This window comes from Pseudoflavonifractor sp., assembly GCF_050943825.1.
Taxonomy (GTDB): domain Bacteria; phylum Bacillota; class Clostridia; order Oscillospirales; family Oscillospiraceae; genus Pseudoflavonifractor.
In genome coordinates, this window is record NZ_JBMNPX010000006.1 from 1 (window position 1) to 56,783 (window position 56,783).

Annotated in this window: 49 protein-coding genes, 1 tRNA gene, 1 pseudogene and 1 riboswitch (1 of these 52 running past the window's edge); of the genes and pseudogenes, 17 read left to right on the forward strand and 34 right to left on the reverse strand. The window is 62.3% G+C overall.

The window, feature by feature from the left end; genetic code table 11:
* Positions 1-1,049 (reverse strand): annotated as a pseudogene (locus ACOX7T_RS07290) (hypothetical protein); the annotation flags it as partial.
* A 12-nt stretch (positions 1,050-1,061) separates the two neighbouring features.
* On the reverse strand, positions 1,062-1,757 hold the full coding sequence (locus ACOX7T_RS07295) for a DUF2815 family protein (protein ID WP_433441335.1): 696 nt from the start codon (positions 1,755-1,757) through the stop codon (positions 1,062-1,064).
* Positions 1,758-1,849: 92 nt separating this feature from the next.
* Between ACOX7T_RS07295 and ACOX7T_RS07300 the strand changes: the two genes are divergently transcribed.
* The 5 genes from ACOX7T_RS07300 to ACOX7T_RS07320 all read left to right on the forward strand — a co-directional run bounded on the left by ACOX7T_RS07300 (position 1,850) and on the right by ACOX7T_RS07320 (position 8,563).
* Complete coding sequence (locus tag ACOX7T_RS07300) at positions 1,850-3,370, forward strand: YifB family Mg chelatase-like AAA ATPase (RefSeq protein WP_433441336.1); 1,521 nt, start codon at positions 1,850-1,852, stop codon at positions 3,368-3,370.
* A gap of 28 nt (positions 3,371-3,398) precedes the next feature.
* Complete coding sequence (gene thiI / locus ACOX7T_RS07305; RefSeq protein WP_433441338.1) at positions 3,399-4,571, forward strand: tRNA uracil 4-sulfurtransferase ThiI; 1,173 nt, start codon at positions 3,399-3,401, stop codon at positions 4,569-4,571.
* Positions 4,572-4,632: 61 nt separating this feature from the next.
* Positions 4,633-5,895: a competence/damage-inducible protein A gene (locus tag ACOX7T_RS07310; RefSeq protein WP_433441340.1), complete on the forward strand. Its 1,263-nt coding sequence runs from the start codon at positions 4,633-4,635 to the stop codon at positions 5,893-5,895.
* 113 nt (positions 5,896-6,008) lie between these two features.
* Positions 6,009-7,049 (forward strand): MerR family transcriptional regulator, encoded by a 1,041-nt coding sequence (locus ACOX7T_RS07315; protein WP_433441342.1) that lies wholly within the window; start codon positions 6,009-6,011, stop codon positions 7,047-7,049.
* Positions 7,046-8,563 carry an FAD-dependent oxidoreductase gene (locus ACOX7T_RS07320; RefSeq protein ID WP_433441344.1) on the forward strand — a complete coding sequence of 506 codons (1,518 nt, stop codon included), beginning with the start codon at positions 7,046-7,048 and terminating at the stop codon, positions 8,561-8,563. Before ACOX7T_RS07315 ends, ACOX7T_RS07320 begins: the two co-directional genes overlap by 4 nt.
* Before the next feature lie 172 nt (positions 8,564-8,735).
* On the opposite strand, the gene ACOX7T_RS07325 is transcribed toward ACOX7T_RS07320, so the two are convergent.
* The 7 genes from ACOX7T_RS07325 to ACOX7T_RS07355 form a co-directional block, all read right to left on the reverse strand.
* Positions 8,736-9,437 (reverse strand): ABC transporter ATP-binding protein, encoded by a 702-nt coding sequence (locus tag ACOX7T_RS07325; protein ID WP_433441582.1) that lies wholly within the window; start codon positions 9,435-9,437, stop codon positions 8,736-8,738.
* 10 nt (positions 9,438-9,447) lie between these two features.
* Complete coding sequence (locus ACOX7T_RS07330) at positions 9,448-10,245, reverse strand: ABC transporter ATP-binding protein (protein ID WP_148319799.1); 798 nt, start codon at positions 10,243-10,245, stop codon at positions 9,448-9,450.
* Positions 10,246-10,295: 50 nt separating this feature from the next.
* Positions 10,296-11,381, reverse strand: a complete 1,086-nt coding sequence (locus ACOX7T_RS07335) for a branched-chain amino acid ABC transporter permease (protein ID WP_433441346.1) — start codon at positions 11,379-11,381, stop codon at positions 10,296-10,298.
* A gap of 10 nt (positions 11,382-11,391) precedes the next feature.
* Positions 11,392-12,300, reverse strand: a complete 909-nt coding sequence (locus ACOX7T_RS07340) for a branched-chain amino acid ABC transporter permease (protein WP_433441584.1) — start codon at positions 12,298-12,300, stop codon at positions 11,392-11,394.
* A gap of 242 nt (positions 12,301-12,542) precedes the next feature.
* Positions 12,543-13,757, reverse strand: coding sequence for an ABC transporter substrate-binding protein (locus ACOX7T_RS07345; protein WP_433441348.1), 1,215 nt, complete (start codon positions 13,755-13,757; stop codon positions 12,543-12,545).
* A 157-nt stretch (positions 13,758-13,914) separates the two neighbouring features.
* The gene (ymfI, locus tag ACOX7T_RS07350; protein ID WP_433441350.1) at positions 13,915-14,652 is read right to left on the reverse strand and encodes an elongation factor P 5-aminopentanone reductase; all 738 of its coding nucleotides are present in this window, start codon (positions 14,650-14,652) and stop codon (positions 13,915-13,917) included.
* A 12-nt stretch (positions 14,653-14,664) separates the two neighbouring features.
* Entirely contained in the window at positions 14,665-15,507 is an 843-nt protein-coding gene (locus ACOX7T_RS07355; protein WP_433441352.1) for an alpha/beta hydrolase, read from the reverse strand.
* 174 nt (positions 15,508-15,681) lie between these two features.
* Between ACOX7T_RS07355 and ACOX7T_RS07360 the strand changes: the two genes are divergently transcribed.
* Positions 15,682-15,758 (forward strand) — tRNA-Val (locus ACOX7T_RS07360).
* A 58-nt stretch (positions 15,759-15,816) separates the two neighbouring features.
* Positions 15,817-16,272 carry an NAD(P)H-dependent oxidoreductase subunit E gene (locus tag ACOX7T_RS07365; protein ID WP_433441354.1) on the forward strand — a complete coding sequence of 152 codons (456 nt, stop codon included), beginning with the start codon at positions 15,817-15,819 and terminating at the stop codon, positions 16,270-16,272.
* A 48-nt stretch (positions 16,273-16,320) separates the two neighbouring features.
* On the opposite strand, the gene ACOX7T_RS07370 is transcribed toward ACOX7T_RS07365, so the two are convergent.
* From ACOX7T_RS07370 to ACOX7T_RS07390, 5 genes are all read right to left on the reverse strand, one after another.
* Positions 16,321-17,604, reverse strand: a complete 1,284-nt coding sequence (locus ACOX7T_RS07370) for an alpha/beta hydrolase (protein ID WP_433441356.1) — start codon at positions 17,602-17,604, stop codon at positions 16,321-16,323.
* Between the two features lie 14 nt (positions 17,605-17,618).
* Positions 17,619-17,984 (reverse strand): hypothetical protein, encoded by a 366-nt coding sequence (locus ACOX7T_RS07375; RefSeq protein ID WP_433441358.1) that lies wholly within the window; start codon positions 17,982-17,984, stop codon positions 17,619-17,621.
* Positions 17,981-20,902, reverse strand: a complete 2,922-nt coding sequence (locus tag ACOX7T_RS07380) for a glycoside hydrolase family 3 C-terminal domain-containing protein (RefSeq protein WP_433441360.1) — start codon at positions 20,900-20,902, stop codon at positions 17,981-17,983. The genes ACOX7T_RS07375 and ACOX7T_RS07380 overlap by 4 nt, the downstream gene beginning before the upstream one ends.
* 153 nt (positions 20,903-21,055) lie before the next feature.
* Positions 21,056-22,342, reverse strand: coding sequence for an ATP-binding protein (locus tag ACOX7T_RS07385; protein ID WP_433441362.1), 1,287 nt, complete (start codon positions 22,340-22,342; stop codon positions 21,056-21,058).
* Complete coding sequence (locus ACOX7T_RS07390) at positions 22,339-23,046, reverse strand: LytR/AlgR family response regulator transcription factor (protein ID WP_433441364.1); 708 nt, start codon at positions 23,044-23,046, stop codon at positions 22,339-22,341. The genes ACOX7T_RS07385 and ACOX7T_RS07390 overlap by 4 nt, the downstream gene beginning before the upstream one ends.
* 267 nt (positions 23,047-23,313) lie before the next feature.
* Here ACOX7T_RS07390 and ACOX7T_RS07395 point away from each other — a divergent pair, with 267 nt between their 5' ends.
* The 3 genes from ACOX7T_RS07395 (at position 23,314) to ACOX7T_RS07405 (ending at position 27,556) form a co-directional block, all read left to right on the forward strand.
* The gene (locus ACOX7T_RS07395; protein WP_433441366.1) at positions 23,314-23,955 is read left to right on the forward strand and encodes an HAD family hydrolase; all 642 of its coding nucleotides are present in this window, start codon (positions 23,314-23,316) and stop codon (positions 23,953-23,955) included.
* A gap of 51 nt (positions 23,956-24,006) precedes the next feature.
* Positions 24,007-25,611 (forward strand): peptide chain release factor 3, encoded by a 1,605-nt coding sequence (locus tag ACOX7T_RS07400; protein ID WP_433441368.1) that lies wholly within the window; start codon positions 24,007-24,009, stop codon positions 25,609-25,611.
* 145 nt (positions 25,612-25,756) lie between these two features.
* Positions 25,757-27,556, forward strand: coding sequence for a KAP family P-loop NTPase fold protein (locus tag ACOX7T_RS07405; RefSeq protein ID WP_433441370.1), 1,800 nt, complete (start codon positions 25,757-25,759; stop codon positions 27,554-27,556).
* A gap of 51 nt (positions 27,557-27,607) precedes the next feature.
* Here ACOX7T_RS07405 and ACOX7T_RS07410 read toward each other — a convergent pair whose 3' ends face one another.
* The gene (locus tag ACOX7T_RS07410) at positions 27,608-28,189 is read right to left on the reverse strand and encodes an ECF transporter S component (RefSeq protein ID WP_433441372.1); all 582 of its coding nucleotides are present in this window, start codon (positions 28,187-28,189) and stop codon (positions 27,608-27,610) included.
* A 116-nt stretch (positions 28,190-28,305) separates the two neighbouring features.
* Here ACOX7T_RS07410 and ACOX7T_RS07415 point away from each other — a divergent pair, with 116 nt between their 5' ends.
* From ACOX7T_RS07415 to ACOX7T_RS07430, 4 genes are all read left to right on the forward strand, one after another.
* Positions 28,306-29,697 carry a PLP-dependent aminotransferase family protein gene (locus ACOX7T_RS07415; protein WP_433441374.1) on the forward strand — a complete coding sequence of 464 codons (1,392 nt, stop codon included), beginning with the start codon at positions 28,306-28,308 and terminating at the stop codon, positions 29,695-29,697.
* A 72-nt stretch (positions 29,698-29,769) separates the two neighbouring features.
* Entirely contained in the window at positions 29,770-30,183 is a 414-nt protein-coding gene (locus ACOX7T_RS07420; protein WP_433441376.1) for a hypothetical protein, read from the forward strand.
* A gap of 25 nt (positions 30,184-30,208) precedes the next feature.
* Positions 30,209-30,643, forward strand: coding sequence for a cell wall hydrolase (locus ACOX7T_RS07425; RefSeq protein ID WP_433441378.1), 435 nt, complete (start codon positions 30,209-30,211; stop codon positions 30,641-30,643).
* Positions 30,644-30,660: 17 nt separating this feature from the next.
* Positions 30,661-31,203, forward strand: a complete 543-nt coding sequence (locus tag ACOX7T_RS07430; RefSeq protein ID WP_433441379.1) for a hypothetical protein — start codon at positions 30,661-30,663, stop codon at positions 31,201-31,203.
* Positions 31,204-31,298: 95 nt separating this feature from the next.
* On the opposite strand, the gene ACOX7T_RS07435 is transcribed toward ACOX7T_RS07430, so the two are convergent.
* The gene (locus ACOX7T_RS07435) at positions 31,299-33,695 is read right to left on the reverse strand and encodes a SpaA isopeptide-forming pilin-related protein (protein ID WP_433441381.1); all 2,397 of its coding nucleotides are present in this window, start codon (positions 33,693-33,695) and stop codon (positions 31,299-31,301) included.
* A 38-nt stretch (positions 33,696-33,733) separates the two neighbouring features.
* Positions 33,734-33,822, reverse strand: a riboswitch (cyclic di-GMP riboswitch).
* Positions 33,823-34,133: 311 nt separating this feature from the next.
* On the opposite strand from ACOX7T_RS07435, the gene ACOX7T_RS07440 reads away from it, so the two are divergent.
* Positions 34,134-36,104, forward strand: coding sequence for an S-layer homology domain-containing protein (locus tag ACOX7T_RS07440; RefSeq protein ID WP_433441383.1), 1,971 nt, complete (start codon positions 34,134-34,136; stop codon positions 36,102-36,104).
* A 90-nt stretch (positions 36,105-36,194) separates the two neighbouring features.
* Here ACOX7T_RS07440 and ACOX7T_RS07445 read toward each other — a convergent pair whose 3' ends face one another.
* From ACOX7T_RS07445 to ACOX7T_RS07505, 13 genes are all read right to left on the reverse strand, one after another.
* Entirely contained in the window at positions 36,195-36,908 is a 714-nt protein-coding gene (locus ACOX7T_RS07445) for a V-type ATP synthase subunit D (RefSeq protein WP_433441385.1), read from the reverse strand.
* A 71-nt stretch (positions 36,909-36,979) separates the two neighbouring features.
* Positions 36,980-38,359 (reverse strand): V-type ATP synthase subunit B, encoded by a 1,380-nt coding sequence (locus ACOX7T_RS07450; protein ID WP_433441387.1) that lies wholly within the window; start codon positions 38,357-38,359, stop codon positions 36,980-36,982.
* Positions 38,356-40,131 carry a V-type ATP synthase subunit A gene (locus ACOX7T_RS07455; RefSeq protein WP_433441389.1) on the reverse strand — a complete coding sequence of 592 codons (1,776 nt, stop codon included), beginning with the start codon at positions 40,129-40,131 and terminating at the stop codon, positions 38,356-38,358. The genes ACOX7T_RS07450 and ACOX7T_RS07455 overlap by 4 nt, the downstream gene beginning before the upstream one ends.
* Positions 40,132-40,241: 110 nt before the next feature.
* Entirely contained in the window at positions 40,242-40,556 is a 315-nt protein-coding gene (locus ACOX7T_RS07460) for a V-type ATP synthase subunit F (RefSeq protein WP_433441391.1), read from the reverse strand.
* Complete coding sequence (locus ACOX7T_RS07465) at positions 40,549-41,547, reverse strand: V-type ATPase subunit (RefSeq protein ID WP_433441393.1); 999 nt, start codon at positions 41,545-41,547, stop codon at positions 40,549-40,551. The genes ACOX7T_RS07460 and ACOX7T_RS07465 overlap by 8 nt, the downstream gene beginning before the upstream one ends.
* A gap of 66 nt (positions 41,548-41,613) precedes the next feature.
* Positions 41,614-42,300: a V-type ATP synthase subunit E gene (locus ACOX7T_RS07470; RefSeq protein WP_433441395.1), complete on the reverse strand. Its 687-nt coding sequence runs from the start codon at positions 42,298-42,300 to the stop codon at positions 41,614-41,616.
* Between the two features lie 11 nt (positions 42,301-42,311).
* A complete protein-coding gene (locus tag ACOX7T_RS07475; RefSeq protein ID WP_433441396.1) occupies positions 42,312-42,794 on the reverse strand; it encodes a V-type ATP synthase subunit K in 483 nt (160 codons plus the stop codon).
* A gap of 3 nt (positions 42,795-42,797) precedes the next feature.
* Positions 42,798-44,768, reverse strand: a complete 1,971-nt coding sequence (locus ACOX7T_RS07480; protein WP_433441398.1) for a V-type ATP synthase subunit I — start codon at positions 44,766-44,768, stop codon at positions 42,798-42,800.
* A complete protein-coding gene (locus ACOX7T_RS07485) occupies positions 44,768-45,082 on the reverse strand; it encodes a hypothetical protein (RefSeq protein ID WP_148318152.1) in 315 nt (104 codons plus the stop codon). Before ACOX7T_RS07485 ends, ACOX7T_RS07480 begins: the two co-directional genes overlap by 1 nt.
* Positions 45,083-45,342: 260 nt before the next feature.
* A complete protein-coding gene (locus ACOX7T_RS07490) occupies positions 45,343-46,479 on the reverse strand; it encodes a putative glycoside hydrolase (protein ID WP_433441400.1) in 1,137 nt (378 codons plus the stop codon).
* A 108-nt stretch (positions 46,480-46,587) separates the two neighbouring features.
* Entirely contained in the window at positions 46,588-47,022 is a 435-nt protein-coding gene (locus ACOX7T_RS07495) for a MarR family winged helix-turn-helix transcriptional regulator (RefSeq protein ID WP_433441402.1), read from the reverse strand.
* 188 nt (positions 47,023-47,210) lie between these two features.
* Entirely contained in the window at positions 47,211-47,543 is a 333-nt protein-coding gene (locus ACOX7T_RS07500) for an arsenate reductase family protein (RefSeq protein ID WP_433441404.1), read from the reverse strand.
* A 2-nt stretch (positions 47,544-47,545) separates the two neighbouring features.
* Positions 47,546-47,764 (reverse strand): DUF1653 domain-containing protein, encoded by a 219-nt coding sequence (locus tag ACOX7T_RS07505; RefSeq protein ID WP_433441406.1) that lies wholly within the window; start codon positions 47,762-47,764, stop codon positions 47,546-47,548.
* Between the two features lie 194 nt (positions 47,765-47,958).
* Between ACOX7T_RS07505 and ACOX7T_RS07510 the strand changes: the two genes are divergently transcribed.
* On the forward strand, positions 47,959-49,080 hold the full coding sequence (locus ACOX7T_RS07510) for a sugar phosphate nucleotidyltransferase (protein ID WP_433441408.1): 1,122 nt from the start codon (positions 47,959-47,961) through the stop codon (positions 49,078-49,080).
* Positions 49,081-49,387: 307 nt separating this feature from the next.
* Positions 49,388-51,046, forward strand: a complete 1,659-nt coding sequence (locus ACOX7T_RS07515; RefSeq protein ID WP_433441410.1) for a ribonuclease J — start codon at positions 49,388-49,390, stop codon at positions 51,044-51,046.
* Positions 51,047-51,113: 67 nt separating this feature from the next.
* Here ACOX7T_RS07515 and ACOX7T_RS07520 read toward each other — a convergent pair whose 3' ends face one another.
* The 5 genes from ACOX7T_RS07520 to ACOX7T_RS07540 form a co-directional block, all read right to left on the reverse strand.
* The gene (locus ACOX7T_RS07520) at positions 51,114-53,402 is read right to left on the reverse strand and encodes an FAD-dependent oxidoreductase (RefSeq protein ID WP_433441412.1); all 2,289 of its coding nucleotides are present in this window, start codon (positions 53,400-53,402) and stop codon (positions 51,114-51,116) included.
* A 148-nt stretch (positions 53,403-53,550) separates the two neighbouring features.
* On the reverse strand, positions 53,551-54,447 hold the full coding sequence (locus ACOX7T_RS07525) for a LysR family transcriptional regulator (RefSeq protein WP_433441414.1): 897 nt from the start codon (positions 54,445-54,447) through the stop codon (positions 53,551-53,553).
* Positions 54,448-54,641: 194 nt separating this feature from the next.
* Entirely contained in the window at positions 54,642-54,848 is a 207-nt protein-coding gene (locus ACOX7T_RS07530; protein WP_433441416.1) for a DUF896 domain-containing protein, read from the reverse strand.
* A complete protein-coding gene (locus ACOX7T_RS07535) occupies positions 54,848-55,648 on the reverse strand; it encodes an RNA-binding protein (protein WP_433441418.1) in 801 nt (266 codons plus the stop codon). The genes ACOX7T_RS07530 and ACOX7T_RS07535 overlap by 1 nt, the downstream gene beginning before the upstream one ends.
* Positions 55,649-55,670: 22 nt before the next feature.
* Positions 55,671-56,783 carry the 3' portion of a S1C family serine protease gene (locus tag ACOX7T_RS07540; RefSeq protein WP_433441420.1) on the reverse strand. 162 nt of this gene lie beyond the right edge of the window, so the window shows 1,113 of its 1,275 coding nt (coding positions 163-1,275); its start codon lies beyond the right edge, outside the window — the gene reads right to left on this strand; the stop codon is at positions 55,671-55,673.

Genomic DNA, 56,783 nt, shown 5'->3' on the forward strand with positions numbered 1-56,783 from the left:
ACCAGCTCACGGGCCAACGGCAGCGGCTCTGTGTAGGTGCGGGGCAAGTTCTGGACCTGCACCAGGCGGCCTGCCCAGCGCCCCGTCCTGTTCGCTCCATAGAATTGGAGCAGCCCACGGACACGGCCATCCGGGCACACAGCGGCCTCAATAGCGTCATACTTTTTGGTGCTGGTCTTGCCCAGCTCTTGGCGTATCTCAAGCATCCGCTGGACCTGGGGGCTGTTGTCCTCCTTGCCCAGCAGGCGGGCCACGGTGTCCTTGCGGAGGTCCGCAAGCTCCTCTCCCATGGCCTCCTGGAGCCATTGCGTGAGCTGTGCCACGCTGTTGGGGTTGTCCAGCTTGGAGATTTTCATGGCCTCCTGGGTGAGGTTTTGGCGGGTCACATTGCCCAGATAGAGGGCACCGCTCACCAGGTCCATGTCCACGGCCACGCCACGGGCATTGATGATGAGGTCCGTTTCCCATTGCTTTTGCACGAAGTCTGGCACCGGGAAAGCAGAGAGCCGCCGCTCAATCTCCATCTCAGTCACAACATCCTGGCGGCAGTATTCTTTGAACAGCTCCCACTTGTCGGTGTCGTGCTGGGGCAGGTTGCGGGTGCGGCCTCCATTGGCCTTTGTAGGGGCGCAGGGGATGCAGAAATAGCGGATGAGCGCCTTGCCGGTGTTGAGCTTGCGCTTGTCCTCAGCAAGCCCCAGGGCCCTGCCAGTGGCATCCAGGCCCGCTGTGTAGCCGCAATAGAGGCCGTGGAACATGGTGCAGCGCCATTGGTCCGGCGGCAGGGTGCCCAAAAACTTGGACAGGCAGCCCCACTCAAAGGGGGCGTTGTATGCGTGCTTGATGTACTCCGGGGAGGTGATGGCCTGGACCAGCCACGGGGGGAGGATTTCCCCCCGTGCCAGGTCAATGATCTCAACAGGCGCACCATCCACACTGTACGCAAAGAGCAGGATTTCAAAGTCCGGGCTGGAGATGTACTTTTGCGCCCCGGCCTTAGCAATCGGCACGCTTGAATAGGTTTCAAGGTCAATGCTGAGATGGTGCATGATGTCCTCCAATTACATGGGCTGGCCGGTGATGGGGTTGATGCCGCCGGTGGTAGCCCAGGGCACCTGAGCAGCAGGGGCGGCGGGGGCCGCAGGCTGGACACCGTAGGCACCGGGGGTGGCGGGCATCGCCGCACCGTAGGCGGGAGTGGCCGCAGGAGTGCCGCCCAGCCCGGCGAAGTCAGAGGCAGCGGAGGCCTGGCCGCTCAGGGGCTCCCCGTCACGGGTCTTGAGAACATTACCCAGACCGCAGCCAATGCCCTTGTTGCCGCTGTTGGAGTAGCCGAAGAAACGGACGGTGACACGGCCATACATGCCGCTGTAAATGTCCGCCGGGGACAGTTCGCAGTTGATGTTGTCGATGCCCACCACCTGGGGCTTGTTCTTGGTAGAGGCGGTCATCACCCAATGGCCCTTGCACTCATCGCCAAAGGGAACACCGGAGGGGCGCACGCCGTCACCATCGTAGATGGGCACCTTGAGCATGGGCGGGCGGGCACCGTTCCACACCTTGGCCATGGCCTCATTGGCGGCGGCCTGGATGGCAGCGTCAATGTCAGCCTTGGTGGCGGCATCGCTCTTGGGGATGAGCAGGGTGACGGAATACTTGGGCTCACCGCCCTGCTGGGCGGCTCTGGGGGTGGTCAGGTTGGCATAGGAGAGGCGGACCTCACCAGTTAGGACTTTCATGGCATCATTCTGATACATAATCTTTGAGTGTTCCCCGGCGACGTTTTTCTTGGCAGCCGCCCTTTCTCCGTGGTATACTGATGCTGTATGGAGAAAGGGCGGCGATTTTTATGCTCTGCGAGGTGCGCTCTCTGGGCCTGACCGGCGTGGCCGGGTACGAGGTGCGGGCCGAATGTGACCTGTCCGGCGGTCTGCCCGCCTTTGATATTGTGGGCCTGCCCGACGCGGCGGTGAAGGAGGCCCGGGAGCGGGTGCGGGCCGCGGTGAAGAACTGCGGCTTCACCTTCCCCGTGTCCCGCATCACGGTGAATCTGGCCCCCGCCGCCCAGCGGAAGGCGGGCACCCTCTACGACCTGCCCATTCTGGTGGGCATTCTGGCCGCAGGCGGACAGCTCCGGTGCGACCTGTCCCGCTCGGCCTTTGTGGGCGAGCTGTCCCTGTCCGGGGAGGTGCGGCCGGTGATGGGCATGCTGCCCATGGCCCTGGCCGCTGTCCGGGCAGGGGTGGCGGCTCTCTATGTCCCCGCCGAGAGCGCCGCCGAGGCCACCTTGGCCGGCGGCGGCATGGCGGTCTACCCGGTGGAGAGCGTCACCGCCCTCATCCGCCACCTGACGGGTGAAGAACCCCTCTCCCCCGCTCCCCCCTGGACGCCCGGAGAAGCCCTCACCGCCGGGCCGGATTTTGCCGAGGTGAAGGGGCAGGAGCATGTGAAGCGGGCCCTGGAGATTGCCGCCGCCGGCGGGCACAACATCTGCATGGTGGGGCCTCCCGGTTCGGGCAAGTCCATGCTGGCCCGGCGTCTGCCCTCCATCCTGCCTGACATGACCGGGGCGGAGGCCCTGGCCGCCACTGAGGTCCACTCGGTGGCCGGACTCACCACAGCGGAGGAGCCCCTGCTGCTCCGCCGCCCCTTCCGCTCCCCCCACCACACCATCTCCCCCATGGGCATGGCGGGCGGCGGCTCCAATCCCCGTCCCGGCGAGATCTCCCTGGCCCACAACGGGGTGCTCTTCCTGGATGAGCTGCCCGAGTTCAAGCCCGAGGTGCTGGAGGTGCTGCGCCAGCCGTTGGAGGAGGGTCAGGTCACCATCTCCCGGGCGTCCGGTACCGTGTCCTACCCCGCCCGGTTCATGCTGGTGTGCGCCATGAACCCCTGCAAGTGCGGCTGGTACGGCCACCCGTCCGGCCGGTGCCGGTGCACCGAGGCGGCGGTGGAGAAGTACCAGGGCCGGGTATCCGGGCCCCTGATGGACCGGATCGACCTCCATGTGGAGGTGCCGCCCCTGGAGTTCCACGAGCTGTCCCACGCCGCCCCCGCCGAGTCCTCGGCGGACATCCGGGTGCGGGTCAACGCCGCCCGGCGCATCCAGTCCGCCCGCTTCGGGCCTGACGGCCCCTCCTGCAACGCCCACATGGGCCAGCGGGAGCTGCGGGAGTTCTGCCAGCTTGACAGCGCCTGCGAGGCGCTGATGAAGGGTGCCTTCCAGCGTATGGGCCTTACCGCCCGGGGTTATGACCGCATTCTGCGGGTGGCCCGCACCATCGCCGATCTGGACGGCAGCGAAGCAATCCAGGTGCCCCATCTGGCCGAGGCGCTCCAGTACCGGCCCGGGGCCTACCTTGTGAAATAACGACGTAACTATAAGGAGAACAAACAATATGGACGAGATTATCCTGATGAAGCTGGGCGAGCTGGTGCTCAAGGGCCTGAACCGCCGCAGCTTTGAAGACAAGCTCATCGCCAACGCCCAGCGCCGCCTGAAGCACTGCGGCAGCTTCAAGGTGTACTCCAAGCAGTCCACCATGTATGTGGAGCCCAAGGACGACAGCTGCGACATGGACGCCGCCTGGGAGGCCATGAAGCGCCTCTTCGGCGTGGTGGGTCTGAGCCGCGCCCGGGCCTGCGCCAAGGACAAGGACGCCATGCTGGAGACCGCCAAGACCTATCTCCACGACAAGCTGTCCACCGCCCGCACCTTCAAGGTGGAGGCCAAGCGGGCCGACAAGACCTTCCCCATGACCTCCATCGAGCTGGCCCAGTACGTGGGCGGCGAGCTCCACGACGCCTTCCCCAACCTGTCCGTTGACGTCCACAACCCGGAGCTGACCGTTCACCTGGAGGTGCGCGACTACGCCGCCTTTGTCCACGCCGACCCGGAGCCCGGCGCAGGCGGCCTGCCGGTGGGCATCGGCGGCCGGGCGGTGAGCCTGCTCTCCGGCGGCATCGACTCCCCCGTGGCCTCCTGGATGATGGCCAAGCGGGGCCTGGCTCTGGACATGGTCCACTTCTTCTCCTACCCCTACACCTCCCCTGAGGCCAAGGACAAGGTCATCGAGCTGGCTCGGCTCATCACCCCCTGGTGCGGCCGTCTCACGGTCCATGTGGTGCCCTTCACCAAGATCCAGGAGGCGCTGCGCCGCTCCTGCCCCGAGGAGCTGTTCACCATCCTCATGCGCCGCTTCATGATGCGCATTTCCTGCCGTGTGGCCTACCGGGTGGGCGCGGGCGCTCTGGTCACCGGCGAGAGCCTGGGCCAGGTGGCCAGCCAGACCATGTCCGCCATGCGCATGACCGGCGCGGTGTGCGACCTGCCCATCCTCCGGCCCGTGGTGGGCATGGACAAGGAGGAGATCGTCCGTATCGCCCGGAAGATCGGAACCTTTGAGACCTCTATCCTGCCCTACGAGGACTGCTGCACCGTGTTCACTCCCCGGCACCCCCGGCTGCGTCCCCTGCCCGGCGAGATCGAGGCCGCCGAGGCCAACCTGGACATCGAGGCCCTGGTGGACGAGGCTGTGAAGAACATCGAGCGGATTCAGGTCAATCCCTGACCTTCCCTCTGTTTCGTATATCTTCGCCGGGACTTTCCCGGCGTTTCGGAGGTCTTTTGTTATGACGCATACCGCAGAACTCATCGCAGTGGGCACCGAGCTGCTCCTGGGCAACATCGCCAACACCGACGCCCAGATGCTCTCCAAGGGTCTGAGCGCCCTGGGCATCAACGTGTACTACCACACCGTGGTGGGCGACAATCCCCAGCGGCTGAAGGCGGCGGTGGAAATCGCCAAGAGCCGGGCGGACATCATCATCACCACCGGCGGCCTGGGTCCCACCTGCGACGACCTGACCAAGAACGTACTGGCCGAGTGTTTTGGCAGGAAGCTGGTGTATGACGAGGAGTCCGCCCAGCGGATTAAGGATTACTTTCACCGGCTCCACCCCAACGGCACCATGACGGAGAATAACCTCCAGCAGGCCTGGCTGCCCGAGGGCTGCACCATCTTCTCCAACGACTGGGGCACCGCCCCCGGCTGTGCCTTTGAGGCCGACGGTGTCCGGGTCATTATGCTCCCCGGCCCCCCCAACGAGTGCACCCCCATGTTTGAGCACCGTGCCGTGCCCTATCTCCAGGCTCTGGCCGACGGCGTCATCGCCTCCCGGACGCTGAAGATTTTCGGCATGGGTGAGTCGGCGGTGGAGGCCAGGCTGCGGGACCGGATGAACGCCCTCACCAACCCCACCCTGGCCCCCTACGCCAAGACCGGCGAGGTGGAGCTGCGCATCACCGCCAAGGCCGCCACCGTGGAGGAGGCCCGTGCCCTCATCGTCCCGGTGGAAAAAGAGGTCCGGGATATCTTCGGCCCCCTGGTGTACGGCGCCGACGTGGCCTCCATGGAGGAGGTGGTGCTGGGCCTGCTGAAGGAGAAGGGGCTCACCATGGGCACCGCCGAGTCCTGCACCGGCGGTCTGGTGGCCAAGCGGCTCACCGACCTGTCCGGCGCCTCCGCCGTGTTCAGGGGCGGCGTGGTGAGCTACACCAACGAGGTGAAGGCCGGAGTTCTGGGCGTTCCCCAGGAGATGCTGGATGAGTTCGGCGCTGTCAGCGCCCAGGTGGCCCAGGCCATGGCCCAGGGCGCCCGGAAGGTGCTGGGCTGCGACCTGGCCGTGTCCCTCACCGGCGTGGCCGGTCCCAACCCGGACGACCGGAACAACCCGGTTGGCCTCATCTACGTGGCTCTGGACACCCCCGAGGGCACCCGGGTCCGGGAGCTGCACCTCATCAACGGCCGCGCCCGCATCCGCACTGTGGCCGCCACCAATGCCTTCGACATGGTCCGGCGGTACCTCACCGGCCTGCCTGACCGGGACGCATAAGCAAATGCCTGCTGAGCACAGCGCTGTTCAGCAGGCATTTTATCTTTGTTAGAAAAATAACTTGACCTTTCCCCAGGGGAATAGGTTACATTATACCTCAAGGAGGAGAGATCATGACCATTTCGGAGGTAATGCGTCAAACCGGCCTAACGCGAAAGGCAATTTATCTCTACGAGCAGCGTGGAATTCTTCATCCCAGAAAGGTGGAGGCCGGCAGCACAGCTTACCGCGAATATACCGCCAGGGATGTCCAGCTTCTCCGCTCCGTCTCCCGTTTGCGGACGCTGGGTGTCCCCCTCTCCGAGATTGCTCAGGCTCTGGAGAGCGGCCGGGTGGATTTGATACTCCAGCGGCAGCTGCTTCAGCAGCAGGCGCGTCTGGCGGAGCTCTCCAATTCCGTGGAGCGCCTGCACACCCTTCTCCACCGCCTTCCCCCCAACAGCGGCATAGATGAATTTGATCAGGCCGCTGACATGCTTCTTCCCCGAACCCTTCAGCCGGAGCTTTCTGATAAGCTGGCGGAGGACTTCCCCGCCGGATACGTCCGCCGTCTGGCCATGCTGCTCTATGAGGCCTTTCTGGATAAGCCGCTGGACAGCCCCGAGCGCTGGAATCTCTGGTACGAGCTTCTGGACCAGCTGAAGCAGGGTGTTACGGCCGATCTGCTGGACGCCTACACCGAATTTTACGGCAGTCTGACCACGGACCAGCTCTGCGAGGACTACCGTCTGCGCCGCCGCCTTGTCTGTGACTACGCCAGTTACGGCCCCGTACAGGAGCAGGCCAAGGCCAGAGAGATCTATTTCGAGCTGAACCAGCTGGTCTGTTCACCCGCAGCGCTCAAGCAGTGGAATCACTTCTATCACACACTGGTGCGGCGGGTTCTGTCCGCCCAACTTGCCGGCGTGATGGAGCGTGTCCGGCAGCTCAGCACGGTTTACGGCCCCTATCAGTTCCGCTTCTCCGAAATGACCAGATGTTATCTGGACCCTCTGCTCAAAACGCCGGAGGGTCTTGTCCTTCAGACCCGGCTGCACGACTGCGGCGCCGCGGACATTTTTCAAAAGGGGGTGCTGATTTTTTTCGACTTCTACAACAATACCCTGCGCTGTATACTCCATCCGGATCAATCACGAAAGGGGAATTCTGAATGAAACGCGTAAAACTGCTCTCTTTGCTTCTGTCGCTCTCCCTGCTCCTTGCCGCCTGCGCCGGCCCTGCCGCGCCCACAGGCAGCTCCGCCAGCCCCTCCCCCTCCGTCTCGCCGACGGATACTACCCCCTCCGCCTCGCCGACGGATACTACCCCCTCCGCCTCGCCTGAGGTCAGCCGCGATACAACGGTGGACTTTGTTGTGGTGGGTGCCGGTATGGCCGGTCTCTCCGCCGCCACTGAGGCGGCCCAGCAGGGAAGCTCCGTCCTGCTGCTGGAAAAGCTGTCCTTTGCCGGCGGCTCCTCCGCCCTGTGTGAAGGCTACCTCTGGGCCTCCGGCTCTCAGATGAATGAGGCCTGCGGCATCGGCTACACGCCGGAGAAAATGAAGGAATTCTTCAAGCAGTGCGGCGGCGATGTAGTGGTCCCCGGCCTCATCGACAACATGGTGGACGTCTCCGGGGAAATCTTCGACAAGCTCAACGAAGAGGGCGTCCTGTTCAGCAAGGAGACCTTTACCACCAGCGGCAGCGTCCTGGCTCCCGATCTCCAGGTCTTTGTGGCCGAGGGCGCTGGCTCCGGCATGATTCAGAGCATGGTGGCCCGCGCTGAAAAGGCGGGGGTTGAAATCCGCTATGAGTCCCCCGCCGTGGATCTGATTGTGGAGGACGGCGCGGTGGCCGGTGTCACCGTTGAGGACTCCGAGGGGACCTATCAGGTCCGCGCCGGAACCACCATTCTGGCCACCGGCGGCTTCCTGATGAACGAAGAGATGATGGAGGAATACATGCCGCTGTGGGCGGGCCTTCATCCCCTCTGCACCGTGGGCGCCACCGGTGACGGACACCGCATGGCGATAGAGCTGGGCGCCCAGATGATTGGCGATAACACCACCGGTACCTGGGGCTGGGACGGCCAGAACGGCTACAAGATGGAGGGCGGCCTTGCTCCCATGCTCAGCATGTTTATCACCAACCTGGAGGGACAGCGTTTTGGAAGTGAGCTGGATCCGCTCAAGAACGCCAATATTCTCCATCAGACCGGCCGGAAGGCTTACTGTTTCTTTGACTCCAACTCTTCCTATGTGCAGCTGCTGGAGCAGAGTGTGGCTGCCGGTCTGACGGTGAAGGCAGATACACTGGAGGAGCTTGCGCAGTCGGTCGGCATGGATGCGGACGCCCTTCTGGCCACGGTGGAGGCCTATAACGCCGCGGCAGCCGACGGCAGCGATGCCTTCGGCATGCCCGCCGCTGCCATGACCCCGCTGACCACCGCTCCCTACTACATGAGCATCCTCTCCCCCGAAATCCCCAACGCCACACTCATGGGCCTCAAGGTCAATGAGTTCGGGCAGATTGTGGACGGTTCTGACCAGCCCATCCCCAATCTCTACGGTGCGGGTGAGCTGATTCTGGGCAGCGTGGTCAACGACCGCTACCCCACCTGCGGCTCCTGCCTGGGCGCCGGCGCCTATGTGGGCGTGGTGGCTGTGCGCCACGCTCTGGGCCTGATGTAATCTGACAGCATGGACCTGAAGCCCTATGGCTTCAGGCCCATACTGTAGCTGTCTTTTCTTCCGGCCGGGCCTTTTGAGGCCAAGCTATAAGGCATAAAATGCGGGCGTCTCCCCTTTGGGAGACGCCCGCATAATTGTTCTTGGGAATCGCTGGAAACGGCAGTGCCTGTTGTCAGCCGCCGAGATAGGCCTTCTTGACGCTCTCGTCCTGGAGCAGGGCGGCGCCGGTGCCGGTGGAGACCACCTTGCCGGTCTCCAGCACGTAGCCCCGGTCGGCCACGGACAGAGCCATCTGGGCGTTCTGCTCCACCAGCAGGATAGTGGTGCCCGCCTTGTGGAGCTCCTTAATGATGTCGAAAATCTGGTCCACCAGGATGGGGGCCAGGCCCATGGAGGGCTCGTCCAGCATCAGCAGCTTGGGCTTGGACATGAGGGCGCGGCCCATGGCCAGCATCTGCTGCTCGCCGCCGGACAGGGTGCCGGCCACCTGCCTGCGCCGCTCCTTCAGCCGGGGGAACTGGGCGTACACCCGCTCCAGGCTGTCGGGAATCTCGGCGGCGGGGCGGGTATAGCCGCCCATCTGCAGGTTCTCCTCCACGCTCATCTGGAGGAACACGGCGCGGCCCTCGGGCACCTGAGCCATTCCTTTGGGAATGAGCTTGTGGGCGGGGACGCCGCCGATGTTCTCACCCTGGAAGGTGATGGAGCCGGTGTGGCTGTGGAGCAGGCCGGATACGGTCTTCAGAATGGTGGACTTGCCGGCACCGTTGGCGCCGATGAGGGTGATAACCTCTCCCTCCTCCACGGTGAAGGAGACGCCCTTGACGGCGTGGATGGCGCCGTAATACACATTGATGTTCTCTACGTTCAGCATGGCCACGGCGTCATTCACTCCTTCCGGTGCCCAGGTAGGCCTTGATGACCTCCGGGTTGTTCTGAATCTCCTGGGGGGTGCCCTTGGCGATGACCTGGCCGAAGTTGAGCACGCAGATGCCCTCGCAGATGCCCATGACCAGGTTCATGTCGTGCTCAATGAGCAGGATGGCGATCTGGAAGGTGTCGCGGATCTTGACGATGTTGTCCATCAGCTCGGAGGTCTCGGAGGGGTTCATGCCGGCGGCGGGCTCATCCAGCAGCAGCAGGGACGGATTGGTGGCCAGGGCGCGGACAATCTCCAGCCGGCGCTGGGCGCCGTAGGGCAGGCTGCCCGCCTTGGCGTTGGCCAGATCCTGCATGTCGAAGATGCTCAGCAGCTCCAGGGCCCGCTCATGGGCCAGCTTCTCGCTCTTCCAGTAGCCGGGCAGGCGGAAGATGCTCTGCCACATGCCGCAGCCCACCTGATTGTGCAGGCCGATCTTCACGTTGTCCTCCACGCTCAGGTTGGAGAACAGACGGATATTCTGGAAGGTACGGGCGATACCGGCCCGGTTGACCTGGACAGTGTTCATGTTGTGGGTGTCCACGCCGTCCAGCAGCACGGTGCCGCGGGTGGGCTGGTACACCTTGGTCAGCAGGTTGAAGACGGTGGTCTTGCCCGCGCCGTTGGGGCCGATGAGGCCGGCGATCTCGGTGCGGCCAATGGCCATGTTGAAGTCATCCACGGCGGTCAGACCGCCGAAGTCGATGCCCAGGTGCTGGGCCTCCAGGATGGGGTCCTTGTCGATGTCCCGCTCGGGGATCATGTTCTTGCTGGGCACGGGGACCAGCTTGGTCTCAGGACGAGGTGGTCTGCTCACTGTGCCGCGCCTCCCTTCTGCTCTTCCCGGTCTTTTTTGCTCAGGCGGCTCTTCACCTGGGCGAAGAAGCCCCGGATGGCCGCGTTGTTGGTGGCGATCATGACCAGGATGAGGACGATGGCATACACCAGCATCCGGTACTTATCCAGGTTCAGGCTGCGCAGCAGCTCGGGCAGCACGGTGAGGAAGGCAGCGGCGATGATGGAGCCCCGGATGTTGCCGATGCCGCCCAGCACCACGAAGACCAGGATGAGGATGGAGGTGTTGAAGTCGAATTTCTTGGCGGTGACGGAGGAGTAGTTCATGGCGTAGAGGGTACCGGCGGCGCCGGCCAGCACGGCGGAGGTGACAAAGGCCATGAGCTTGTATTTGGTGGCGCCGATGCCCACGCTCTCGGCGGCGATGCGGTTGTCCCGCATGGCCATGATGGCACGGCCGGAGCGGCTGTTGACCAGATTCAGCACCACGGTGATGGTGATGAGCACCAGGATGAAGCCGGCGGTAAAGGAGGAGATCTTGTTGATGCCGGTGGCGCCCATGGGGCCGGAGAGGATGGCCTTGCCGCCCTCGCCCAGGCCCAGAGCGGCCTCGCTCTCCAGAGAGAGGTGGAGGCCCTCATCGTCCAGGCCGATGTAGAGCACGTTGATGATGTTCTTGATGATCTCGCCGAAGGCCAGGGTGACGATGGCCAGGTAGTCGCCCCGCAGACGGAGCACAGGCACGCCCACGATGAAACCGGCCACACCGGCGCAGATGGCGCCCACCACCATGGAGACGGCCAGGCGCAGGGCGTCGGAGGGGATAATGTTCTGCAGGCAGGTGGCGGCAATGACGCCGGAGAAGGCGCCCACGCTCATAAAGCCGGCGTGGCCCAGGCTCAGCTCGCCGGAGATGCCCACCACCAGGTTCAGGGCCACAGCCATGACCACATAGGCGCAGATGGGAATCAGCTGGCTCTGGAGGGAGTTGCTCAGGTTGTCTCCCGCCATGAGGATCTGGATGATAACATAGGCCGCAATGACAATGCCGTAGGTAATGGAGTTGCTGACGAGACGGCGGCGGCGGGTAGATACGGTTTTCATCTCTTCCACCTCACACTTTCTCACGGATCTGCTTGCCCAGCAGGCCGGTGGGCTTGACCAGCAGCACCACAATCAGCACCGCGAACACCACCGCGTCGGACAGCTCGGTGGAGAAGGACTTGGCAAAGATCTCAATGACGCCCAGCAGCACACCGCCCAGCAGAGCGCCGGGGATGGAGCCGATGCCGCCGAACACGGCGGCGGTAAAGGCGCGGATACCGGGCATGGAGCCGGTGGTGGGGGTCAGGGTGGGGTAGGTGGAACACAGCAGCACACCGGCGATGGCCGCCAGGGCGGAGCCGATGGCAAAGGTGATGGAGATGGTGGTGTCCACGTTGATGCCCATGAGCCGGGCGGCGTCCTTGTTCTCAGAGCAGGCCCGCATGGCCTTGCCCATCTTGCTGCGGCTGGTGAACAGGGTCAGGCCCACCATGATGACCACGCACACCAGCATGTTGAAGATGGTGGTGTAGGCCACGGTGCAGCCCAGCACGGTGACGGAGCCGCCGCCGGGCAGCTTGGAGAGCATCTGGCTCAGGAAGCTGGGGAACACCTTGGTGTCGGAGCCCCACAGCAGCAGCGCCGCGTTCTGGAGGAAGTAGCTCACACCGATGGCGGTGATGAGCACGGCCAGGGAGGCCGCCTGCCGCAGGGGCTTGTAGGCCAGGCGCTCAATGACCACGCCCAGCACGGTACACACCACAACAGCCAGCAGGATACCCAGCAGGCCGCCGGCAATGGGGGAGTCGGTAAAGGCGCTGACGGTAAAGAAGCATACGTACGCGCCCACCATGATGACGTCGCCGTGGGCGAAGTTGAGCATCTTTGCGATGCCGTAGACCATGGTATAGCCCAGGGCGATGATGGCGTACACGCTGCCCAGGCCCACACCGTTGATCAGGTTCTGGAGGATGTTCAAATCCTTCACCTCTCTCTTTCTCTCTCCCGCGGCGGGTTCCGCGGGTCTTGGGGCGCATCTGAAGCGTCCACGTGCCGTACGTGTGGATGTTTCAGATGGGCCCCATGCAGGGCAGAAAGCCCGGCGGCACACGTGCCGCCGGCCTTGCCGTCCCTCACTGCTTATAATGCAGGCAGAGGGCCGCCGCATCTTCGGCAGCCCTCCGCCGGGCCCCTTTCAAACAGATTGTTCTCAGGGTGAAATTACTGGGTGACGTACACGCCGCCCTCAACCTTGACGACGACGGGAGCCTTGGAGACCTCGCCGTTGGTGCCCCAGGTCATGCCGGTACCGGTCAGGCCGTCCACGCTGAAGTCGCTGCTGGTGAAGGTCTCGATGAGCTTGTCGCAGATGGTCTCGTGGTCCATGTCGGCGGTGATGCCGGCGGCGGTGCAGGCCTCATAGATGGCGTACATGCAGTCGTAGGCGTCAGCAGCAAACTGGTTGGGAGTGCCGCCGTAGGCAGCCTCGTACTCGTTCACGAAGTTAACGGTGCGCTCGTCGGTGGCCCAGGCGTTGAAGGGGGTCATGAGCATCAGGCCCTCAGCCAGGGAGGCGTCGAAGCCGTCCATGTCCAGGATGCCGTCCATACCGTCGCAGCCGAAGAAGGTGGGCTCATAGCCCATGCTCTTGGCCTGGTTCAGGATCAGGGAAGCGGGGGTGTAGTAGATGGGCATGAACACCAGGTCGGCGCCGGCTTCCTTGGCGGCGCTCAGCTGCACGGTGAAGTCGGTGTTCTTGTCATCGGGGAAGGTCTGGGCGGTCACAACTTCCAGACCGATGGCCTCGGCCTCCTCGGCAAAGGCGTTGTAGATGCCGGTGGAGTAGGCGTCGGAGTTGTTGTAGATGGCGGCAACCTTGGTGCCCAGGTTGTTGTCCTTGATGTAGTTGGCAGCGGTCTTGCCCTGGTTGGGGTCAGTGAAGCAGACCTGGAACACGTTGTCACGGCCCTCAGTCACCTTGGTGGAGGAGGCAGAGGGGGTCAGCTGGAAGTAGCGGTCGGCGTAGGTCTCGCCCGCCACGGAGATGCAGGGGTTGGTGGTGGTGCAGCCGTAGATGATCTGGGTGTTGTTGTCCTTCAGGTTATTATAGGCGTTGACAGCCTTCTCGGTGTCGCCCTCGTCGTCCTGGAAGTCCAGGGAGAACTGCAGGCCGCCCAGCGCGTTGATCTCCTGAATGGCGATCTCAGCGCCCTGCTTGGTGGCCAGGCCGTAGACAGCGGCGTCGCCGGTCAGGGGGCCGATGCCGCCGATCTTGATGGTGCCGGAAGTCTCACCGGTGCTGCCGGTGCTGGTGCTGGGAGCGGGGGTGTTGTCACCGGTGGTGTCGCCGCCGGTGGAGTCGTTTCCGCAGCCGGCGAGCATGGAGAGGCACAGCGCGGAGGCCATTACAAGAGAGAGAACACGAAACTTCTTCATTTCATTTACCTCCTTTAAGGTTGTTGACAATTATAATCTTCGACTCCGGAATTGTCAACCTCATTCTTGCACAACAGGAGGTCTTTCTGCGCTTCCCTCTCTCGGCGCTTTGTACGAATGTCTCTTTTTTCCCGGTTTCTCAGGCCGTTTCTGCCGGTCAGATAATCAGCCCGCCGTTGGGACAAAGCACCTGTCCGGTGATGAAATCCGCCCCTTCCGACGCCAAAAAGAGCACACTTTCCGCCACATCCTCCGCTTTGCCGATGCGCTCCAGAGGCGTCTCCTCCCGGAGGGCGTCCAGATCCTCGTCAGTGAGATTTTTGTTCATTTCCGTGTCGATTATCCCCGGCGCCACGCAATTTACGGCGATTCCGGAGGGTCCAAGCTCCTTGGCCAGGGCCTTTGTCAGGCCGATGACCCCCGCCTTGGAGGCGGAGTAGGCCGCCTCGCAGGAGGCGCCCACCTGGCCCCACATGGAGGAAATGGTGATAATTTTGCCCTTTTTCCGGTGAATCATATGGGGCAGCACCGCTTTACAGCAGTAAAATACGCTGTCCAGGTTGACGGAGAACAATTCCCGCCACTCCTCCGCGGTCATATCCCCCAGCAGGCCCACCCAACTCCTTCCAACATTGCATACCAGAATGTCAAGTTGACAAAATTTATCCAACACATTGTCAACCATAGCCCGCACCTGTTCCGGGTCGGATACGTCGGCACGCACCGCCATTGCGGTATGTCCTTCCGCCTGCAGCTCCTTCACCAGGGCAAGGGCTCTGTCCTCACTATTGCAGTAGTTCACCGCCACGGCATACCCCGCCCGGGCCAGCCGCCGGGCCGTGGCCGCGCCGATGCCCCGGGATGCGCCGGTGATCAGCGCCGTCTTCTGTTCCATGTCCGTTCCCCCTCAGTCCTTGTTCCGCCAGGTCTCCCGATGCAGCCAGCGGACGCACAGGGGCAGCCAGGTGGCCGCCTGCTCGTCCTGCCAGCCCGGATCGCCCGCCGCCTCGCTTGTGGCGGTGGCCATGGCGTGGGGGCCGTGGCCGTAGTAGTGGAGCTCCAGAGGCACCCCCTGCCGCCGCAGGGCCCAAGCGTAGAGCAGGGTGTTCTCCGCTGGCACGGTGCGGTCGGTGTCGGTTGTCCAGAGGAAGGTGGGCGGATTGCCCGCCGTGACACTCTTCTCTAGGGACAGCTTCTCCAGCTCAGGGGAAAGCTCCTCCCGTCCGGTCAGACGCATGAAGCTCCTGTGCTTTCCCCACTCCCCCGCCGAGATCACCGGGTAGCTGAGGATGGCTGCGTCGGGCCGCACCTCCTCAGGGGTCAGGCCCAGCTTATCGCCGATGATGGGGTCGGCCCACAGGTTGGCCAGGCAGCCCGCCAGGTGCCCGCCGGCAGAAAAGCCGCATACCGCAATGCGGTCAGGGCGGATGCCGTACTTGGCCGCATTCCGGCGGATAAAGGCCAAGGCCGCGGCAGCCTCCAGGAATGCCTGGGGCCACTGGTCAGGCTCCACGCTGTAACGCAGCACAAAGGCCTGCACCCCGCCGTGGAGGAAATCCAGGGCCACCGGCTCGGCCTCGCTGTCTGCGGTCAGCCGGTAGCCGCCGCCGGGCAGAATCAGCACACCCCAGCGCGCTCCGTCCGCCAGAGCGCCAATATCTGTTCTGGCATAGGACGTCAGAGAGATCTCTGTCGCCCCCTCCGGCAGGGCAGGACAGATCTCCGCTCTGCCAAATCGCTCATATATCATGGTATTGTTCCTCCTTCCGCCTCAGGCGGCCTTAAACTCTCCTCAAGTATAACAGGATTTCCCCTTTCTGCATACCCTCCCTGCTTTCTCGCCCCCTCGCCTATTATTTTAAAATTTTTTTGAAAAAAGAGTTGACAAAGGGCACCCTCATGGATATAATAGATTTTGCCCTTTGGACGATTAGCTCAGCTGGTACGAGCATCCGCTTGACGTGCGGGAGGTCATAGGTTCGAATCCTATATCGTCCACCACATAGAAAGAGACACGACTTGGGTCGTGTCTCTTTTTTTCTGCAAGGAGGCGTTTTTTATGCATCAGGAGGAATTTGCCCAGATTCTGTCCTTTTATCAAGGCCGGGGCGCGGCCAGCGACCAGAACGAGCTGGTTCAGCTGTTACGGGAGACTCAGACGCTGTACGGCGGCGTCATCCCCCAGCACGCCCTGGAGGAGATTGCCCAGGTACTGGGCTTCCGGGAGTCCTTTCTTCCGGCGGTGCTCAAGCGCTACCCCTCTATTAAAACCGAGTCGGTGCGGCACAGCCTGACGGTGTGTCAGGGTCCCTCCTGCTCCCGGCGGCGGGAGCTGCTGGACTTTCTGTCCAGGGAGTACGGTGTGGAACCCGGCGGCGTGGCCGCGGCAGGCTTCCGGCTCCAGACCGGCGGCTGCATGAAAAATTGCGGCAAGGGCCCCTGCGTCCGGTGGGACGGCACCGTCTACACCGGCATGACCCCGGAGTCCCTCCGGGCCCTCATTGAAAAGAAATAAGCGAAGCGGACCCCGGCCTGCCTTTCGGCAGGCCGGGGTCCGCTTTTTTCAAAATACCTTCTGCAGGAAGTTGTACAGGGCCAGGTGCCAGTTCTCCCAGGAGTGGGACTGCATGGGGAACACATCAAAGTTTGTGTTGACGCCCTCCGTGAGCCGGGGCTCCATCTCCAGCAGGGCATCGTAGTCCTGGATCTGCCCGGGGAGTGCAAAGTCCAGTGTGCCGCTGGAGACATAGAGGTAGTGGATGGGATAGTCCCCAAAGGCCTCAGACTGGAGGGTCTCCCGGAAGTAGTCGGCGCCGGTGCGGCTGCCGCTGAAGGTGCCGAACCAGGAGAAGTAATCCAGGCTGTTGCACATGGCCGAGTGATAGGTGGTCACCGCGCCCCGGGACAGTCCGGCAAAGGCCCGGTGGTCCCGGCTCTCGGCAAAGCCCTGCGCATCGCAGGTGGGGGCGTAGGTGGCGTAGCGGCTCTCCACAGCGGGCATCAGGTCCTCCCGCAGTTCCTGAACAAAGGAGTAGGTCAGCGCGTCCAGGTTGTCGGAACAGTCGTCCTCCACATAAAAGGTGGGGGTGACGATGATGAGGGGCTCAATGACTCCCTGGGCGATGAGCTGGTCCACCATGTCCTTGTTCTCGCTGTGCTCCAGCAGCCAGGCCCGCTCGTCATCGCCGGTGCCGTGGAGCAGATAGAGGATGTTGTACTGCTCCTCCGGGTCATACCCGGCGGGCAGATAGACATAAGCGGTCTTCTCCACCTCCCGCTGGTCGGTGGCATAGGCCTTGGTCTGGTAGGTCAGCTTCTCCACCGTTCCCCTCTGCTCACAGGGCTGGGAAAAACGGTCCGGCACCGCCCAGATATCCCGTCCGGCGGTCTGTACCGCCCGGCTGGCCGCCGCGCTGCCCTGCCAGAAGGCCAGGCTGCCCACCAGAACCGCCACCAGAACCGCCGCCGTCCAGATGTTCGGACGGCGGGGCGGGGTCTTCTGGCGGAGCTGGAGCACCGTGCCCGCCACGGCGGCAATCAGGGCGACTCCGGCCTGGACGAAGAAGCCCAGGTTGAAGAGGGTGGTCTCCAGATAGTTGGTGGTAATGCCCAGCATCAGCGCCGGCACAGCCACTGCCAGCAGCAGAGCTGGCAGACGGCTCTGCCAGGAGAGCAGGCACAGGAGGAGCAGCAGCACCTCAATCAGGCACAGGTTGGCCAGAGGCAGGGCGCTGCCCAGCAGGGCATAGCGCACGATATCCACCGCCGCCACCAGGGCGATAAGCGCCGTGGCCAGCAGGCAGACGGCCCTGGGCTCTTTCCATGTTACAAGACGATGCTCACACAAGGGAACGACCTCCATCAGTCCTTCGCTGCAACCGCGGTGGAGACGCCGGTGCACACCATGCTCAGCACAATCAGCACCGCGCTGGCGATCCAGGAGGTACTCAGGCCGTTCATGTTGATTTTGGACAGCACGTCGCCAACCTCATCAAAGGCCAGCGGAATGAACACAACCACGCTGACAAGGCTCAGGACAAAGGGAATATACTCTCCGTAGGGGAAATGCTTGACCAGCAGCACCACGCCCACCACAGCGGCCACGGCCAGCAGACCGATGATGAGGGGCGAGTTCTCACGGGCGTCGGCCATGGCGTAGACCACGGCGGACGCAATCAGCACAATCACAGACACCAGTTCGGCGACAAAAAATGCGTTCTTCTTCATTTTTCCACCTCAGTCTTTCTCGCTTTCACGTTTCCATAGACCATGAAGCCGATGGCGGCCAGGTCCAGGACAGCCAGCACGGCAATCACCGCATAGGCGGCAGTCTCCCAGTAGGGAGTGACCCGCACCACGTGTCCCGTGGGGGACAGGCCGTTCATGCCGGAGCTGCTGGCCACGTTGTAGAGGATGATCTTGCAGGACTCCCGCATCTTCCCCACGGCGGCGGCGTCGTTGGGGGCGGCGGTCACCAGCCAGTTGTAGAAGGAGCTGCCGGAGGTGGCCCACATGTTGCCGCCGGCGGCCAGGGCGGTCTCAATGTGCTGATAGGCGGTGTTGATGGCGATATCGGTGATGATGATGGCGGTGGAGCCCCACTCGGTGCGGACGATGTCGGTCATCAGTCCGGCATAGGCGCCGGCCCAGACGCAGCCGATGCGGTTGAAGGCGCCCATGGTGCCCTTGGAGGCGCCCTCGGTGAAGGACTTCTCAAAGGCCTTCAGGTAGATCTCACGGATGGCCTGCTCATTGGAGAAGGTGCAGATGCCGGTACGGTTGGTCTCCTGGTCGTTGAGGGCGAAGTGCTTGATGTAGCAGATGGCGCCCTTGGACTGCATGCCCATGACCTCCTCGTAGGCCAGCTCACCGGCCAGGAAGCCGTCCTCGGAGTAATACTCAAAGTTGCGGCCCGCGTAGGGGGTGCGGTGGGTGTTGACGGCGGGGGTGTAGGCGCCCTCGGTGTCGGTGCGCAGCCAGTCCTCGCCCATGGCCTCGCCCATGCGGCGGATGAGCTCACGGTTGAAGGTGGAGGCCCGGACCACAGCGCCGCAGTAGCCGGTGGCGGAGGTGCCGTCCTCAGTGTACTTCCGGTTGACGCCCTGGGGGCCGTCATTCATGGCCATGGCGGGGTAGCCGATGGAGGGAATGGGGGAACGGGCGGCACGGGTGACGATGTCAGCCATCTCCTCCATGGTCAGCTGGTTGAGGATCTTGTCCCACTGCTCGTCATCGTCCAGAGGCACACCCACCATCTTGGCGATGGTCATCTGGGAGTCCACGCCGAACTGGAACTGAGACAGGTCGCCGCCGCTGCTCTTATAGTTGTTTACGCCGTTCATGTCGTAAATCATCTCATCGGTGGCGGTCAGGCTGTCATAGCTCTCGGGGAAGGTGTTCCAGTCGCTGCGGGTCAGGTACGCCACGTCCTGGCCGTAGTACTCCAGGTCGGCGCTGTCAAACCGGTTGGTGATCTCATTGCCGCTGTAGGACTGGCTGAGCAGCTCCTTGGAGGGGTTGCTCCAGGTGTAGACCAGGGCGGCGCTGCCGTTGTAGTCCATGCCGTCGTCCACGGTCTTGCCCTGGGCGGCCAGCACGTTGTTCAGGGCATCGTGGGCGCTGTCGCCCACGGCAAAGTAGTAGCTGCCGCTGTCCAGCACAAAGGTCTTGTCGTTCTTGTAGTCATAGGAGGCAAAGTCATACTTGTCGGCGGTGATGGTCACCGTCTCAGAGGCGCCGGGCTCCAGCACGCCGGTCTTCTCAAAGCCAATGAGCTGGATGGCGGACTTCTCAATGCCGCCGGCGGTATAGGGCTGCTGGGCGTAGAGCTGCACCACGTCCTTGCCGGCGGCGGTGCCGGTGTTGGTCACGCGGACGGTGACGGTCAGGCCGTCCTCCCCCATCTCGGCGGACACCAGCTCCTGGACAAAGGGCTTGCCATCCTCAGCGCCGTAGCTCAGGCCGTAGCCAAAGGGATAGCACACCTCGTCGGTGTAGTTCCAGGTGTCGCCCACAAAGGCGCCGGCGGAAGAGGCGGCGTTGGTGCCCATGGGGTCCAGCACGCTGTCGGCATAGCGGGTCTCGTAGTACCGGTAGCCCACATAGATGCCCTCGGCGTACACCACGTACTTGGTGCCCACGGCCACACCGGCAGCCTCCACGTCGGCGGCGTTGGTGTAGGTGTAGTCACCGAAGTTCTGCATGGCGGGGGCGGAGAGGGAGTCGGCGGCATAGGTGTCCACCAGGCGGCCGGAGGGGTTCACCGTGCCGGCCAGAGCGCCGGCAATGGCCCGGGCGCCGCTCTGCCCCACGCCGCCCACCCACAGGCAGGCGTCAATGCCGTACTCCTCGTGGTCCAGCCACCCCAGCTCCATGGCGTTGGAGCTGTTGATGAGGACGATAACCTTATCAAACTCGCCGCTCTCCTGAAGCTCCATCAGCAGGTCCTTCTCCTGCTCCTGAAGGGCCAGGTATTTGGTGCCGTCGCCGAAGTCGCCGGTGGGCATGTCGGAGCCCTCGCCGCCTACCCGGGAGATGACCACCACGGCCGCGTCGCTGTAATCCTTGTAGGAATCCCGCACCGCGTCGGTGTACTCATTGACGGGCACCTCGGCCACGTAGAGGTCCTCGGGCTTAGTGCCGTTATAGGTTCCGTTGCTGCGGGTATAGCCGTCCTTGCCGTCGTAGCCCTTGTAGAAGTCCCACAGGGTGGGGTTGACGGTAAAGCCCACGCCCTCCAGAGCAGTACGCAGGTCCACGGCCTTGCTCTCGTCAATGCCGCCGGCGCCGGTACCGCCCAGCACCAGGTCCACGGAGGACCGGCTGAACAGGGACAGCTTCATGCCGCTGTCCAGGGGCAGCACCTGGCCCTCGTTCTTCAGAAGGACCATGCCTTCCGCCGCGATCTCCTCCACCAGCTGGTCGGCGGCGGTCTTCCACTCCTCCAGGGTCATGCCGTTGGTCTCATAGAGCTGAATGGTATCGCTGTCGTCTCCGCCCTCCAGGCGATACATCTCGCCGCCGATGGCGTTGCAGATCAGTGTGCGGTAGGACGTGGCTCCGGCCGTCACGCCGATGGACACTGCCAAGAGAATGCTGAGTACCGCAATTGCGGTCCGCTGGAGGGTTGCCCCTTTCCTCTTCATCGTTGTTCTCCTCCTGCTTTTTCATTTTGCCCAACCCGCCGGACGTGGCGCCCCGTCCCGGCCGGGTTTCACTGTCAATAGTAATAGCAGAAAAGGAGCCGTGTGCGGGCACTTTGACAAATCCGTCAGGTTTTCTGGCAAATCCGTCGTCCGTCAGCCGCCGGACGCCCGGGGCACCGGAATCAGCAGGCTGACCAAAAACAGGTCCCCCTCGGTGCCGATGTGCATGGTGCCGCCGTACTTCTCCGTGATGTACTGCACGCTGCGCAGGCCGAAACCGTGGCGGGTCTTGTCGGCCTTGGAGGTGACGGGCAGGCCGTTGTACATCTCCGGCCTGGTGGGGCAGTAGTTCTCCACCCGGATGCACACGAAGCCGTTCTTCTCCGCCACGTTCAGAGAGATACAGCGCCGGGAAACCGGCTCCACCGTCCGCTCGTACTCGATGGCGTTGTCCAGCAGGTTGCCGAACAGGGAGGCGATATCCGCCGGCTGGAGAAAGGCCAGCGACTCCCCCTGGGCCATTACCGCCGCCTCGATGCCGCAGGTGCGGCACAGCAGCTGCTTTTCCGTCAGAATGGCGTCCAGGGGCTTGCAGCCCGTGTTGCTGCTGCTGGCGTACTGGGCGATGGCCGACTCGATCTCCTCCAGCTCCGCGCCGTCGCACCGGCCGGTGGCCTTCATGAGGGTAATCTGGTGCTTCAAATCGTGGGCCTTCATGTTGATGAGGTCCATGCTGCTCCGGGTGATCTCATACTGCCGCTGCTCCTGCTGGATAATCCGCTCCAGCAGCTGCCGTCCCTCCTGCTCGCTCTTCAGCGTGAGCAGGCCGAACTGCACGCACAGGCCCGCAATGCAGCAGAAAATCAGGGGCGGACGGGTGATCCACAGGGCGTCAATGCCGTAATTCTGCTGGATGGCCTGCATGGCGTAGGTAAAAATGGCCGCGGCGATGGAGATGATGTAGACATACCTGTCCTCCAGTGCGAAGCCGTCACAGCCCCGCAGCCGCCGGGCAAAGAGCCGGTAGCATATGGCGTATACGATGACCGTCACCGTCACCGACAGGCAGCACCACCCCACCATGTTGAAGTACTGGGCAAAGGGACGGTAGATCAGGTTTTCCACGTTGTGGGCCAGGTTCTGGGTCAGCTGGGCACCCACACAGCAGAACAGGATGTCCCGGAACCGCTCCCGGCAGCAGAACTTCCACAGCAGCAGGGACAGGAGAAAGATGGTCAGGGAGTAAAACCCCACCACATACCTGGCGATCAGGTTGGTCAGGACGATGGACGCCCCGCCGTATACCGTCACGCCCAGAAGAAAGCGCAGCACAAATCCCTGCCGCCGCTTCAGCCCCCAGACGAACAGCATCTCTGCCGCCAGAATCTGGAGGATGTAGCCGTGGTTTAGGGTGATCTGAAACAGGCCCTCCCCCATCATTTCAAAATCCCTCCGCTCATGTACACGGTCAGCCGGTTCCAGAAGTCGTTTTTATAGGTCCGGGCCACAGAGAAGTGCTCCCCTGCCACGGTTACCTCGCTGCCCGACGCCTGTTCCACATAGGACAGGTTGAGCAGCAGGGAACCGCTGGCGGCGGCAAAGCCGTTTGAAAGGAATGTGGCGGTGATGTCCCGCATGGAACCCCGCATCCGGTAGGTATCGGCGTCGGTGTGGAAATAGAGGTAGTGTTTGCTGCTCTCCACATACCGAATCTGGGAAAACCGGACAGTCTTGATGCCGTTGGACACGGGAATATGGAAGCTCTCGTCCACCTTGATGTGGGCGATGGCCTTCTCCAGCTTGATTTTGAACAGGTCGTAGGCCAGGGGCTTGATGACAAAGTCCAGGGCGGACACCTCATAGCCCCGGATGGCGTACTGGGCCATGCTGGTGAGGAAGATGAGGCACACGTTCTGGTCCACCTCCCGCAGGCGCCTGGCCGCGTCCAGCCCATCCATGTGTGGCATGACGATATCCATAAAGATGATCTGGAAGCTTCCGTCGTATTCGTCCAGGAAGGTGGCGCCGTCGCCGAACACCTGGGCCTGGACCGGCTGGTGGGTCTCGGCCCCGAAGCGGTGCACATACTCCAGCATTTGTTTGGAAAAGATCTCCTCGTCCTCTACAATAGCAATGGAAATCATCCTGTTTCCCTCCGTCTCCCCGGCGCCGGGGCCGCTGTTTGATTTTATTATTTTATCATGCTCTCCCCGCAGATTCCAGCACCAGACCGGGCGTTTTGCCTCCGGCTGCACCTCCATCTCTCCGCTCCGGTTGAATTTTGCACGAAAATTTCTGCAAAACCTCCGCCTACCCCCGTTCTTTGTTGACACTGGGGCGGAAATAGGATAAAGTAATGTCTGCTGAATTTGTGATGTTCTCTATTTCCTTGATAGGGAGGATTTCCCGCCATGTTTGACGGCGTTTTGTTTGACCTGGACGGCACGCTCTGGAATGCCACCGTGCGCATCTGCGAGGGGTGGAACGTGGTGCTGCGCCGCCACCCTGAGATTGCCCGCCCTCTGGTGACAGAGGCGGAGGTAGCAGCCACCATGGGACTGATGATGCCGGACATTGCCCGGAAGATTTTTCCCGTGGAGGACGAGGCTACCCGTGCCCTGCTGCTTCAGGAGCATGAGGAAGCTGAGTGTGCCCTGCTGCGCACCTACGGCGGCGTGCTCTACCCGGCTGTGGAGGAGACTCTGGCCGCCCTCTCCGCCCGGGCAAAGCTCTTTGTTGTAAGCAACTGCCAGGACGGGTATATCCAGACCTTCTACGCCGCCCACAAGCTGGAGCGCTATTTCACCGGCTTTGAGTGCGCGGGCCGCACCGGCCAGCCCAAGAGCCACAACATCGCCCTGGTGGCCCGGCAGTACGGCCTGGAGCGCCCCGTCTACGTGGGAGACACCCTGCTGGACTGCACCTCCGCTCAGGAAGCCGGGGTGCCCTTCCTCCACGCGGCCTACGGCTTCGGCGGCCCCATTGAGGGCGTGCCCGCCGTCCATGCCTTTGCCGATATCCCCGCCGCACTGGCGGCCATGTGTCCCCCCTGACAAGCCCTTTCCCCTGTGTGCTGTGATAAAACTGTAAAGAGGTTTGCATATATGTCGAAATACGAATCCGAAATTTCCCGCCGCCGCACATTCGCCATCATCTCCCACCCCGACGCCGGTAAGACCACCCTGACCGAGAAGTTCCTCCTGTACGGAGGCGCCATCGCCCAGGCCGGCGTGGTCAAGGGCAAGAAGAACAGCCGCGCCGCCACCTCCGACTGGATGGAGATCGAGAAGCAGCGCGGTATTTCCGTCACCTCCTCGGTGATGCAGTTCCAGTATGAGGGCTTCTGCATCAACATTCTGGACACCCCCGGCCACCAGGATTTCTCCGAGGACACCTACCGCACCCTCATGGCCGCCGACTCCGCCGTGATGGTCATCGACGCCGCCAAGGGCGTGGAGGCCCAGACCCGGAAGCTGTTCAAGGTGTGCGCCATGCGGGACATCCCCATCTTCACCTTTATCAACAAGATGGACCGTGAGGCCCGGGACTCCTTCGAGCTGCTGGAAGAGCTGGAGAAGGAGCTGGGCATTGAGACCTACCCCGTCAACTGGCCCATCGGCTGCGGCAAGGACTTCAAGGGCGTGTATGACCGGGACAGCAAAAAGATTATCCACTTCACCTCCAACGGCGGCGCCAAGGCTGCCACTGCCACCGAGGTGGAGCTGGGCGACCCCAACCTGGACGACCTCATCACCCCCCGGCTCCATCAGCAGCTCACCGACGAAATCGAGCTGCTGGACGGCGCCGCCGCCGAGTTTGACCTGGACCGGGTGCGCCACGGCAAGCTGTCCCCCGTGTTCTTCGGCTCTGCCCTGACCAACTTCGGCGTGGAGCCCTTCCTGGAGCACTTCCTCCGCATGACCACCGCGCCCCTGCCCCGCACCGCTGGGGACACCCTCATCGACTCCCTGGACGACAATTTCTCCGCCTTTGTATTCAAGATCCAGGCCAACATGAACAAGGCCCACCGGGACCGGATCGCCTTCATGCGCATCGTGTCCGGCAAGTTCGAGGCGGACAAGGAGGTCTACCACGTCCAGGGCGGCAAGAAGATCCGTCTCTCCCGGCCTCAGCAGCTGATGGCCGCCGAGCGCGAGATCATCGAGGAGGCCTACGCCGGCGATATCATCGGCGTGTTCGATCCGGGCATCTTCTCCATCGGCGACACCCTGTGCGCCCCGGGGAAGAAGTTCAAGTTTGACCCCATCCCCACCTTCGCCCCCGAGCACTTCCGCCGGGTGCGCAGCCTGGACACCATGAAGCGCAAGCAGTTCCTCAAGGGCATGGAACAGATCGCCCAGGAGGGCGCCATCCAGATCTTCAAGACCCCCTACTCCGGCATGGAGGAGGTCATTGTGGGTGTGGTGGGTACCCTTCAGTTCGACGTGCTGGAGTACCGGCTGAAGAACGAGTACAACGTGGACCTCTACATGGAGGGCCTGCCCTACGAGTACCTCCGCTGGATCGAGACCGAGGACGGCGAGCCGGTGAAGGAGGAGGACCTGATTCTGGGCGACGGCGTGAAGCTGGTGGAGGACTACAAGGGCAATCAGTTGCTGCTCTTCGCCACCCAGTGGGCCATCAACTGGACCGACGAGCGGAACAAGCAGCTCACCCTGCTGGAGTTCGGCGGCGGCTGGCAGAAATAAATACCTTTTCAGTCTCTGAGCGGCGGCTTCTTTTGGAGCTGCCGCTCCGTCTTTTTATTCCCTTCTTGCCATCCCTCCCCCACTCTGCTATGATGGAAAATAGCAGCGAATACCGTCTATTTTTGTAAGTTCGGGAGGAAGGGACATGGCAGGCTTTACAGACAAGCCCCTCAACGGGCGCAGTGAAGATATCTTTGACGTGGAGAAATATATCAAGGGCCTGAGCAGCTTTATTCTGGAGTGCGACACACCCATGACCGTAGCAGTCCAGGGCGACTGGGGCAGCGGCAAGACCAGCTTCATGATGCTCATCCGGGAGGAGCTGGAGGACAAGGTGCTCCCTGTCTGGTTCAACACCTGGCAGTTTTCCCAGTTCAATCTTGGGGACCGGCTGCCCCTGCTGCTGGTGTCCCGGCTGACGGCCTCTCTGGGCCTCAAGGGCGTCCAGGCCGACTCCATCAAAAGCTCCCTGCGCACCCTTGGAGGCGTGCTGTTCCGTGTAGGCCTGTCGGCGGCCAGCACAATGACTGGCCTGGACGTGGCGGGCGCGGCTGAGTCTGCCATGAGCTCCGGCGAGGAGGACGTGACCGAGGCTATCTCCACCCTGAAGACCCGGTTCCAGGACTGCGTGAAGCAGGCCCTGAAGGAGCAGAAGAAGGACCGGGTGGTCATCTTCGTGGACGACCTGGACCGTCTGGAGCCCGCTCGGGCGGTAGAGCTTCTGGAGGTACTCAAGCTCTTCCTGGACTGCGACAGGTGCGTGTTCCTCCTGGCCATCGACTACTCGGTGGTCTCCCAGGGCATCCGGCAGAAGTACGGCGAGAGTCTGGACCGTGACAAGGGCCGCAGCTTTTTCGACAAGATCATTCAGGTGCCCTTCAAGATGCCCGTTGCCCACTACGATATTGAGAAATTCGTCCGGGCCGCCATGGAGCAGATGCACCTGCCGGTAGCTGACGCCGCCCCCTACGTGTCCCTCATCCGCACCTCCATCGGCTACAACCCCCGGGGCATCAAACGGCTGCTCAACGCCTTTCTCCTGCTCCAGCGCATTCACAGCGGTGAGCGGCTTGACCAGGACCACGAGAAGCGGCTGCTCTTCGCCGTGCTCTGCCTCCAGCTGTCCTATGAGGAGGTCTACAACTTTGTAGTCCGCAGCATCAGCCAGCTGACACCCGCGTTTTTCAACCAGCTGGCCCAGCCGGAGCGGTACGCAGCCCTACTCTCTGACGATGAGCTGGACGAGGATATGGAGGAGACCACCCCCCTGCTCCAGGAGCTCTTCGAGCAGTGGGGACTGGACGGCTCCGCCGACGTGAACCGAATCACCGACTTTATGGAGAGCTTCCGGGCCGCTGTGGCCACCGGCGACGGCGCCCTCACTCAGGAGGACCTGAAGCTGCTGGAGAACATCCTCAACTTCTCCGCCACCACCACCGCTGAGGTGGAGGCCGCTCCCAGCCGTCTCATCTCCGCCAACGGCGGCACGGGCAGAGGTGTACGCTACCAGAACCGGCTGGACGATGTAGCCGCCTACCACAAGGTGGATGAACCCATTGTGTTTGATGCGGTGAAGAAGCTGCCCGGCTGGAACAACTCCAAGCTGGAGGCCTTCCGTCTCTTCGGCCATGAGGCGGCCGTCTCCAAGTACAGCGCTATGCTCACCCAGGTGCTGGACATTCTCTACGAGCGGAACCCGGAGCAGTTCCGCGCCGTCCAGAATGCCCCCGCCATCTACGACCTATCTTCCCTGTTCGACTGCAAGCGGGACTCCTCCAAGACTGCCTGGGTACCCAAGGCCGGTGTGAATGTGGAGGTCAACAGCTCCAGCCACGCCAAAGTCGTTGACCTGCGGAAGATGATGACCGCTATGGGCTACGCCCCCGGCGAGCTGGAGCTGAAGGTCCGGCTGGCCCACCGGGTGGAGCAGCCGGTTTCCGGTTAAATACGCAAAAAGTGCTGTCCCGATACGGGACAGCACTTTTTCTTTTCCGAATTATCCCCGGGCAGTGCCCACGCTGTGCCGGGCCTTCATCACGGCGGCGGCCAGAGCCGGAGCGCACACAATGGCGACAACGGCGTTGAAGGTGGTGGCGGGCAGCTTGGGCACCAGGGCCGCCAGGGCGGGGCCCACCTGAAGGCCGCCCAGCAGCAGGCCGTCCCAGGCAAAGCCCTTGAACAGGTACAGCGCCGCGTACACCACCGCACCGGTCACCGTGCCCGCCAGGTTCCAACCGTACTTCTCCCCGCGGCGGTGGCCGCTCCAGGCGATAAGGCCCACCGCCAGACCGTAGGCCCCCTTGGTGAGGAAGGTAATCCAGCACTCGGAGATGTACAGCGGGTTGGTCATATCATAGATGGCAGAGCCGATTCCCGCCGCCAGGCCGCCTCCCACCGGGCCCAGGAAAATGCCCGACAGGGCGCACATGATATTGCCCAGGTGGAAGGACGTGGTGCCCACGTTCACGGGCAGGGTGATCCGCAGGGCGGAGCCCACCGCCACCAGTGCGGCCATCAGGCCTGCCATAATGGCAAACATCAGCTTTTCGTCCCTTGTGTTTCTGGAATTGAGAATCATAACGCTTCCCTCCTGAGATTGACTTCTGTTCTCTTGTGCTGTATTATACACGCAACTGGTATCTTTAAAATATCCAGTTTTATTATTTTTTATCAGGTCAGTTTGGAGGCGATGGTATGTCCACATTCTTCTTCGTGCCGGAGGAGGGCGCGCTCCCCCTCTACGAGCAGATCTACCGCCGCATGGTGGAGGAGATCCGCACCGGTCGCCTGGCCGCCGGAGAGCGGGCCCCCTCCAAGCGGCAGCTGTGCGCCCAGTTGGGGGTGAGCCTGTCCACGGTGGAGACCGCCTACGGCATGCTGGTGGCCGAGGGATACCTGCAATCCCAGCCCCGGAGCGGGTACCGGGTGTGCTCTCTGCTGCCTCTGGACGCCCCGGCGGCCTCTGTCACTCAGTCTTCTACCCCTGCGCCCCCTCCGGCGGCGCCCGCCCTCAGCGACGTGTTTTCCACCGCTGCCGTTGACACCCACATCTTTCCCTCCTCGGTTTGGGCCAGCCTGACCCGTGAGGCCCTGAAGGACCCGGAGCTGCTCCAGCGAGGAGACCCCCAGGGAGATTTGCCCCTGCGAGAGGCCCTGTGCGACTTTCTCCAGTCCTGCCGGGGCGTGCGGTGCCGCAGCGAACAGGTTGTGGTGGGCGCGGGCATGGAATACCTGCTCAGCGTGCTCTTCCAGCTCTTTGACCCGGCTGTCGCCGTGGCCCTGGAGGACCCGGGGTATAACGCTGCCTACCGCACCCTGGAGAATCTGGGCCGCTCCGCCGTCCCCGTTCCGGTGGACAGGCAGGGCATGGTGCCCGATGCACTGGCGGAGTCCGGAGCAGGGGTGGCCTACGTGACCCCTTCCCACCAGTTCCCCACCGGCGCAGCCATGCCCGCCGGACGGCGGACCGAGCTGCTCCGCTGGGCCTACGCCGCCCCCCATCGCTATCTCATTGAGGACGACTACGACAGCGAATTCCGCTACGCCTCCCGGCCCATCCCCGCCATGCAGGGCATGGATACCGGCGGCCGGGTGGTGTACACCGGCACCTTCAGCCGCACTCTGGCCCCCTCCATCCGCGCCGCCTACCTCATCCTGCCCGAGGCACTGCTGGACGTGTACAAGGCCCGTTTTGCCCACGGCGCGTCCACAGTGTCCCGGTTTGAGCAGCAGGTGCTCTGCCGCTTCCTGTCCTCCGGGCAGTACGGGCGGCATCTGCGCCGGGCAGGCAGCCTGTACCGTGCCCGGTGCGCCGCCCTCACCGCCGCACTGAAGGAGGCCTTCCCCCAGGGCAGGGTGTCGGGTGCGGGCGCGGGGCTCCACCTGCTACTCACCCTGCCGGGCCGGGATGAGAACGACCTGGCCGCCCGGGCGGCGGCGGCGGGCTACCGGGTGCGCACCTTGGGGGAGTACTGCCGGGGCACCTCCCCCCTGCCCGGCTCCCTGGTGCTGGGCTTTGCCGGACTGGACGTGGCCGACGCTCCAAAGGCTGCGGCTGAACTGGCCCGTGCCTTCGGCGGCATGTGACATTTCCGCTCGACTGCGCATAGGATACTGCGGAGGCGGGCGGAGCCTGCCGGATGAGAGGAGGTCGGGTCGATGGAAGAGACGGACAGAGCGAAGCTGGAGCGGCAGCGCTCAGACGCCGACGGGGCGGTGGTCTTTCTGCTGGTGCTGCTCTGTTCCCTGCTGTTCTCCCTCAGCGCCTCCCTCACCCAGCGGTGCCAGCTCCGCCTGGCCCTGGCGGGCAGGACGGAGGAGGCGGCGGCTGTGCCGTCGGTGCTGCCGGTGCGGCGGTGGGCCAGTGTGCTGGCCGTGGGTTCTCTGGGCTTTTTCCTGTGTCTGGCCATTCAGGCATGGCGGGACCTGACCCCGGAGACCAGCTGCGCCGGGCGGCAGTCGGCCGGGCGCAACCTGTGGGCCTCCATTCTGGTGCTGGCCGCCGCGGTGGTACGGCTGGACGACCTGGATTCCTCCGCCGCTCCGTCCGCCTCCCACACCCTTGCAGGCTGACCGGCCCTGTCAGGAGGAACATTCAATGGCATATTCAGACCTGGAGCTGCTGGCCCGCATTGTGAAATGCGAGGCGGGCGGCGAAGGACTCAACGGCATGCGGGCGGTGGCCTCGGTGGTGATGAACCGGGTCAACATTACATACGGCGAGTACGGGCGGCTGCACACCGTCCGGGAGGTGGTCTTTCAGCCCCGGCAGTTCGTCTGCGCCATGGAGACCGTGGGCGGCGAGTACAACGCCCAGAACCTCTACAACATGTCCCTGGAGCAGGTCCACTGGGACGTGGCGGAGTGGGCCATGGCCGGCAACCGCCTGACCAACCTGGGCTTTGCCCTGTGGTTTTTCAACCCGTACAGCCCCGAGTGCCGTCCCTTCTTCCCCTCCCAGGTGGGAGAATTTGCGATCCGCATTGGCGACCACTGCTTCTACAACCCCACCGACGCCTACGCGGACACCTAAATCTGGAGGTCTATCCTATGGCACAGTATTATCCCGGCGCCGCCGGAGGCGGGGCCATGAACAATACCGACAACAGCGGCTCTCTTGTGGTGCCGCCGGAGGAGAATTTCGACACCCCCGCCATGCAGGGCTCGCTCCAGCAGTTCCTGGCAGACAATCTGGGTGAGTATGTGGTGGTGGAATTTCTCATCGGCACCAACGCCATCACCCGGAAGCAGGGTGTGCTCTACGCCGTGGGCCGCAGTGTACTCACCCTGTATGAGGAGACCAGCCAGACCTTTGTGGTCTGTGACATGTTCTCGGTGAAATTTGTCACCTTCTACCTTCCCGGCCAGCGGCCCTACCGTGTGCCGGCCACCAGCTTCGCGCCCGGCAGCATGTACACCCCCAGCCCGACTCCCATGCCCGGTACACAGGTCCCCGGAATGCCTGCCATGCCTGGTATGGGCTGGACCGCCCAGGCCGACCCCACCATCATGACCAACAGTGGGACTGCCATGGGCAGCGCCGCCTGTCCCGGCGGTTTCTGCGGCGGGTATGGCGTACCCATGTCAGGCTGAGGCGATTTCTCTCGCCCTTTAGCACAAAAATGCCGCACACCTCTCGGTGCGCGGCATTTTTTCTGCTGTGTTTTCTGTAGATATACGGTCTCTGCTTATCCGCGGGCCTTCTTCAGCCACAGGACAGCAGCAGCGCCGGCGGTGGTCACAGACAGGGCCAGCAGCAGCATGCCGATGGTGCTCATGGTGCTGTCCGCCATGGTGCCGGTCTGGGGCAGGTTGCCGGTGGGCGTCTCGCCGTCGTCAATGTCCACCTCGCCGCCCTCGTCAGGCAGGTCAGTGGTGGGAGTGTCGCCGTCATCAATGTCGGTCTCGCCGGGGTCCTCAGGCAGGTCGGTAGTGGGGGTGTCGCCGTCGTCGATGTCGGTCTCCTCAGCCACATAGTACACGTTGATGACTTTGTTGCTGTTGAGAATGCCGCTCAGAGCATCGCCGCTGGTGCTGTCGTAGGTGTAGCCGTCGATGGCGATGGCGTCGTACTCGCTCACATCGTACCGGCTGCCCTCAATCCGGCTGGGGCTGACATAGCTGGAGGCAATCTTCTCACCGGTGTCCTTGTCATAGTAGTTGACGGTGACGGTGTAGTAGTCATAGCTGGGGCCGGGGATGTACTGTCTCGTATTGGTGACGTTCACTGTCTCGGCAGTCTCGTCCACCACAATTTCCAGATCCGCGCTCAGGCCGTCATAGCCGGAGGGGGCGGAAACCTCGGTGAGGTAGTAGGTGCCAAAGAGCAGGTTCACATTGAAGGAGCCGCCCTCAAACACCTTGGCGGCGGTCTCGTCCGCCTGCCAGGACACAACGCCCTCGGTTTCAGTGTAGTACAGCTTATTCTCTCCGTCCAGCTTGTACAGCTTGAACTGAGCGCCGTCCAGCGCGTTTCCGCTCTCGTCCACCTTGTTGACGGTCACGTCGCTGTCGATCTGCTCCAGCTCCAGAGCCATGTAGAAAGACATCTCATAGTTCATATAGCCGTTGCCGATACCAGGTCCGTCCCAGGCCATCTTACAGAGGAAGCTGTTTTCATCCTCCGAAAGAGCGCCGCTCAGATAGCTGTTTGCCTGATTATAGAGTGCCGTGTCTGTTGTGTAATCACCGATGCCGCGGTTTCGAGTGAAACTTGTATTTTTGTTAGGATCGAGCTGCTCTACCTCCTCGCCAAAAGCGAAAGACCAGTAGTCCTGATAAAAGACATTGTAACTCCGGGCCGCAAGCTCGGGTTCAGGCCACTTGAGCTGGATGTCATAGGTACCGTCTCCATTGTCCTTCTGATAGACATAGGGGACCAACTCAGGATGTGCCGTCTTGAGAGAAGCAAGTTTTTCCTCAGTTACAGTAAAAATTCCATTTACGCCGGCAGTCGCCATCTGGTCAGGGGTAATCCCCTGGTCATCTACATATCTGGTCAATGCGTCATCGCCGGTATATCCCTTCTGCTCCAGATAATCGTAGATGTTAAAGAGCATATCTACTGTTACCTTGGCACTGCCCGATACACCAAACAGTCCACTATACATTGCTCTTGGAGAGAGACAGATTGCCGAAACAAACTGCTCAGGAATTAACTGTCCATCATAGCCAAGCACGTTGCTCTGAGTATAATCATGAGCATTTGCAGTGGCAAGAACAAAACTATCTTCCTTATACTGGTAGGTATGGCCCGACTCGTTCACAATTTTGATCTCAAAAATATTTGAATCACCGGGCAGAACGGGATAGCTGGAATACCCATAATCCGCCGCATAGGAGTTTAGGGTATCTAACATCATGTCGCTCAGGTCAAATACCACATTGCCAACTGCGCTGTCCTTAATCGTAATGACCAGTTCAAAGACTCCGTCCGCTTCATTAAATGATCCCTGATACTCAACCCCGGCGGAAGTGTCCTGGTAGTTAACTGTGCAGGTCTCCTCGGGGATTTCGGGGACCGCAGGCTCCTCGCCGCCCTCCTCCAGCGCGGCCAGCGCCTCTTCGGCGGCGGTCAGGACGGCATAGTTGGACACGTCGGCCTTCAGGCTTTCATCCAGCTCATCATAGGCAGTGCGGGCGACGGCAATGGTCTCAGCGTCCTCAAGCGTCACAGCCTCGGGCTCGGGCAGAGCGGCGATCAGGGCCTCCACGGTCTCCACCGCGCAGGGCTGACCTGCTACCTCCTCAACATAGCCGCAAGTAGCAGTATCATGGACATGGCCGCAGGGCTTACCCTCCTCGGCAGGCTGGTATGCGCAGTCCTCCGCATGGTCAACGACACCATCACCGTCGGTATCAGTGCACTCCATGTCGCAGGGGACTCCTTCTTTTGCTTCCACATAGCCGCAGGCGCCGTCATGGACATGGCCGCATTCGTGGCCCTCCACCGCCGCTACATAGCCGCAGGCGTCGCTGTGTACATGGTTTCCCTCCACCGCCATGGCAGCGGTGCCCATGGTGCCGAAGCAGAGGCTCAGAGCCATCAGAATTGCAACGGCGCGTTTCGTCTTCTTTGCCAGCATCTTTCATTCTCCTTTCAATGATGGGGCAAGATGAAATCTGCGGCAACCGGACGGGCATGGCGGCCTGTGCCGCTTTAGCCTCCTGGCTTTGCGTCCCGGCCTTTCGGCCGGTTTGCCCTTTCGTCACCGGCTTGAGCTCCCCTCCGTCACCAATTCCCTTTTTGTCCCTTGCAGGGACAAAAAAACACGGTACCGTGTTTTGCTCTTCCGATTGTGAGACTACTATACCATACGTCGGTTACATTTCGGTTACATATTGAAATTTCATTTCTTTTTTTCACACCAATATTTTTCGTTCTGACAGCGTGCCCTCCATCCTCTGTACTTGACATACATATATCATATATGTATAATTTTTACATATTCTTCGCTGCCAAGCGACATATCTCCCAAAAGCCCCTGCATATCAGAGATTAAGATACAAAGGAGCGATGGTGCATGAAACGAACCTTCTGCGCGTCCCTGCTGGCTCTGGCAGTCCTTCTCACCCTGATTCCTGCCGCCTCCGCCGCCAGCCTTGGCAACTTTGAGAAAGTAAATTCCTATACCTCCGGGCAGTTTACCGACGTGGCGGCAGGCGTATGGTATGAGGAGAGCGTCCGCACCACCTACGAGCTGGACCTGTTCAAGGGCAGCTCCGCCACCACTTTCAGTCCCGCGGGAAACATCAGCATTGCGGAGACCCTGGCTCTGGCCTGCCGCCTCCACAGCATCTACCATAACGGCACGGCCCTGTCTGGCCAGAGTTCCCCCTGGTACCAGGTCTATGTGGACTACGCCCTCTCCAACGGCATCATTCAGGCCGGACAGTACAGCCGGTACGACGCCATTGCCACCCGTGCTCAGTTCGCCTCCATCCTGGCCGCCTCCCTGGACAGCTCGGCTCTGAGCGCCATCAATTCCATCGCCTCCGGCGCCATCCCCGATGTTCCCGCTTCCGCCAGCTACGCCGACAGCGTCTACCTCCTTTATAATGCCGGTATCCTCACCGGCCGGGACGCCCAGGGCAGCTTCTCCCCCCAGGCCACCATCCAGCGCTGTGAGGCCGCCGCCATCGTGGCCCGCATGGCGGTGCCCAGCCTGCGCCAGACCTTTACCCTCAAGCCCTCCTCCGGCAGAGTGCTGGTGGCCCAGCCTCTGGAGCAGGATCCCCTGAACCAGGCCGTCACGGCGGACAGCGTGGTTATCCAGGACCTAGTGGAGTTCTGCAACGGCGGCCTGACCTATGACGACATCGGTCAGAGCGGTGTGTACAACGTGCGCAGCTTTGAGGGCACCGAGGCGGATAAGGCCATTGTGGACGCCTATGTGGACGCGCTCTGCAGCGGCGGGTACAATCTGACCCTGGTGGAGGAGTATGACAAGACCATGTCCTCCACCTTCTTCAGCTACGGCCTGAACTACACCGGTACCGGGAATGTCAGCTCCAAGACCACCGTGACCTACACGGAGACCGAAGCCACCATCAACATCTACGGCGTCATCAAGCGTGGCGACATGGACGTCCACGTGTGGATTCCCCAGCAGATGGAGCAGGTGGACCTGGGGCTGCGGTACGGCCAGGAGGCCGTCTCCGTCTCTGTGGCGGGCCCCTCCGCCATGGCCGGGCTCTACCGGAACGCCGACGGCAGCTTTGAGACCTCGGACGGCCGTCTGAAAACCACCCTGGGCCAGGCCTCCGTCCTGCGGGACGGTGCGGCATACAGCGCTGCCGCCTCCTTCCAGACCAACGAGGAGCTGAGCCGGGACGAGCTGTGGGTGGACAGCTTCTACCGCAACGAGTCCTTCTTCTTCTGCTCGCCCATGGACGCCCTGATGACCGGCGACGTGTACACCCGGAAGGACCTGACCCAGGAGGCCTCCTGGGTCAATAACAAGGTCTTTGCCTCCCTCAGCGAGTTTGGCGGCTACCGCTGGAACCTGTTCTTCGGCGCCGGGCACGACGGCGACTTCATCACCCCCCTGCTGGGCGAGCGCAACGAGTACAAGGACCTGACCGTCCGTGTCATGTACTGGAACAAGGACGTGGAGGCTGTCTACTATATCTACGCCGAGTTTGACAGCAGCCCCTACACTCTGGAGGCTCTGGTGGCGGTGGAGCTGGGCGCCACCGCCGAGACGGCGGACGGCGTCTACACCCTCTCCCCCGGCGGCACGGTAAATATTACCTGCCCTACCGAGTTCGGCACCAACTACCAGCTCTTCTCCTGGGAGGCGGTGGAGGGGGCCGGGAACGTGACCCTGACCGGTGCCAATTCCCAGACCTGCACCATCCGGGCCGGCCAGTCCGGCACCGCCCTGGTGCGGGTGACCTATACCTACGGCGTGGACGAGCCGGACGTGCTCACCGGAATCCCGAGAAATGTGGAAAAGCAGCGAACCTACACCTACCGTATCGAAATTCAGTAACTCCCGGACACCGCCTTCAGACACAAAAACACCCGCTGCCATAAGGCAGCGGGTGTTTTTTACACATTTCAGGTCCGGATTGTGGAGAACTCACACCTCATCCGGCTGTGCCATGTGGCCGCCGAAGGCCTCCACGGCCCGGGCGTCGGCCTCGCGCTTCTCCTCGATGGCCTCCTTGAGCAGCATATCCTTCACCTTCATCAGGCGGATGGTGTTGGACCGCTCGTTCTCGTCCAGCTTCATGGAGATATACTTGATGGCCTCCTGCATCTGGGGAATCTTCACGTACTCCAGAGCGTTGACCCGGCGGCGGGTCTTCTCGATCTCCTCAGCCAGCAGCTGGGAGGTCTTTTCAATCTGGGCCAGGCGGAGCATGTCCTGGAACACCCCCGCCAGGGCGTCCACCGCGTCGTCCAGCTCACCGGAGGTGGCGGCGAAGCCGTAGGGGTAGATCTCCCCGGCGTCGCTGCTCTTGGTCTTGAAGTGGTACTCCGGCACGTTGACCGACATGATGTTGCGGAAGGTCATGTCCAGCTCCACGCTCTGCTTGGGGTACAGCAGGGACTGCTCCAGCATCTCGGCGGACATGAGGGCGGAGGCAACGGTGAAGGACCCGTGGGCCCGCATGAGCCCATCCTCCACCTTTTTCCGCAGGGCGCGGTTCTCCCGCACCACGTCCAGGAACTGCTTCATCAGCTCGTCCCGCTTGTCCTTGAGGAGCTTATGGCCCCGCTGGGCGGTCTTGAGCCGGGTTTTCAGCCGGGTGAGCTCCATCCGGGTGGGGTTTACATTGATGGCCGGCAAGGGATTCGCCTCCTTTCAAAGTCGGATTCGCCGGTCTGCCGCTCCGTCTGCTCTGGCGGAGCGGTATGGCGTCACTCCGCCTTCTTGGGGAGGTACTTGTCGATATACTCCGGCTTGATACGCTTGAGCTCGCTCTTGGGCAGGATGCTCAGCAGCTCCCAGCCCAGGTTCAGGGTCTCCTCGATGGAGCGGTTCTCCTCGTTGCCCTGGGCCACATACCGCTTCTCGAACTGGTCGGCGAACTTGGCGTACAGCAGGTCAGTGGGAGAGAGGGCGCTCTCGCCCAGGATGGACATGAGCTCCTTCATCTCCTTGCCGGTGGAGTAGGCGGCGAAGAGCTGGTTCATGGTACCGGAGTGGTCCTCCCGGGTCTTGCCGGCGCCGATGCCCTTGTCCTTCAGACGGCTCAGGGAGGGCAGCACGTCCACGGGGGGAATGATGCCCTTGCGGTAGAGCTCGCGGGAGAGGATGATCTGGCCCTCGGTGATATAGCCGGTCAGGTCGGGGATGGGGTGGGTCTTGTCATCCTCGGGCATGGTGAGGATGGGGATCATGGTGATGGAGCCGGGGCAGCCCAGACGGCGGCCGGCGCGCTCGTACATGGTGGCCAGGTCGGTGTACAGGTAGCCGGGGTAGCCGCGGCGGCCCGGGACCTCCTTCTTGGCCGCGGACACCTCACGGAGGGCCTCGGCGTAGTTGGTGATATCGGTGAGGATGACCAGCACGTGCATGCCCTTCTCAAAGGCCAGGTACTCGGCGGCGGTGAGGGCCATACGGGGCGTGGAGATACGCTCCACGGCGGGGTCGTTGGCCAGGTTGGTGAACAGCACGGTGCGGTCGATGGCGCCGGTGCGGCGGAACTCCTCCACGAAGAAGTTGGACTCCTCGAAGGTGATGCCGATGGCGGCAAACACAACGGCGAAGTTGGACGCACCGTCCAGCACCTTGGCCTGACGGGCGATCTGGGCGGCCAGGGCGGCGTGGGGCAGGCCGGAGCCGGAGAAAATGGGCAGCTTCTGGCCGCGGACCAGGGTGTTCAGACCATCGATGGTGGAGATACCGGTCTGGATGAACTCGTTGGGGTAGTCACGGGCGGCGGGGTTCATGGCCAGGCCATTGATGTCCCGGCGCTCCTCGGCCAGAATCTCGGGGCCGCCGTCGATGGGACGGCCCATGCCGTTGAACACCCGGCCCAGCATGTCGCCGGACACGGGCAGCTCCAGGGGGTGGCCCAGGAAGCGGACGCTGGAGTCCTTCAGGTTGATGCCGGCGCTGGCCTCAAAGAGCTGGACCACGGCGTTGTCTCCGTTGACCTCCAGCACCTTGCAGCGGCGGACGTCACCGTTGGGCAGCTGGATCTCGCCCAGCTCGTCGTAGGTGACGCCCTCCACCTTGCGCACCACCATCAGAGGGCCGTTGATCTCCTGTATGGTTTTATACTCGCGGATCATGCCTCCGCCTCCCCTCTCTCGGCCACGGCCTCAATCTCCCGCTCCATCTGGGCGGCGATTTCGGCGTAGACGGCCTGATACGTGTCGCTCTCCACGCTCTTGGCCCGGCCGATGCGCTCCCGGGACGGGATCTCAAAGAGGGCCTGCACGTTCGCACCCCGGAGGATGGCGTTCCGGCAGAGGCTGTCGTAGCGGAGGATCATGGCCAGCAGCTTCTCCTGCCGGTCGTACTCGGAGAAGCTGTCCACGTCCACAAAGGCGTTCTGCTGGAGGAAGTCCTCGCGGACCATCTTGGCCGTCTCCAGGGTGAGCTGGTCGGCGGGGGACAGGGAGTCCTTGCCCACCAGCTGGACGATCTCGTTCAGGCTGGCCTCTTCCTGGAGCAGGCTCATGGCCTTGTCACGGTCGATGAGGAAGCTCTTGCCCAGGTTCTCGTCAAACCAGGGCTTCAGGGAGTCCAGGTACAGGGAGTAGGAGTTGAGCCAGTTGATGGCGGGAAAGTGCCGCTTGTAGGCCAGGCTGGCGTCCAGAGCCCAGAACACCTTGACGATACGCATGGTGGCCTGGCTGACGGGCTCGGACAGGTCGCCGCCGGGAGGCGACACGGCGCCCACGGCGGTCAGGCTGCCCCGGCGGTCGCCGTCGGAACAGATGCAGGACACGCTGCCCGCCCGCTCGTAGAACTGGGCCAGGCGGCTGGACAGATAGGCGGGGTAGCCCTCCTCGCCGGGCATCTCCTCCAGGCGGCCGGACATCTCGCGCAGGGCCTCGGCCCAGCGGGAGGTGGAGTCGGCGATAACGGCAACATCGTAGCCCATGTCCCGGAAGTACTCGGCGATGGTAATGCCGGTGTAGATGGACGCCTCACGGGCGGCCACAGGCATATCGGAGGTGTTGGCAATGAGCACGGTGCGCTTCATCAGGCTCTCGCCGGTGCGGGGGTCCTTCAGCTCGGGGAACTCCCGCAGCACGTCGGTCATCTCGTTGCCGCGCTCGCCGCAGCCGATGTAGATGACGATATCCACGTCGGCCCACTTGGCCAACTGGTGCTGCACCACGGTCTTGCCCGAGCCGAAGGGGCCGGGGACAGCGGCGGTGCCGCCCTTGGCGATGGGGAACATGGTGTCAATGATGCGCTGGCCGGAGCACAGGGGGGCCGTGGGGGGGTACTTGTGCTTATAGGGGCGGCCCACACGGACGGGCCACTTCTGCATCATGGTCAGCTCGTGCCTGTCGCCGTTCTCGTCCCGCAGGACGGCCACAGTGTCCAGCACGGTAAAGGAGCCGGCCTGGATGGACTCGATGGTGCCCTTCAGGCCCACGGGGACCATGATCTTGTGGAGCACCACGGCGGTCTCCTGGACGGTGCCGATGACGTCGCCGGCGGACACAACGGCGCCGGCCTCAACGACGGGGGTGAAGTCCCACTTCTTCTCCCGGCTCAGGGCGGGCACCTGCATGCCGCGCTGGATGGTGGCACCGGCGATCTTCATGATCTCCTCCAGGGGGCGCTGGATGCCGTCGTAAATGTTCTCAATCAGGCCGGGGCCCAGCTCCACGGACAGAGGGGCGCCGGTGGTCTCCACCACAGCGCCGGGGCCCAGGCCGGAGGTCTCCTCGTAGACCTGGATGGAGGCCGAATCCCCGTTCATGGTGAGGATTTCGCCGATGAGCTTCTGCTCGCCCACCCGGACCACGTCGGCCATGTTGGCGTCGGACAGGCCCGCGGCCACCACCAGGGGGCCGGAAACCTTGACGATTTTTCCGCTCAATGTTTCAACCTTCTTTCTGACAAACGCTCAGGCGCGCGAAGCTCAGGTGTGCGCGCTCCGGCGCTTCAGGTCTGAATTGGTAAGGTGACAGGTTTGCCGGTGAACGGGATTTACAGGATGTCGGCACCCACGGCCCGCTCCACGGCGCTCTTGATGTTGTCCATGCCGATGCCCAGGCTGCCGGCCTTGCCGGGGATGAGGATGATGGCCGGAGTCAGCTCGTCCTTGTAGCGCTCAATCTCCGCCTCCATCTCGGCGGCGTACTGCTCGGTGAGATAGACCACGGCGCAGTTGTCCTTGGCCAGCCGGTGGAGTGCGGCCTTGGCCTCCTCCACGGTCTCGGCGGGACAGACCTCCAGCCCCAGGGCCTTGAAGCCCATGACGCTCTCCCGGTCACCCAGGACGGCGATTTTCCAGTTAGACATAGCTCTCACGCAGCCTTTCCCGGATGGTATCCGCGTCCAGCCCGGCCAGACGGCCGGAGAGGATGACCCGCACGTTGGTCAGCTCGGTCTCCCGGGCGGCCAGATAGCCGATGAGGGGAGCCTCGCCGAAGGCCACGTACCGGGCGCCCGCCAGATAGGCGGTGACGGCGTCGTCGCAGAGCTTCTCGAAGTGGGTGAGCCGTCCGCCCGTAATGGCGGCGGCGCCGGCGGCGGCAGCCTCCCGCAGGGAGGATGCGGTGTAGATCTCCTCAATGGAGCCGCCGGAGGTCACGGCGGAGAGGATCCGCCCGGTGTCCACGTTGCCGCCCCGGAAGAGGACGCCCTTGAGGAACTCCGCGCCCTTGCCCATGCGCAGGGTACGCACCACGCTGCGCAGGTTGGCCGCGTCCACGGTGATGCGGACGTACCCGGCCAGGAAGGCGCTGCCCGACTTGTTGGCGATGTCGGCCATGTCGGCGTAGCAGGCCCGGTCCAGCACGAAGTCGGCCAGCTGGGGGTCACCGGTGGTGCCCAGCACCTCCCGGGCCTCCCCGGCGGCGGACTGGAGGATGCCCGGCAGGCCACGCAGGTCGCCGGAACGGAGCTTCTCCGTCAGCTCCTCCACCTTCACCCGCCCGGCGGACACCAGCAGCCGCTCGGCGTCCGTGCCCATGGCCTCGGCCTTGAGCAGGGTCTTGATGTTGTGGTAGTCGTATTTGACCTTAAAAACCTCCAGAATCTCCGGATGAGGGGCGGAGGAGGTGAGATCCTTCAGCGTCTTGTCCCGCTCCTGGGTCAGCACCCGGTCCAGCTCATCCAGATCCACTCTGGGCATGTCGGGCCAGCCGCACTCGGTGAGGACCTTGACCGCGTCCTCCGGCGTTCTGGCCTCCAGCATGCGCTCCAGCCGCTCGCCGTTGAGGAGGTTGCGCTCCATGGACTTGATGCGGGTGGAGAGGAAGAGGTAATCGGTGTCTTTGATTTTTGGCAAGCCGTGATTCCTCCTTTCGAGAGGAAGTGATTCCGGGCGGCTGTCCCGCCCCGGGGCAATCAGATATTAGTCGAAGAGGACCTTGGCCACCTCGCCGGAGATGTTCTCCCGCTGGAGGCGGACCAGGGTTTCAAAGGTGCAGTTGGTCTCCACGTCGCCGTCGGACAGGACGATGCCGCCCTTGATAGGCCGGGTCTCCTCGGCCAGGGTGAGCATGCCGGTGCCCGCCAGGATGGCAGAGGCGCCGGTGACCACCTTGTCCAGGATGGCGCCCGCCCTGGTGTCGGTCAGGTCGCCGGGCAGCTTGGGAGCCACCTTGCGGGCCAGGGCGTCGTTGGCACGGGTTACAACCGCCTTGCCCACCCGGTTGCGGTCCTTCTGGGAGAAGATGACCTTCTCCCGGCCGGTGCGGGCGGCCTTGACGGCCAGGGCGGCGAGGAGCTCGATGTACTCCTCGTCGGGGAGGGTGCACAGCTTCTCCAGCGCCATGGTGAAGGCCTCGTCCAGCACCTCCTGCTTGGCGGCCAGAACCAGCTTGCGGGATTCCATCTCCGCCATGCTCTCCAGCCGCTTTTCACGCTCGGCGGCGGCGCTTTCGCCCCGGGCCACGATGGCGGCGCTCTCCTTGTCCGCCTGCTCCCGGCAGCGCCGGGTGATCTCGTCGGCCTGGGCACGGGCGGCGGTCAGAATCTCATTGATGTCCCGCCGGGCATCGTCCTCCATGCGCTGGGTAATCTTTTCAATTCCATTCATGGCGTTTCACCTCAGGCGGCGAAGAAGAAGATCATCAGGAAGGAGGCCAGCAGGCAGAGAATGGCGTAGAACTCCACCATCAGGGCCATCAGGATACCCTTGGATCCCTGGTCGGGGCGCTTGGCCACGATGCCGATGCCGGCGGCGGCGCAGCGGCCCTGGGCCACGGCGGTCACATAGCCGCCGATGGCCATGGGCAGGCAGGCGCCGAACACGCAGACGCCTGCGCCGATGTCCAGGGCGGGCACGCCGCCCAGCAGGCCCATGTTATAGATGGCCCAGAACCAGATGACCAGGCCGTACAGGCCCTGGGTACCGGGCAGAAGCTGAAGAATCAGGGTCTTGGAGAACTTTGCGGGATCCTCAGATACCACGCCGGCGGCCGCCTCGCCGGCGATACCCACGCCGCGGCCGGAGCCGGCACAGGACATACCTACCGCCAGGCAGGCGCCGATGAAGGCAATACCGGTGCCGATCAGGTTTTGCAGTTCCATAACTTATTCCTCCTCAATGATATCCACATATTTGGTATTGTAAGTCATAGGCCGGAAGGCCTGGCCGCCCTCCTCGTAGAACTTTCCAAAAAATTCAAGATACTGGAGTCTCGCCGCGTGGACATAGGTGCCGATGATGTTGACGCCCACATTGAACACGTGGCCGATGATAAACACCAGCACGAACAGGATGACGCCTCCCACACTCAATCCCCCCAGAGTGCCCAGGGTATTCATCACGCTGGCAATAACCGAAGTGGCCAGCATAAGGGCCATCAGCCGGGAGTAGGACAGGATGTCGGACAGCCAGCTGGTCACATCGTACAGGCTGGCCACGCCGCCCAGCAGCTTGCCGAAGAAGCCCCGCTTGGTGTGGCCCTGGGTAGCCACCAGGATAACGCAGCCCACCAGAATCCACCACCAGGGCTGTCCTGCGGCCACTATGCCGATGGAGGCAAAGAAGAGCCACCAGGGCACCACGTCCAGCAGGCTGTCAATAGGATGGCCGTCCCGGAAGCCCATATAGATGTGGATACACTGGCCGAACACCAGCTGTACCACGCCGATGACAATGGCCAGAATCAGGGTGGTCATAGGGTCGCTGATGGGGTTGACAATAATGCCGTTGCTGAAGGTCTGGAGCCACTGTGGCAGCCCCTCCAGCGGAATACCGAACATCTGCTCGGCCACTTTGGGGATTACGTCGCCAAAGAAACCGCCGGTGAACACACCGCAGATGAAGGTGGAGATGCCCATATACTGGCCCAGGCGGAACATATAGCCCATGGTCCCCTTGGGATTGTACTTCCTGCTGATGACGAAGCAGATGGCCCAGATGATGATGCCGTAGGCCACGTCGGCAAACATAAAGCCGAAGAAAAACAGGAAGAACCAGAAGATCAGAGGGTTGGGATCGATGCCCCGGTAGGCGGGCAGGGCGTACATCTCGGTGACCATGTTGATGGGAGTCATCCACTTGGGATTGTGGAGGAGAACGGGGGGTTCCTCCTCTTCCAGAGGCTCGGCAGTCTCCCAGGCGCAGGCAAATTTCAGCATCTCCGCCTCAGCCTTGGGAATGCCGGGCTCACTGATCCAGCCCTCCAGAAACACCACAGTGCCGTTGGTGAGCAGCCGCTCCTTGGCGCTCTCCTTGCTCAGCTCAGCGGTCAGCCGGTCGGCGCACACCTGGAGATCCCGCCGGCACTCGGCCATGGCGGTAATCTCCTCCGCCGTTTTTTCCCGGCGGGCCCGGATCTCCTCCAGCTCGCCGTCAATCCGTGCGATATTCTCCGCCGCAGTGCCGTTGAGCTCCTTGAAGGTAACCGCAGAGAAGGACCAGGGCCGGACCGTCTCGGTGACCGTCTCGCTCTCGGCCCGGTGACACATGATAACCAGATACTGCAGTTCCCTGTCGGCGCTGACGGGGAACAGCTCTGCCGAGGGGGCCGCCTGGGCCAGTGCCTGACGGACCTCCTCCAGATCCACCGCCGGAGGGCAGGTGTGGAAGGAGACCCGGGCGTGCTCGGTGCCGCTGGTGTTCAGGTCCAGATCCAGGCCGGACCAGGGCACCAGGCTGGCACGCTGGCCGGTGAGCCGGTTCTCCTGGGTGTACAGCTGGGAAATCTTCTGCACCCGGGCGTTGATCTCCCCCGCGCTGTGAAGGGCGGCGTTCATGGCTGCGTCGCTCAGGAACTCCTTCTCCTTGATGGTGCGGCGGTGGATGAACAGGCCCTTCTTCTCGGGCGCGTACTTCTGCAGGGCTTCCAGCGCACCGTTGACGGCGTTCTGCCTGGCCTTCACGTCGCTCAGGGCGGAGGTGTCCCGCTTGAGCAGGGCCATCCACTCCGGGTCGCTGAGCTCCGCCTGGGGCTCGGTGACCTCCACGCACCCGGCGTGCAGCAGCCGCTGGAGCAGCTCGTCCCGCTGGGCGGCCAGGGCGATGACCCGCAGCCGTTTCATCTTGACGATGGCCATTAGATGCTCACAACCCTTCCGACTATCAGTTCCACCGCCGCGGGCAGCCGCTCACGGGCGGCGGACCGGAGCGCGTCGCAGTCGCTGCGCTTTTCCGCCAGAATTTCCTCGGTTCGGCGGGCTGCGCGGCTCTCAGCCTGGGCCATGGCCTCCTTGGCCTGGGCCTCAGCCTGGGCACGGGCCTGCTCCACCAGAGCACGTCCCGCCTTCTCCGCATCGGACACCAGCTTCTTGGCCTCAGCGGCCGCGCCCGCCCGGCGGGACTGGGTATCCTGCTCTGCCTCCGTGATCTTTTTCATCGCTTCCAGGGACATGATTTCACCGCCTTCCAGTGTGGGATTTTCAAATTAAATTCTCCCACTTATATAGTAGCATAGACGATTTTTCAAGAGATTGCAAGTATTTTTGCCCGAAACTCCCGGCTTTTGATTGTGCAATTTTGAAAAAATGTCACAATCAAATTATTTTTTATGACACCAAGCATTTTTTCTTTTGCTTTTTCGTTACGTTTTAGACAAATTAAAAAAGATGTGGAATACCTCAGTATTCCACATCTCTGCAAAATGATTCCTTTCTATTCAGGCAGCACAGCCCAGCTGTACGGCAGATCGCCTGTGGGGGCCTGATCCAGGATGACCACAAGGTCCTCCTCCGGGTTCTCCATGCCTGCCTCCCGCAGGGCGGGATAGTAGTCCGCCGGGTCGCCGCCGTCCAGCTTCACATAGAGCCGGTCGGCCACAGAACACAGGCTGGCCAGGGTCTGACCGCTGAGGGCGTTGGTCCCCTGTTCCAGTGTGGTCTTGTCGGTGACAATGGACAGCACAGGCGCATTCTCCCCCGTGCCAATGGCCTGGCGGACCTGCTGGTAGAAGGCGTCCACCGTCTGGCTGAAGGTGTCCGGGTTGTACCGGTCGCCGGTGAGAATGAGGGACAGGTCGCCCTCGGTGGGGAAGGCGGCGTAGTCCAGGATGATCTCGTCAAAGCCCAGCTGGGCCAGCTCGCCGCATACACCCGCCAGATAGGCCCGCACGTCGCTGTTCTCCGGGGTCATCCAGCGGATTTCACCGGGCCCCCGCCAGTTGCCGATGCTGGTACGCAGGGCCAGCTGGTTGTTCTGGTAGGGGGCGGTGTTGTCCCGGAAGCAGGACACATAGGCCGCTGTGTCCATGGCAGAGCACAGGGTGGTCAGGTCACCGTTGCGGGCTGTATCGCCGGAGGAGGCGCCCACGGACTGGGCAATGGTCTGACTGGAGGTGTACCCCAGCAGGCCGTCTATCCCCTTCATGGTCAGGATGGGCGAGGCGTCGCTTCCGCCGGTATAGGCCGTCAGGGCCTCACCGCCGGTGGCGTACAGGTTCTGCACCCCGCCGCCGGCAATCAGGCTGTCGGGCAGGGACACCGCCCGGGTGTACACCGGGTCAGGTTCCGGCGTCTCCTCAGGCGTGGGCTCCGGCGTGGGGGAGACCACCACAAGGGGCGGCGTCTCCTCCGTGTCGTCAGGCGGAGCGGACTCCTCCTCCCGGTTCAGGAAGGGCAGGTCAAAATAGATGCCCCCGCTGGAGGAGACCACCATATACCGCTGGAGGAAGAAAAATGCCCCCACCAGCAGCACCAGCACCACCGCCAGTACGGCGATGACAAATTTTAAAAAGGTACGGAGCTTGGACTTCCCCCGGTAGGCCCCGTATCCGTAGTGATTCCTTCTTCTCATGGAAATGTCCGTCCTTTCCCGGTCAGCTCTGTTCTGCCGGTTCCATAATACCCCATTGCGCAGGTATCATATCACATGCCGGGAAAAAAAGCATCCCCCTTTTGCCGCTCAGGCCTCTCCGCACTTGGTCAGGGCCTGATCCAGCTTCTCCAGCGCGGCGAGGATCATCTCCCGCTCCTGGGGCTCCATGGTGTTGAGCACTGTGGCAAAATAGCCCGACACGTCGGTCTTTGCCTTCTGCCGCAGCTCCTGGTACTTCTCCGTGGCGGTGACGTAGATCACCCGGCGGTCGGTCTCAGACCGCTCCCGGCGGGCCAGCTCCAGCTTTTCCAGACGGTCCACAATACCCGAGACGGTGGAGTTGGCACTGCCGGTCCGTTCAGCCAGGGCACTGATGGGCATGGGCCCGTCCTCTCCCAGCACGGTCAGCACCAGCGCCTGAGGGAAGGTCAGATTCAGCCGCCCGAAGTGGCTGCGGAAATGCTGGGACATATGCTGCGTTACCCGCAGATAGCTCATTAAAATGTCATTGGATTCCTTCATCCGCGTCTGTTCCTTTCTTCCGGCGGACAGCCCGCCGGATACTTCGCTTCGCGCACGAAAAAAGCATACCCCCGGCGCGACCCTTTGTCAATGAAGGCGGAAAAAGGTTCATTGTTTGTTTACACGTATGTCATATTTCTTAAAGATTTCCTTCACAAGGGGCAAAAAAGTGTCGTATCGTCTCTCCCTCACGTCCAATCCTTCCACACGTCGGGGCAGTAGCCCACGGTGGCCTGGCGGCCGTTGCGCACCACCGGGGTGCGGATGAGCTTTGGGTTCTCAAAGAGCTTCTCCAGCTTGTCCCCCTCCCCCGCCAGGTAGCGGATAATGGCCGCGTCCGGGTTGTCCCAGTCCACCAGGTTCTCCAGCCCCACCGCGTTCTTTACGCTCTGAAGCTCTCCCCGGCTCATGCCGAACTTCACCAGGTCCACCGCCTGGAATTTCACCCGCCGCTCCTTGAAGTAGCGTTCGGCCTTCTTGGTGTCAAAGCATTTGGACTTGCCGAAAATCTGAATGTTCACCGTCATTCCCCTCCAATATATGCAAATCTGGGGCCGGAATATCCGTCCCGCTCCACGTGCTCACTCCACATGGCCGCCGGACGTACCCACATGCCCCTTTCACCGTACAGGGGCTGGTAGACCACCATCAGCTCCTCTGTCTCTGAGTGGCGGGCGGTAAAGAGCACCCGGTACTCTCTGCCCTTGAAATGCCGGTAACGGCCCGGCCTGATCTCCTCCATAGCGTCGCGCTCCTCTCTCCGGGCCCGGCCCGGACTGCTGAAAACAGGATACTTGATTTCCGGCCAAAAGGAAAGTCCATTTTGGATGATTTTTCCCCGCCCCGGGCCAGGTCTAATTTCCCCCTGACAGGGCAATAATACCCGGCACGGGGCAAACTGCCCTCATATTGTCAATGTAAGGAAGGCACAAACCCATGAAGGCAGTGATTCTGGCCAGTGAGGAGGACGCCCATCCCGGCCCTCTCACCCTCAACCGCCCCCGGTCCCTGGTCCCCCTCTTTGACCGCCCCGCCCTGGAGCATCTGCTCCGCCAACTCCGCCGCCTGGGCATTACCCAGGCGCTTATTCTCCTCCGGCGCATGGCCCGGCCGGTCATGGACAGGTTCGGGGACGGCAGCGGGCTGGGCATGGCGCTGGCCTACGGCCCCGCCGGCCCCCGGTGCGCTGCCGGACAGGTCAGGGACTGGGCCGGTGGAGGAGATGAGGATATCCTGGTGGTGCGCGGGGACGGCCTCTTCGGCCTGGACCTGTCCGCGGTTGTAGGCTTTCACAAGACCAGCCGCTCCGCCGCCACCCTGGCTCTTTCTACCTGTCCCCCGCCGTCGGGCTGGATTGCGGCGGCCACCGGCGAGGACGGGCGGGTCACCGGCTTTCCCCGCCGTCCCGCACGCGGACACGGTGCCGTGGGCGCCTGCATCCTCACGCCCCATGCTCTGGCCCTGGCGCCGGAGGCGCCCGGACCGGACCTGCTGCGGGACCTGCTCCCCTTTCTGCTGGAGCGTGGGGAGCCGCTGTACGGCTTTCCGGCCGAGGGTCGCTGGCACAGCCTGGACTGCGGGGCCGACCTGCTCTCCGCGTCAGCAGACGCACTGGCCGGGCGGACCGCACTGGAGCCGCCCGCGCCCCGGGTTGCCCCGGGGGTATGGTCCGCCTCCCCCATCCCGCCTGGGACAGCTGTGGTGCCGCCGGTGTATATCGGGCCGGAGGTGTCCATCGGCCCAGGCGCCCTTCTGGGGCCCAACCTGTGTCTGGGCCGGGGGAGCCGGGTGGGACGGCGCGCCCTGGTGCAGAACTCCATCCTGCTGGGCGCCCGGGCTGGGGACCGTGCCACACTCTACGGCGCTGTTCTCTGTCCCGGCGCCCGGGCCGGGGCGGACAGCGTGCTCAACGACGGGGTCATCCTGGGGGAAGGGGCCGCGGTTGGCCGGGGCGGGGTGCTGATGGAGGGCGTGCGGCTGTGGCCGGGGATAAGAACTTCCCCCGGCGTCCGCCTCACCTGTTCCCCCATGCCGCCGTCCAGCTCCATCTCCGTTTGAAGTTCCGGGGCGAAGGGGGGCGAAAAGTTTCTGTATACTTTTTCCCATCTGTGTGGTATACTAAACAACAGGATGCTCCCCTCCGGGGTCGAGCGCATGTGATTTGGCTTTATGTGCGCCGTGCGCACTGAGATAAGGCAGAGACACTGAGAATACAGTACCGGCGGCGAATGGCCGCCCCTTTTTCCGGCGAGGCAGGGCCGGAAAGAGCGGGCGGAATCGCCTTGTTTTGGTGCGCTCATGTGTCTGTTTACATCCCATCCAACTTTGAAATACAACACATATTTAAGGAGTGCAATCAACTCATATGGCAGAAAAACTGAAAATTATTTCCCTGGGCGGTCTCAACGAGATCGGCAAGAATGTCACCGTCTACGAGTACGGCGGGGATATCATCGTCATTGACGTGGGCATGGGCTTCCCCGATGACGACATGTACGGCATCGACGTGGTCATCCCCGACTTCTCCTATCTCATCAAGAACAAGGACAAGATCCGGGGCATCTTCCTGACTCACGGCCACGAGGACCACATCGGCTCCCTCCCCTATCTGCTGCGGGACGTGCAGGCCCCCATCTACGCCACCCGGATGACCGCCGGGCTGGTGAAGCTGAAGCTGGAGGAGCATCGCCTGCTGGACAAGACAAAGCTCATCACCTGCGAGGCGGGCGAGACGGTAAAGGCGGGCAAGTTCTCCGTGGAGTTCATCCACGCCAACCACTCCATTGCCGACGCGGTGTGCTTCGCCATCAAGTGCCCGGTGGGCGTATGCGTCCACACCGGTGACTTCAAGATCGACCCCACCCCTGTGTCCGGCGGCATGATGGACCTGGCCCGCCTGGGCCAGCTGGGCAAGGAGGGTGTTCTGGCCCTGCTGGCCGACTCCACCAACGTGGAGCGCCCCGGCTTCACCAAGAGCGAGCGGAGCGTGGGCGCCTCCTTTGACGCCCTGTTCCGGGGCTGTGAGGAGCGGATCATCGTCACCACCTTCGCCTCCAATGTGGACCGTATGCAGCAGATCATCTCCGTAGCCGCCAAGTACGGCCGGAAGGTGGCCGTCACCGGCCGCAGCATGGAGAACGCCATCAAGGTCTCCACCGAGCTGGGGTACATGAACATCCCCGCCGGGGTGCTGGTGGACGTGAACCATCTCAAGAGCCTGCCCAAGAACAAGGTGTGCATCATCACCACCGGCAGCCAGGGCGAGACCATGTCCGCTCTGACCCGCATGGCCTTCTCCACCCACAAGCAGGTGGACATTCAGGCCGGCGACCGGGTGATCATCTCCGCCTCCGCCATTCCCGGCAACGAGAACGCCATCGGCAGCGTCATCAACGAGCTCTACCGCAAGGGCGCCGAGGTGGTCAACGAGCGGGAGGCCCCCCTCCACGTCTCCGGCCACGCCTGTCAGGATGAGCTGAAAATCATCCACGCCCTGGTCAAGCCCAAGTTCTTCATCCCCGTCCACGGTGAGCAGCGGATGCTCAAGACCCACGCCAAGCTGGCCCGTGAGATGGGCATGGAACCCAATAATATCATCATCAGCGATATCGGCAAGGTGATGGAGTTTACCCGCACCTCCGGCCGCATCAATGGCACCGTGCCTGCCGGCCGGGTGTTTGTGGACGGCTACGGCGTGGGCGACGTGGGCGCTGTGGTTCTGCGGGACCGGAAGCATCTGGCCGAGGACGGCATGATCGTGGTTGTGGCCACCATGTCCGCCGAGGACGGCGCCCTCCTCTCCGGCCCGGACATCATCACCCGCGGCTTCGTGTACGTCAAGGAGTCCGAGGGTCTGATGGAGGAGCTGCGGCAGGTGGCCGTGTCCGCCATCGAGGAGTGCCAGGACCAGCGCGTCAAGGACTGGTCCGCCATCAAGACCCAGATCAAGAACGATCTGTCCGCCTTCCTCTACAAAAAGACCAAGCGCAATCCCATGATCCTGCCCGTTATCATGGATGTGTAAAACAAAAAGCGGAGGCTGTCCAATGGACAGCCTCCGCTTTTTGTTTTTGCGTTTGCTTTTTCAGCGTTCAGCTCAGGGTCTCTACCGCCGCCTGGGCGGCAATCCGTCCGGAATTAAAGCCCCAGCCCAGAGCTACGCCGCCAATCTGGGTGTACGCCACGCCGTCAAAGAGGACGCCGATGGACTCCAGACCCACTGCATACAGTCCGCCAATGGCAGAACCATCCTCTCTGAGGACCTGCGTATTGGCATCCACATCCACGCTGCCCAGGGTGCCGTAGATCTTGGGTATCATCTTGATGGCATAATAGGGGCCTTCACCCAGAGAGTTCATATACTGGGCAGGCTTATTGAAGTCCAGATCCTCCCCCAATGCGCACAGTTCCTCATAACGCTCCACACTGGCGATCAGGGCGTCCGCCTGCATGCCGGCAGCCTGGGCCAGTTCCTCGAGGGTATCTCCCTTATAGGCAAGTCCCTGCTCCACCGCCGCATCCAGGACCGCCTCAATATTGGGCATGGGTACGTCAGGCTGTACAGCCTGTCCCTCAAAGCTGAAGGTACTCGGTTTGGAATCCATTCCCGTTCCCGCAGAGCCTTTCTCTTTGATGATATCCATCTGAGTCTTGGAAATCAGCGTAAAGTAATACTCGCCCTGCGCGGCATGGTAGTTAGACCCCATTACCATTTCATCCTGAGAAACCGTCTCGCTGGCAAAGCGCTCTCCCCGCATATTCACCTGCATCAGAGTAGGCGTAATGCCCAGGGCATAGGGGATATTGGTGTCAAACTCATCAAAGCCGCTCACCCATCCGGGGACTGTCACCAGGTGGCAGGAATACCCGCTGGAATTCTTTTCGGCCGCTCCGGCCGCCAGCATCATTTCAAAACCGCTGCCGTCATTTTGCTGGAGTCCAAACAGCACATAGGGGCTCCCCACTTTTTCCTCCAGCATTTCCTTATTGCCGCCAAAGCCTCCCGTTGCCATAATTACCGCTTTTGCGTTTACAGTGACCAGCGTGCCGTCGTCCTTTTCCGCCTTCACGCCCACAGCGTTTCCCTGGTCATCCAGCAAAATTTCCGTCGCGGTCGTCTCGGTCAGAATCGTCCCCACATCACTGACCATGTCCTGGAAATACCCGTACACACCCATGGTACCCACAGCATCTTCTGCATAGCCCACGCCGGTAACACCATAGGGCCCCGGGATGCTGGTCAGGCCGGACTCCGCCCATACGAAGCCATGGTCGGCAAGCCAATCCGCAGTTTCGCCGGACATCCCTATGAATTTGCGGAAGATCCAGGCCTTGTTTGACCAGTGGGCCAGCTCTTCAAACTTTTCAAACACGCCCTCCATATCTCCGGTCTGTCCCAGAGCGGTCTGGAACTCAGAGTTAATCGACATGGGACCGGTGGAAAGCGCTCCGCTGCCGCCGATCCGGGCGGATTTTTCAATCAGGACTACATCGGCACCCAGTTCCGTGGCCTGGGCGGCCGCAGTGGAGCCGGATGTGCCGCCGCCTACCACTACAATATCGCAGTCATAGGTCTCCTGGCCGCTCTTCTTCTCCACCGCACCGTAAAGCATATCCTCGGTGGCTCCCGCCTCCAGCAGCGCCGCCTCAACTGCGGACAATACCGCGTGGCTGGTCGCCGTGGCGCCGGTAATGGTATCCACCGCAAGGGACTGGGCCTCCACAATTCTGCCCGGAAGCCGTTCCTCTACCCCTTTAAAAAACTGCGGCGTCTCCATATCCATGGATGCTGTATACATGGACAGCGGGTCGCTCTGGTCGATCAGAGGATTCTCAATCTTGATGTTCTCCAGCGTAATGCTCTCAATCGCGGTCTCACTGCCCGTCACCTGAGCACGCACAATGCCGCCGAATCCCTCTGCCTCTCCTGTGTAGGTTCCGGCTGTCATGCTCAGGGGCTGTGTCTCATCTTCCTGCTCTGTACCGGCCTGCCCGGTGGCCTCCAGCAGCGCGCGTTCCGCCGCTTCTTTTACTGCGTCACTGGTAAATGTAGCGCCGCTTACTCCGTCGACCTGTGCGCTCTGTGCCTCTATAATGGCACTTTCCAGTGTCTCAGCCGCTTTCCCGCCGATATCAGCGGTCTCATCCGGCGCATCCACTGTTACCTGTGTAATGGCATCCGCATCCACCGTAACAGTGACCGATACATCTCCTCCATATCCTTTGGCTGTGGCAGTATAGCTTCCCGGAATATACGTTCCCTCCGTCTCCACCTGTCCCGTCGGCTGAGGGCTTTCCGTGGGGGCGGGCTCAGGCGTACAGCCGCTGAGCAGGCTGGCTGTAACCGCAGCAGTCAAAATCCATGCAACTGTTTTCTTCACAACATTTCCTCCTCTTATCCTAATAATTACAGCATTTATATGGCGCATAAGCTGTAAAATTATTATACTAGAGAAATTGTTAAATTAAAAACAGTCACATTTCATGGTTCCATGCAAAAAAACTATGCTCATGCCGGCCTGCGCCCTGTCAGTCAAGCCTCTTGTCTGGAAACGGATATTGCTCCAGTATCTCCTTCCGTTGTCTGAGCGCCGCCCGCTGATTCCCATGCTTATGAAGCAGGACAATCCCGTTGGTGCTGTTCTCGGAACGCACCGGAACATGTTTTACAAATTCATCCGTGCCGTCCCAGGTACACTCCATGCAAAAACCCACACCATATCCCGCCTGTACCATCAGCGCTGCCGCGTCCGGGCTGCGCATCTCTTCCACAACATTAAGTACGAGCCCCTCTTTGGCGCATCCTATTGTCTTTTCGCCTACACCTTTTTCATAAAATACAAAAAATTTTTCATTTTTCAGGTCTTCCAGGCGCACTTCCTCCCGATTGGCCAGCGGATTATCTTTGGGCACAGCCAGCATGACTCGGTCCTGGAAAAGCGTCCGCTTTTTCAGCCAGGGGATGGTATCAAAATAGTCGTAGTCCAGTGCAATAACACAGTCAAGTTCACCTGTCTCCAGCATTTCCAGCTGTTTCTCCAGGGTATCCTGATTGATACGCACTCTGACCGCCGGATAGGCAAGCCTGAACGTTCTCAGTATTTTGGGGAGCTCTCTGGCCAATATCTTCCCACATACCCCCAATCGCAGAATACTCTCATATCCCTCCGCCGTCATCCGCACCAGCTCAGCGGCTCGCTCTGCACCTGCCAGAAGCGACTGCGCCTCCTTTAAAAATATTTTTCTTGCCTCTGTCAGCTCCATATTTCTGCTCTTTCGCTCAAAGAGCTTTACGCCCAGCTCATCCTCCAGTGCCGCAATCTGATGCGTCATAGAGGTCTGGACAATGTAGCATTCTGCTGCAGCCTTTGTAAAATTCAGATGCTTTGCCGCACTGATAAAATACTTCAGCTGTCTGAGCTCCATTTCTCTCTCCCCTTTTAAGTGAGTCCCTTCTTTTCCTGTCCAAATACTAAGGTACCCTACTTTTATCCAGATTTCTACCTTTCGTCTCGGAAATGATGTTGATACTTTGCTGAAAAAGTCAGTCTCATGTCCTGATGATACACAAAAAACAATCCCGGCCGCCGTCCAAAAGGAGGCAGCCGGGTGTTCGTCTTTTATTGCTTTTGGGGCAGCTTGTGCTTGGTGCCGTCGGGCTCCACGATATAGGTGTTGTCCAGCTGGGCCGTCAGGTTGGCCCGGACGGAAGCCACATACTCCTTCCGCAGAGCGTCCCGCTCGGCAATCTCCTCAGGGGTGAGGCCCTCAGGGGCCTTGGCCTTTCTGGCCAGCTCATTGATGCGGTCAATCTTTTCCTGTTCCATCAGAGATATCGCTCCACTTCTATTATAATTCGGCCCTTTTTGGATACTCCGCCCACGGTCTTTACCGCAGCCTTTCCCATCCCCCGGCAGGAGATCACATCCCCCTGGGCCACAGTCCGGTCCGGTTTGGTACACTCGCGGTGGTTGAGCTGCACCCGGCCGGAGGAGATGAGATCCGCCGCCTTGGACCGGGGCAGGGAAAACGCGGAGGCTGCCACTGCATCCAGCCGCAGGGTGGCCACCGTGTCGCGGATGAGCTTGACCTCCACCTTGGGAGGTGTCAGCGCGGACAGCGCCACCGGCGCCACCTTGAGCCGGGTACGCCCGGCGCTCTCCAGGTGGAGGAGCAGAAAGTCCTCAATCTCTTTGAGCAGCAGGATGTCGCATACACCGGGGGACACCAGCAGGTCCCCCACCTTTTCCCGGTCCAGCCCCAGACCCAGAATGGAGCCCAGGAAGTCCCGGTGGGTCAGCCCCGCGTCCTCGGGGAAGGTACACCGCAGGGCACAGATGGGGCAGTCCTCCCCGTCGGCCAGCCAGTCCTCCGGCGCCTGCCAGTCGGGGAGAAAGACGCAGATGGTCCGCTCCGCCCCCTCAAAGCCCCCGTAAAACAGGTGGGACGGATGGCCGCCGGCGTTGATGAGCATCTCCACTGATGCCCGTTCCTGCGGAGACAGAAAAGCCGTGTGGGCGGGGATGTTCCGCCGCCCGGCCAGCTCCAGCTTGTCCATGGTCCGGGCCAGGAGCATCCGCTCCTCCCCGTCCCGGGCAAGCCGGGTCAGAAGTTCTGTTTTGTTCATGGTTCCTCCCTGTACGGGAATTTTACTGGTCCAGCTGGTACCGCTCCACCAGTTTGACCTCCAGGTCCAGGTATTCCCCGTTCCGGTACACCCGGAAGGTGAGCACGTCTCCGGCCTGGAAGCCCTCCTTGATGGTGTTGATGTCCTCCACGGAGATGACGGTCTGGCCGTTGCACTCGGTGATTACGTCACCGGCCCGCATGCCCTGCTTCTCCGCGTCCGACCCGGCGGTGACGCTCTGAACGTATACGCCTTCCACCAGTCCGTTGGCCATGGCACGCTGGGCATCCATGGAGGACCCCAGAATACCCAGGGTGGGATAGCCGGGCACATGGCCGTAGGCAATGAGGTCATCCACGATGGCCTTCACCGTGTTGGTGGGGATGGCGAAGCCCAGTCCCTCCACCGACCCGGAGTAGCTAGTCATCTTCATGTTGGTGATGCCCACCACCTGGCCCCGGTCATTGAGCAGGGCGCCGCCCGAGTTGCCCGAGTTGAGGGCGGCGGTGGTCTGGATGAGGGTCATGGTGTTGCCGTCCACGTTCACATCCCGGCTGATGGCGGAGATAATGCCGTCGGTCATGGTACCCCGCAGCTCCTCCCCCAGGGGGTTACCGATGGCCAGAGCCAGGTCCCCCACCTGGAGCAGGTCGGAGTCGCCGAACTCAGCCGGGGTCAGCTCCTGGGCGTCAATCTTCAGCACGGCCAGGTCGTTGGTCTGGTCGCCGCCCACCAGCAGAGCCTGGTGGACGCTGTCGTCAGAGAGCAGCACCTCCACCTCATAGGACCCCTGAATCACGTGGTAGTTGGTGATGATGTACCCGTCCGCCGTCATAATCACGCCGGTACCGGTGGATCCGCCGCCGTTCTGGTAGGCGCGGATACTGACAATGGCGGCGATATTACGGTCATAGATCTCCTGATAGGTCAGGCCCTCCTCCGGCAGGGCGGCAACGGACAGCGTGACCCCCGTTCCGGTTGGCGCCCGCTCCAGGTCGGTGACGCCGGCGGCCGAGGCGGTGGGAATGGGGATGGTGGTGTAGTTCCCGCCGCTGCTCTCTCCCGCCGTGCTCTCACCGTCCTGATAAAACATCCAGCTCAGGGCCAGTGTCAGGGTGGTCAGCGCCACAATGAG

What these genes read in the sequence shown, in the direction of transcription:
- ACOX7T_RS07295 (WP_433441335.1), bottom strand. Translation starts at nt 1,757, where the DNA reads ATGTATCAGAATGATGCCATGAAAGTCCTAACTGGTGAGGTCCGCCTC.
- ACOX7T_RS07300 (WP_433441336.1), top strand. Translation starts at nt 1,850, where the DNA reads ATGCTCTGCGAGGTGCGCTCTCTGGGCCTGACCGGCGTGGCCGGGTAC.
- thiI (WP_433441338.1), top strand. Translation starts at nt 3,399, where the DNA reads ATGGACGAGATTATCCTGATGAAGCTGGGCGAGCTGGTGCTCAAGGGC.
- ACOX7T_RS07310 (WP_433441340.1), top strand. Translation starts at nt 4,633, where the DNA reads ATGACGCATACCGCAGAACTCATCGCAGTGGGCACCGAGCTGCTCCTG.
- ACOX7T_RS07315 (WP_433441342.1), top strand. Translation starts at nt 6,009, where the DNA reads ATGACCATTTCGGAGGTAATGCGTCAAACCGGCCTAACGCGAAAGGCA.
- ACOX7T_RS07320 (WP_433441344.1), top strand. Translation starts at nt 7,046, where the DNA reads ATGAAACGCGTAAAACTGCTCTCTTTGCTTCTGTCGCTCTCCCTGCTC.
- ACOX7T_RS07325 (WP_433441582.1), bottom strand. Translation starts at nt 9,437, where the DNA reads ATGCTGAACGTAGAGAACATCAATGTGTATTACGGCGCCATCCACGCC.
- ACOX7T_RS07330 (WP_148319799.1), bottom strand. Translation starts at nt 10,245, where the DNA reads ATGATCCCCGAGCGGGACATCGACAAGGACCCCATCCTGGAGGCCCAG.
- ACOX7T_RS07335 (WP_433441346.1), bottom strand. Translation starts at nt 11,381, where the DNA reads ATGAAAACCGTATCTACCCGCCGCCGCCGTCTCGTCAGCAACTCCATT.
- ACOX7T_RS07345 (WP_433441348.1), bottom strand. Translation starts at nt 13,757, where the DNA reads ATGAAGAAGTTTCGTGTTCTCTCTCTTGTAATGGCCTCCGCGCTGTGC.
- ymfI (WP_433441350.1), bottom strand. Translation starts at nt 14,652, where the DNA reads ATGGAACAGAAGACGGCGCTGATCACCGGCGCATCCCGGGGCATCGGC.
- ACOX7T_RS07355 (WP_433441352.1), bottom strand. Translation starts at nt 15,507, where the DNA reads ATGATATATGAGCGATTTGGCAGAGCGGAGATCTGTCCTGCCCTGCCG.
- ACOX7T_RS07365 (WP_433441354.1), top strand. Translation starts at nt 15,817, where the DNA reads ATGCATCAGGAGGAATTTGCCCAGATTCTGTCCTTTTATCAAGGCCGG.
- ACOX7T_RS07375 (WP_433441358.1), bottom strand. Translation starts at nt 17,984, where the DNA reads ATGAAGAAGAACGCATTTTTTGTCGCCGAACTGGTGTCTGTGATTGTG.
- ACOX7T_RS07380 (WP_433441360.1), bottom strand. Translation starts at nt 20,902, where the DNA reads ATGAAGAGGAAAGGGGCAACCCTCCAGCGGACCGCAATTGCGGTACTC.
- ACOX7T_RS07385 (WP_433441362.1), bottom strand. Translation starts at nt 22,342, where the DNA reads ATGATGGGGGAGGGCCTGTTTCAGATCACCCTAAACCACGGCTACATC.
- ACOX7T_RS07390 (WP_433441364.1), bottom strand. Translation starts at nt 23,046, where the DNA reads ATGATTTCCATTGCTATTGTAGAGGACGAGGAGATCTTTTCCAAACAA.
- ACOX7T_RS07395 (WP_433441366.1), top strand. Translation starts at nt 23,314, where the DNA reads ATGTTTGACGGCGTTTTGTTTGACCTGGACGGCACGCTCTGGAATGCC.
- ACOX7T_RS07400 (WP_433441368.1), top strand. Translation starts at nt 24,007, where the DNA reads ATGTCGAAATACGAATCCGAAATTTCCCGCCGCCGCACATTCGCCATC.
- ACOX7T_RS07405 (WP_433441370.1), top strand. Translation starts at nt 25,757, where the DNA reads ATGGCAGGCTTTACAGACAAGCCCCTCAACGGGCGCAGTGAAGATATC.
- ACOX7T_RS07410 (WP_433441372.1), bottom strand. Translation starts at nt 28,189, where the DNA reads ATGATTCTCAATTCCAGAAACACAAGGGACGAAAAGCTGATGTTTGCC.
- ACOX7T_RS07415 (WP_433441374.1), top strand. Translation starts at nt 28,306, where the DNA reads ATGTCCACATTCTTCTTCGTGCCGGAGGAGGGCGCGCTCCCCCTCTAC.
- ACOX7T_RS07420 (WP_433441376.1), top strand. Translation starts at nt 29,770, where the DNA reads ATGGAAGAGACGGACAGAGCGAAGCTGGAGCGGCAGCGCTCAGACGCC.
- ACOX7T_RS07425 (WP_433441378.1), top strand. Translation starts at nt 30,209, where the DNA reads ATGGCATATTCAGACCTGGAGCTGCTGGCCCGCATTGTGAAATGCGAG.
- ACOX7T_RS07430 (WP_433441379.1), top strand. Translation starts at nt 30,661, where the DNA reads ATGGCACAGTATTATCCCGGCGCCGCCGGAGGCGGGGCCATGAACAAT.
- ACOX7T_RS07435 (WP_433441381.1), bottom strand. Translation starts at nt 33,695, where the DNA reads ATGCTGGCAAAGAAGACGAAACGCGCCGTTGCAATTCTGATGGCTCTG.
- ACOX7T_RS07440 (WP_433441383.1), top strand. Translation starts at nt 34,134, where the DNA reads ATGAAACGAACCTTCTGCGCGTCCCTGCTGGCTCTGGCAGTCCTTCTC.
- ACOX7T_RS07450 (WP_433441387.1), bottom strand. Translation starts at nt 38,359, where the DNA reads ATGATCCGCGAGTATAAAACCATACAGGAGATCAACGGCCCTCTGATG.
- ACOX7T_RS07460 (WP_433441391.1), bottom strand. Translation starts at nt 40,556, where the DNA reads ATGTCTAACTGGAAAATCGCCGTCCTGGGTGACCGGGAGAGCGTCATG.
- ACOX7T_RS07470 (WP_433441395.1), bottom strand. Translation starts at nt 42,300, where the DNA reads ATGAATGGAATTGAAAAGATTACCCAGCGCATGGAGGACGATGCCCGG.
- ACOX7T_RS07475 (WP_433441396.1), bottom strand. Translation starts at nt 42,794, where the DNA reads ATGGAACTGCAAAACCTGATCGGCACCGGTATTGCCTTCATCGGCGCC.
- ACOX7T_RS07480 (WP_433441398.1), bottom strand. Translation starts at nt 44,768, where the DNA reads ATGGCCATCGTCAAGATGAAACGGCTGCGGGTCATCGCCCTGGCCGCC.
- ACOX7T_RS07485 (WP_148318152.1), bottom strand. Translation starts at nt 45,082, where the DNA reads ATGTCCCTGGAAGCGATGAAAAAGATCACGGAGGCAGAGCAGGATACC.
- ACOX7T_RS07490 (WP_433441400.1), bottom strand. Translation starts at nt 46,479, where the DNA reads ATGAGAAGAAGGAATCACTACGGATACGGGGCCTACCGGGGGAAGTCC.
- ACOX7T_RS07495 (WP_433441402.1), bottom strand. Translation starts at nt 47,022, where the DNA reads ATGAAGGAATCCAATGACATTTTAATGAGCTATCTGCGGGTAACGCAG.
- ACOX7T_RS07505 (WP_433441406.1), bottom strand. Translation starts at nt 47,764, where the DNA reads ATGGAGGAGATCAGGCCGGGCCGTTACCGGCATTTCAAGGGCAGAGAG.
- ACOX7T_RS07510 (WP_433441408.1), top strand. Translation starts at nt 47,959, where the DNA reads ATGAAGGCAGTGATTCTGGCCAGTGAGGAGGACGCCCATCCCGGCCCT.
- ACOX7T_RS07515 (WP_433441410.1), top strand. Translation starts at nt 49,388, where the DNA reads ATGGCAGAAAAACTGAAAATTATTTCCCTGGGCGGTCTCAACGAGATC.
- ACOX7T_RS07525 (WP_433441414.1), bottom strand. Translation starts at nt 54,447, where the DNA reads ATGGAGCTCAGACAGCTGAAGTATTTTATCAGTGCGGCAAAGCATCTG.
- ACOX7T_RS07530 (WP_433441416.1), bottom strand. Translation starts at nt 54,848, where the DNA reads ATGGAACAGGAAAAGATTGACCGCATCAATGAGCTGGCCAGAAAGGCC.
- ACOX7T_RS07535 (WP_433441418.1), bottom strand. Translation starts at nt 55,648, where the DNA reads ATGAACAAAACAGAACTTCTGACCCGGCTTGCCCGGGACGGGGAGGAG.